Source organism: Galbibacter sp. (assembly GCF_048266365.1).
Classification (GTDB): domain Bacteria; phylum Bacteroidota; class Bacteroidia; order Flavobacteriales; family Flavobacteriaceae; genus Galbibacter.
In genome coordinates this window covers 346,028-403,698 of the sequence record NZ_JBLWZP010000001.1, presented here as the reverse complement: position 1 = coordinate 403,698, position 57,671 = coordinate 346,028, and the positions used below count along the sequence as shown (strand labels likewise).

At 37.0% G+C, this 57,671-nt stretch carries 46 protein-coding genes (1 of these 46 cut by a window edge); 19 read left to right on the top strand and 27 right to left on the bottom strand.

What is annotated here, in order from left to right:
- Window positions 1-193 precede the first annotated feature (193 nt).
- Window positions 194-1,357: a glycosyltransferase family 4 protein gene (locus tag ACN0TV_RS01825; RefSeq protein WP_417359532.1), complete on the top strand. Its 1,164-nt coding sequence runs from the start codon at window positions 194-196 to the stop codon at window positions 1,355-1,357.
- 121 nt (window positions 1,358-1,478) lie between these two features.
- On the opposite strand, the gene ACN0TV_RS01820 is transcribed toward ACN0TV_RS01825, so the two are convergent.
- The 17 genes from ACN0TV_RS01820 to ACN0TV_RS01740 form a co-directional block, all read right to left on the bottom strand.
- On the bottom strand, window positions 1,479-2,243 hold the full coding sequence (locus ACN0TV_RS01820) for a glycosyltransferase family 2 protein (RefSeq protein WP_417359530.1): 765 nt from the start codon (window positions 2,241-2,243) through the stop codon (window positions 1,479-1,481).
- A 138-nt stretch (window positions 2,244-2,381) separates the two neighbouring features.
- Window positions 2,382-3,641: a lipopolysaccharide biosynthesis protein gene (locus tag ACN0TV_RS01815; protein ID WP_417359528.1), complete on the bottom strand. Its 1,260-nt coding sequence runs from the start codon at window positions 3,639-3,641 to the stop codon at window positions 2,382-2,384.
- Window positions 3,642-3,644: 3 nt separating this feature from the next.
- Entirely contained in the window at window positions 3,645-5,039 is a 1,395-nt protein-coding gene (locus tag ACN0TV_RS01810) for a hypothetical protein (protein WP_417359526.1), read from the bottom strand.
- A 121-nt stretch (window positions 5,040-5,160) separates the two neighbouring features.
- Window positions 5,161-6,387, bottom strand: coding sequence for an O-antigen ligase family protein (locus tag ACN0TV_RS01805; protein ID WP_417359524.1), 1,227 nt, complete (start codon window positions 6,385-6,387; stop codon window positions 5,161-5,163).
- Between the two features lie 264 nt (window positions 6,388-6,651).
- Window positions 6,652-8,043, bottom strand: coding sequence for a nucleotide sugar dehydrogenase (locus ACN0TV_RS01800; protein WP_417359522.1), 1,392 nt, complete (start codon window positions 8,041-8,043; stop codon window positions 6,652-6,654).
- Window positions 8,044-8,383: 340 nt separating this feature from the next.
- Window positions 8,384-8,881, bottom strand: a complete 498-nt coding sequence (locus tag ACN0TV_RS01795) for an acyltransferase (protein ID WP_417359520.1) — start codon at window positions 8,879-8,881, stop codon at window positions 8,384-8,386.
- A gap of 66 nt (window positions 8,882-8,947) precedes the next feature.
- A complete protein-coding gene (locus ACN0TV_RS01790; protein ID WP_417359518.1) occupies window positions 8,948-9,472 on the bottom strand; it encodes a KdsC family phosphatase in 525 nt (174 codons plus the stop codon).
- A 46-nt stretch (window positions 9,473-9,518) separates the two neighbouring features.
- Window positions 9,519-10,553, bottom strand: a complete 1,035-nt coding sequence (locus tag ACN0TV_RS01785) for an N-acetylneuraminate synthase family protein (RefSeq protein WP_417359516.1) — start codon at window positions 10,551-10,553, stop codon at window positions 9,519-9,521.
- Window positions 10,550-11,308 (bottom strand): cytidylyltransferase domain-containing protein, encoded by a 759-nt coding sequence (locus ACN0TV_RS01780; protein WP_417359514.1) that lies wholly within the window; start codon window positions 11,306-11,308, stop codon window positions 10,550-10,552. The genes ACN0TV_RS01785 and ACN0TV_RS01780 overlap by 4 nt, the downstream gene beginning before the upstream one ends.
- 320 nt (window positions 11,309-11,628) lie before the next feature.
- Complete coding sequence (gene rfbD, locus ACN0TV_RS01775) at window positions 11,629-12,444, bottom strand: dTDP-4-dehydrorhamnose reductase (RefSeq protein WP_417359512.1); 816 nt, start codon at window positions 12,442-12,444, stop codon at window positions 11,629-11,631.
- Window positions 12,445-12,519: 75 nt separating this feature from the next.
- The gene (gene rfbC / locus ACN0TV_RS01770; RefSeq protein WP_417359942.1) at window positions 12,520-13,062 is read right to left on the bottom strand and encodes a dTDP-4-dehydrorhamnose 3,5-epimerase; all 543 of its coding nucleotides are present in this window, start codon (window positions 13,060-13,062) and stop codon (window positions 12,520-12,522) included.
- A 580-nt stretch (window positions 13,063-13,642) separates the two neighbouring features.
- Entirely contained in the window at window positions 13,643-14,506 is an 864-nt protein-coding gene (gene rfbA, locus ACN0TV_RS01765; protein ID WP_417359510.1) for a glucose-1-phosphate thymidylyltransferase RfbA, read from the bottom strand.
- Window positions 14,507-14,511: 5 nt separating this feature from the next.
- Complete coding sequence (gene rfbB / locus ACN0TV_RS01760) at window positions 14,512-15,597, bottom strand: dTDP-glucose 4,6-dehydratase (RefSeq protein WP_417359508.1); 1,086 nt, start codon at window positions 15,595-15,597, stop codon at window positions 14,512-14,514.
- A gap of 6 nt (window positions 15,598-15,603) precedes the next feature.
- Window positions 15,604-16,869 (bottom strand): nucleotide sugar dehydrogenase, encoded by a 1,266-nt coding sequence (locus ACN0TV_RS01755; RefSeq protein ID WP_417359506.1) that lies wholly within the window; start codon window positions 16,867-16,869, stop codon window positions 15,604-15,606.
- A 536-nt stretch (window positions 16,870-17,405) separates the two neighbouring features.
- The gene (locus tag ACN0TV_RS01750; protein WP_417359505.1) at window positions 17,406-18,503 is read right to left on the bottom strand and encodes a hypothetical protein; all 1,098 of its coding nucleotides are present in this window, start codon (window positions 18,501-18,503) and stop codon (window positions 17,406-17,408) included.
- 176 nt (window positions 18,504-18,679) lie between these two features.
- A complete protein-coding gene (locus tag ACN0TV_RS01745; protein ID WP_417359503.1) occupies window positions 18,680-19,777 on the bottom strand; it encodes a hypothetical protein in 1,098 nt (365 codons plus the stop codon).
- A gap of 2 nt (window positions 19,778-19,779) precedes the next feature.
- The gene (locus ACN0TV_RS01740; protein ID WP_417359501.1) at window positions 19,780-20,565 is read right to left on the bottom strand and encodes an RNA polymerase sigma factor; all 786 of its coding nucleotides are present in this window, start codon (window positions 20,563-20,565) and stop codon (window positions 19,780-19,782) included.
- A gap of 562 nt (window positions 20,566-21,127) precedes the next feature.
- Here ACN0TV_RS01740 and ACN0TV_RS01735 point away from each other — a divergent pair.
- From ACN0TV_RS01735 to ACN0TV_RS01685, 11 genes are all read left to right on the top strand, one after another.
- Window positions 21,128-21,370: a helix-turn-helix domain-containing protein gene (locus ACN0TV_RS01735; protein WP_417359499.1), complete on the top strand. Its 243-nt coding sequence runs from the start codon at window positions 21,128-21,130 to the stop codon at window positions 21,368-21,370.
- Between the two features lie 521 nt (window positions 21,371-21,891).
- Window positions 21,892-23,064, top strand: coding sequence for an RNA-binding domain-containing protein (locus ACN0TV_RS01730; RefSeq protein WP_417359497.1), 1,173 nt, complete (start codon window positions 21,892-21,894; stop codon window positions 23,062-23,064).
- Window positions 23,065-23,396: 332 nt separating this feature from the next.
- Entirely contained in the window at window positions 23,397-23,831 is a 435-nt protein-coding gene (locus ACN0TV_RS01725) for a hypothetical protein (RefSeq protein ID WP_417359495.1), read from the top strand.
- Between the two features lie 423 nt (window positions 23,832-24,254).
- A complete protein-coding gene (locus ACN0TV_RS01720; protein WP_417359493.1) occupies window positions 24,255-24,926 on the top strand; it encodes a 3-keto-disaccharide hydrolase in 672 nt (223 codons plus the stop codon).
- Between the two features lie 229 nt (window positions 24,927-25,155).
- Window positions 25,156-25,743, top strand: a complete 588-nt coding sequence (locus tag ACN0TV_RS01715) for an RNA polymerase sigma factor (protein ID WP_417359491.1) — start codon at window positions 25,156-25,158, stop codon at window positions 25,741-25,743.
- Between the two features lie 257 nt (window positions 25,744-26,000).
- Window positions 26,001-27,173, top strand: coding sequence for a FecR family protein (locus ACN0TV_RS01710; protein ID WP_417359489.1), 1,173 nt, complete (start codon window positions 26,001-26,003; stop codon window positions 27,171-27,173).
- 167 nt (window positions 27,174-27,340) lie between these two features.
- Window positions 27,341-30,670 (top strand): TonB-dependent receptor, encoded by a 3,330-nt coding sequence (locus ACN0TV_RS01705; protein ID WP_417359487.1) that lies wholly within the window; start codon window positions 27,341-27,343, stop codon window positions 30,668-30,670.
- 11 nt (window positions 30,671-30,681) lie between these two features.
- Window positions 30,682-32,355, top strand: coding sequence for a RagB/SusD family nutrient uptake outer membrane protein (locus ACN0TV_RS01700; protein WP_417359485.1), 1,674 nt, complete (start codon window positions 30,682-30,684; stop codon window positions 32,353-32,355).
- A 58-nt stretch (window positions 32,356-32,413) separates the two neighbouring features.
- Window positions 32,414-33,562 carry a glycoside hydrolase family 88/105 protein gene (locus ACN0TV_RS01695; protein ID WP_417359483.1) on the top strand — a complete coding sequence of 383 codons (1,149 nt, stop codon included), beginning with the start codon at window positions 32,414-32,416 and terminating at the stop codon, window positions 33,560-33,562.
- Complete coding sequence (locus ACN0TV_RS01690) at window positions 33,562-35,547, top strand: glycoside hydrolase family 97 protein (RefSeq protein WP_417359481.1); 1,986 nt, start codon at window positions 33,562-33,564, stop codon at window positions 35,545-35,547. The genes ACN0TV_RS01695 and ACN0TV_RS01690 overlap by 1 nt, the downstream gene beginning before the upstream one ends.
- 263 nt (window positions 35,548-35,810) lie before the next feature.
- Entirely contained in the window at window positions 35,811-37,769 is a 1,959-nt protein-coding gene (locus tag ACN0TV_RS01685) for a hypothetical protein (RefSeq protein ID WP_417359479.1), read from the top strand.
- A gap of 228 nt (window positions 37,770-37,997) precedes the next feature.
- On the opposite strand, the gene ACN0TV_RS01680 is transcribed toward ACN0TV_RS01685, so the two are convergent.
- The 6 genes from ACN0TV_RS01680 to ACN0TV_RS01655 all read right to left on the bottom strand — a co-directional run bounded on the left by ACN0TV_RS01680 (window position 37,998) and on the right by ACN0TV_RS01655 (window position 42,883).
- A complete protein-coding gene (locus ACN0TV_RS01680) occupies window positions 37,998-39,254 on the bottom strand; it encodes a sulfate adenylyltransferase subunit 1 (protein ID WP_417359477.1) in 1,257 nt (418 codons plus the stop codon).
- A gap of 17 nt (window positions 39,255-39,271) precedes the next feature.
- Window positions 39,272-40,177 (bottom strand): sulfate adenylyltransferase subunit CysD, encoded by a 906-nt coding sequence (gene cysD, locus ACN0TV_RS01675; RefSeq protein WP_417359475.1) that lies wholly within the window; start codon window positions 40,175-40,177, stop codon window positions 39,272-39,274.
- Entirely contained in the window at window positions 40,170-40,772 is a 603-nt protein-coding gene (cysC, locus tag ACN0TV_RS01670; protein ID WP_417359473.1) for an adenylyl-sulfate kinase, read from the bottom strand. Before cysC ends, cysD begins: the two co-directional genes overlap by 8 nt.
- A 1-nt stretch (window position 40,773) precedes the next feature.
- Window positions 40,774-41,193, bottom strand: a complete 420-nt coding sequence (locus ACN0TV_RS01665; protein WP_417359471.1) for a DUF2061 domain-containing protein — start codon at window positions 41,191-41,193, stop codon at window positions 40,774-40,776.
- Window positions 41,193-41,984: a 3'(2'),5'-bisphosphate nucleotidase CysQ gene (gene cysQ, locus ACN0TV_RS01660; protein WP_417359469.1), complete on the bottom strand. Its 792-nt coding sequence runs from the start codon at window positions 41,982-41,984 to the stop codon at window positions 41,193-41,195. Before cysQ ends, ACN0TV_RS01665 begins: the two co-directional genes overlap by 1 nt.
- Before the next feature lie 263 nt (window positions 41,985-42,247).
- A complete protein-coding gene (locus ACN0TV_RS01655) occupies window positions 42,248-42,883 on the bottom strand; it encodes an HNH endonuclease signature motif containing protein (RefSeq protein ID WP_417359467.1) in 636 nt (211 codons plus the stop codon).
- Between the two features lie 53 nt (window positions 42,884-42,936).
- Here ACN0TV_RS01655 and ACN0TV_RS01650 point away from each other — a divergent pair, with 53 nt between their 5' ends.
- The 4 genes from ACN0TV_RS01650 (at window position 42,937) to ACN0TV_RS01635 (ending at window position 48,217) form a co-directional block, all read left to right on the top strand.
- Entirely contained in the window at window positions 42,937-43,245 is a 309-nt protein-coding gene (locus ACN0TV_RS01650) for a hypothetical protein (protein ID WP_417359466.1), read from the top strand.
- Between the two features lie 405 nt (window positions 43,246-43,650).
- Window positions 43,651-44,352 (top strand): hypothetical protein, encoded by a 702-nt coding sequence (locus tag ACN0TV_RS01645; protein ID WP_417359464.1) that lies wholly within the window; start codon window positions 43,651-43,653, stop codon window positions 44,350-44,352.
- A gap of 699 nt (window positions 44,353-45,051) precedes the next feature.
- Window positions 45,052-45,861 (top strand): polysaccharide biosynthesis/export family protein, encoded by an 810-nt coding sequence (locus ACN0TV_RS01640; protein ID WP_417359463.1) that lies wholly within the window; start codon window positions 45,052-45,054, stop codon window positions 45,859-45,861.
- Between the two features lie 7 nt (window positions 45,862-45,868).
- A complete protein-coding gene (locus ACN0TV_RS01635; RefSeq protein ID WP_417359461.1) occupies window positions 45,869-48,217 on the top strand; it encodes a GumC family protein in 2,349 nt (782 codons plus the stop codon).
- Between the two features lie 241 nt (window positions 48,218-48,458).
- Here ACN0TV_RS01635 and ACN0TV_RS01630 read toward each other — a convergent pair whose 3' ends face one another.
- The 3 genes from ACN0TV_RS01630 to ACN0TV_RS01620 all read right to left on the bottom strand — a co-directional run bounded on the left by ACN0TV_RS01630 (window position 48,459) and on the right by ACN0TV_RS01620 (window position 55,095).
- Window positions 48,459-50,219, bottom strand: a complete 1,761-nt coding sequence (locus ACN0TV_RS01630) for a RagB/SusD family nutrient uptake outer membrane protein (protein WP_417359459.1) — start codon at window positions 50,217-50,219, stop codon at window positions 48,459-48,461.
- A 9-nt stretch (window positions 50,220-50,228) separates the two neighbouring features.
- Window positions 50,229-53,771 carry a SusC/RagA family TonB-linked outer membrane protein gene (locus ACN0TV_RS01625; protein WP_417359456.1) on the bottom strand — a complete coding sequence of 1,181 codons (3,543 nt, stop codon included), beginning with the start codon at window positions 53,769-53,771 and terminating at the stop codon, window positions 50,229-50,231.
- 160 nt (window positions 53,772-53,931) lie between these two features.
- Window positions 53,932-55,095, bottom strand: a complete 1,164-nt coding sequence (locus ACN0TV_RS01620) for a FecR domain-containing protein (RefSeq protein WP_417359454.1) — start codon at window positions 55,093-55,095, stop codon at window positions 53,932-53,934.
- Window positions 55,096-55,220: 125 nt separating this feature from the next.
- Between ACN0TV_RS01620 and ACN0TV_RS01615 the strand changes: the two genes are divergently transcribed.
- On the top strand, window positions 55,221-55,802 hold the full coding sequence (locus ACN0TV_RS01615; protein WP_417359450.1) for an RNA polymerase sigma-70 factor: 582 nt from the start codon (window positions 55,221-55,223) through the stop codon (window positions 55,800-55,802).
- A 195-nt stretch (window positions 55,803-55,997) separates the two neighbouring features.
- Here ACN0TV_RS01615 and ACN0TV_RS01610 read toward each other — a convergent pair whose 3' ends face one another.
- Entirely contained in the window at window positions 55,998-56,375 is a 378-nt protein-coding gene (locus ACN0TV_RS01610; RefSeq protein ID WP_417359448.1) for a hypothetical protein, read from the bottom strand.
- 118 nt (window positions 56,376-56,493) lie between these two features.
- On the opposite strand from ACN0TV_RS01610, the gene ACN0TV_RS01605 reads away from it, so the two are divergent.
- Together ACN0TV_RS01605 and ACN0TV_RS01600 are read left to right on the top strand one after the other, a co-directional pair.
- Window positions 56,494-57,162, top strand: coding sequence for an RNA polymerase sigma factor (locus ACN0TV_RS01605; protein ID WP_417359446.1), 669 nt, complete (start codon window positions 56,494-56,496; stop codon window positions 57,160-57,162).
- 275 nt (window positions 57,163-57,437) lie between these two features.
- On the top strand, window positions 57,438-57,671 hold the 5' portion of the coding sequence (locus ACN0TV_RS01600) for a DUF6364 family protein (protein WP_417359444.1). 21 nt of this gene lie beyond the right edge of the window; the window shows 234 of its 255 coding nt (coding positions 1-234); the start codon lies at window positions 57,438-57,440; the stop codon falls past the right edge of the window.

Below are 57,671 nucleotides of genomic sequence, written 5' to 3'. Positions count from 1 at the left end.
AAGTAATAATTAATTTACATCAGATAAAATGTAAGTTTTCAACCACGAATAGCACAACAATCTCATAAAACCCTCGTTAATAAATAGTGTCAGATCAGATGAAAAGTCTGACAGAATTGGGCTGTGGTGCCCAAGTGTTTTAGGTATTTATTTTAACTAATCAATATAGACTTATATTGAATAATCACAACGAATGTATTTTTTAGAAACTGCAATAGTACTATTGGTAGGTGCATTTTTACTTACCTTTTTTACAATTCCAAAAATAATTGGAGTTGTAGAGTATAAGAAGCTCATGGATAGTCCAAACCATAGGAGCTCACACAAGAAAGTTACACCCACTTTGGGTGGTGTTGCCTTTTATTATGGCTTAATACTGGCAATATTCTTTTTGAAAGGTCAGGATATGTATGATGAAGCTATCTATTTGGTACCGGCAATAACAATTTTGTTTATCATCGGACTCAAAGATGATCTAGTGGTTTTATCCCCACTAACCAAACTGGCAGCTCAGATCATAGCCGTTTCCTTTATACTGGCAAGTGATAGTTTTACCATTCATTCACTACATGACTTTTTAGGAATCAATGAGATCCCGTACTTTGTGTATTTACTCATAGGAGGATTCTTAATGATCACCATTATTAACGCTTACAATCTTATTGACGGTATCGATGGATTAGCAGCTATGGTAGGCATTGTAATACTCACAATGTATACCATCATATTTTACCTTTCGCATGAGTATTTCTATTCCTTATTATGTATAGCGTTAACAGCATGTTTAAGTGCCTTCCTGTACTACAACCTATCAAAGACCAAGAAAATCTTTATGGGAGATACAGGGTCGCTCATTGTAGGATTTATGATTGCCATGTTTACGCTGAAATTCTTGGCATTAAACCCATCTGACTATAGAGCATTACCCTTTCACTTGGATAGTGCACCACTGGTTGCCATGGGAATATTAATAGTTCCGTTGTTTGATACCGCAAGGGTATTTACCCTTCGAATCGCCAACAAAAAGGGGCCGTTCTCACCGGATCGTAACCATACACATCATGTCCTGGTGGATTATTTAAAACTGTCCCACAGACAAGCCAGTTGTACCATTGCAGGTTTTAATTTGATCTTTGTTGTTATCTTAATTATCATGGGTAGTGCATCATCAAATCTATGGATGATCATAATGCTCTTATTTACCTGTATAGCCCTAGCCTACCTTTTCTTTAGGCTAGACTATAGCATACCTAACCTTAAGAGAAAAGTGTTCTTTAAAAGAAAAATAGAAGGTCTTAGACACCGATTACATTTATACCCGCCATTAGCCTGGAGTGGTAGGTCCAAGCAAAAGTGATCCATTAATTTTATACTAAAAAAATACAAAGCATCAAGCGAAAACCCCTGTCGAATTTTATTCAGCCAAGGGTTTTCGCTCTTTTCTTAATTTTTTTGACACAGAAATTTTAATGGGAAAACTACACCTTCACAATTGAAGTAATCTTAAATTTAAAATAACAAAACAAGAAGATTACCATTCTGTAGGCAGATTCAATAAAACTCATGTTTAACACCTTGTAAAACACACTAAAGTTGTATTTAATCAGCTTAAACTTATTATTACTTAATGATTCATTACCCACTCTATAGTAAGACAAGGGTTGCTGAATTCCATAAGACATTTTAATGTCCTTTAAAATCATAATCCAAAGTGACCAATCTTGTCTCTTTCTGATCAGTGGCATATAATACTTCCCAATCTTTTCTGCATCATACATGGCCGTTAAACAGCCGATATAACCATTTCTTAAAATGGCATTATAACTTACTCTCGATGGAGATTTAACCAGCTTCTGTGGTTTAGAGTTTTCATCCACAATATAATACTGAGCATAAGAAAAAGCATAGTCGTTCTTTAACATAAAATCCACCTGGATGTTTAGCTTATCCTTATGCCAAAAATCATCAGCATCCAAAAATGCAATAAACTTTCCCTTTGCAGCCTTAATAGCAGTATTCCTGGCCACACCGGCCCCACCGTTTTCTTTAAGCCGAATCAGTTTAATTCTACTGTCGGTATTGGCATACTGTTCAATGATTTGAACACTATTGTCCGTAGAACAATCATCAACCAAGATATGCTCCAAGTCAGTATATGACTGACCGAGAGTTGAATTCATACACTCCTTGATATACTTGGAAGAGTTATATACTGGCGTTATAATAGATACACTTACACTCATAGCTTCATTTTAAAAAATTAGGTTTGATCACTCGTCCAATTCGTTTATGTTTCCCTTTTGGATTTCACTTCAAACCATGCATAATTATATACGTTTGATTCTCTTAATCTATCTACTTCCCTTCGCCTACGTTTTTCTTTACCTTTTAAGATTCCATGGCATTTTATAAGACCTTAGAGTTATAATAAGGATCACCAACATAAAAAATAAGAATGTCAGCATCGTAGCCTGTGCTGCACCCGTAATACCGTTAAATTTAATCAGAAAGTAATTCAGGATAATATTTAACATTGCCGAACTCAAGGACAATATGGCAACCAATTTGGTCTTCTTGTCATAGAACAAAAAATTCACTAACATTTTGTAGATGCCGTTAAACAAAAATCCTATTAGGACCCAAACGATCAAAGAGGCACCTTCAATATAACTTTCATTTATAAAATACTTATAAATAAGAGGGATCATAAAATAAATCACCACAGTTATAATAATTAAGAATGCAATATATAAGTAGGTTATCTGAACTATTTTTCTTTTACTACCTTCTGTATTTTCATTTAATTTTTGAAAAAAGAAAGGAACCCAAGCCTGATTGAAGGAGTTTTGAATAAGAGATATTACCATTCCGATTTGGTAGGCCACAGAATAAACTCCGACATCACTCATGCTGAGCATGATGAGAATAAAAAATCGATCAGAAAAATTAATCACATAGCTTCCAAAGGTGTGAAAGATAAGCGGCACACTGTAAGCCATGGCCTGTTTCTTATATTCTTTATCAGATTTTAAATTATTTAAGTACCCTAATTTACGTAAACCATACAATGCAATGATTGCAAATACAAATGCTACCACTACCTGAGGATAGATCCTACCCTCCCAACCATAACCTAAACTTGCAATTAAGAAAATAGAAAGCCCTAAATCCAATGCTGTTTTACAGACCCTGAAAATTCCGAAGTGAGCCACTTTATAGGATACGCGCCACAAGGCCAAGAGAATCTCTGAGATTTGAGTAAATAATGTGTATAAGAACGCTAAAAAGATAAGATATGGTGGTATATCGTAAGATAATAGGTAATCTTCAAACACAATATTAAATACCAGAGATAAAGCAGTAATGATCAATCCTGAAGAAAGCAGTATTACTAGAACAGTGGATACAAATCTTGAAAGGACAATTTTTTCAAAATAGAACCTCCCGATGGATTGTACAATACTCAAACCAATTATCGGAGTTATTATAAGCGTGGTATTGTAAAATATATCCACTACCCCATAATGCTCCGGACTCAAATAAGCCGTTAACACAGGTAGTAATAAGAACGGAATTGCTGAGTTCAGTACATTGAAAAAAGCAAATCCGGATATATTTTTCAATAAATTAATGTCCTTCATGCTCTACGCTTTAATTTCCGATTCCATAAAACTCTCCATATTCTGAAGAAAGTTTCGCTTAAAAAATTGATCAGAAGCTGCTTCTATATACGCTTTAGATTCAAAGTGGTGACTTAGAATAACATCAACAAACTCATAGGGCGATTCTATAAATACCGTATGTCTTTTATCGTTAAAGATCTCTTCATAATAAGACTTTGACCAGTTTTGATAATTATACATTACATTAGGAACACCATAGCTTAAAGCTTCAATAGCGCAGGTGGAAAAAATTGTAGAATGAATATCTGAAAAACGCAGACAATCATAGATATTTAATTTTGTCTCCACAATTAAATTATCAGGCATGCCTTCCGGCTGCACTTTAAGATCATTTCTTGGAATCAGCAAGTATACGATGTCATTTGATAACTTAGCAGATTCAATCAGAAAATCCAAGATTTCATTTTCATAAACCTCCTGGTGGGTATACACCACTATTTTTTTGTAGTTCTTCCTTAAGCTTGTGATATAGTCCTCGTGGTTCCCTGTCTGATTATTCAGGTATTGGTCAAGCAAATAATAACCCACCGGCATAACATTTTTAGGATCTATAAAATAATTCTCCGGATTTTGAAACACCTCCATTTCCCTATTACCATAGGTCAAAAAATAGTCCGGAAAGAACTTCCGTCCAAAATCCCCATAAACATTATAGGCATTATGTTCTTTATTAACAACGCCGTGCTGAATTTCAACTACCGGTATATTAAACTCCTTAAGGGCTTTTATATACCCCATAGAAGAAGCAGAATACACAAAAAATACCGCTTTGGGTTTTTTAAAGTATTTCAGTATTAATTTAAAGAGTCGATATTGCCCTTCATAAATTAGAAGGAATCGGTTATAGTTGATTTCATAACCGTACTCTTGTTGAATATCTTTTATAATATGTTCGTTTTCAAGCTTACTCATTTTAAACCCTAAAAAACCCAAAACAAAAACCCCCAGGTACAATATACTTTCACTCATGATATGTTTGGTGGGTATCTCATCCTTTTTATAGTGCTTTCCAAGTGGGAACGGGTTTTCTATAAGCAAAGACTTTGTCGATGCCAAAAAGCCTTCAACCACCCTTTCATGGTACAAATCGTTATAGCGCTTTCTTCGCTCAGAGCCGGAAAAAACCAGATAATCAAATTGGCTTAAATTAAAGAATTCATGAGTTCCGTAAAAGAAACTTTTGAAGATCACCCAAACTGCATTGAAATTCAACTCTCTAGTTCGGTTTACGGTTCCCTTTTGCTTTGCCTCGTATTTATAATAACTTTTTAATCTCAGAACCGGCCATATGGACTCACCCTTATACTTCAAGTTTAAAATACCTGAATCTTTCTCAATTTGCTTTAGTATACTCACTTGATTATGCTTCGTTTTATAATTCGTTTTACCTTATTCCAAACCGGCTAAGGCTTATATTCTGTTTTTAATTTTTAATCTTTTGTGATTTCTCGGCACGCTATATTTAAAAATGTTTTACTCAATTAAGCCTTATTAATTTCCCATCATTTGATCTATGAAACTCATCCTTTTGCTCCTCTTCGTTTTCCTTAATAGTATCATCTTCTATTAATTTATCCTGTATTAACCGCTCTTTGGTTACAAAAAGAAAATAGAAAAAGATTAAGTCCATAAAGGATACTCCCCAGAAGATTACATATTGAAACAGGGAGAATATTAATATTGGAATGATATAATAATAATTATACTTATTTATATTTCTTAGAACCAGATAGATAAAAATCAAACCTATAAAAATACCATTGGTGGCAAATGTCTGCAGGAAGGAGTTGTGACCATGGAATAGTTCACCGTTGATATTCATCCATAACTTATAAGATCCATTTCCGAAAATAGGATTATCCAGTATGAATTGGTAATATTTACCCAAGACAACATCACGCTGCGAAAGATCGGCATTCTCCATCCCTCTGTTCATCTGATAGTACAGATCAGCCCAACTTGAAAAAATGACATAACCCAACACAAGTAATCCTAGAGCGAAGAGTATGTACAGGACTTTAAATCGTTTTGACAATAAATCATTTAAAAAACCTTTGACTTGCGGAATATTTACCAGAAATAGGAACAACACCACGGTTAGTATCACTGATCTGGTAAATGTGATAACCAGACCGGCTGTAAATATTGCGGCATATATAAATAGTTTTCGCCCTTTGAATTTCAGATAATGTAATAATAATATTCCCACACATACCTTATAGGCAAATGAGCTGGAATTGGGACTTAAACCGGCAACCCTTTTATAATAGATCAATCCCTTGTATCCAAAAGGTGCCTCTCCCGCAATACTTTGAGAAATGGAAGGGAAGAATGACTTTACTTCTGAGGCATATTCCAACACCCCCACGAATACCTCAACTGAAATAAATATAAGTACGTAATTGAATACCCTAACATCCGCGTTTTTCCCGAATAAATATGATATAATCATAAACACCGTATAGGGGACCAGACTGGCGTATTTAAAATCGCGCAGTACCACAACCAGATTAAGCACTTGATTAATGGTACAAAGCAGAATAATGAACAGGACTATATAAAAATTGAAATCCAGTTTTGTCTCCCTTGTAATCAATAAGGGTACCAGCAGTAAATAAACATACAAAGGAACAAAGGCATAAGATGGTAAAACCAGCAATATTGCGATTAAAAAGTTTTTAATATCAAAATTTGTTATGCTCATCGGGATGTATTCCAGGTCATCTAAATAGCATTCTCAATATTTTTTCATTATTATGAGAATGCTATTTGACCTAAGGTTAATTACTTAGTTATCGTATATATAACATATACGGTGAAGTAGATTTCGGGGATGTTATAATTGAATTCTTGTGTTTTCGCTTATAAAAGCTTTGAGCATTTGATATTAGAACCACTTAATTATATTTCTAAAACAAGGTTAAGCGATCAACTGCTTACAACACTTTTACTTTGACGTGTTAACAGATCAATTTCCAATACAATAATATTTAAACCCAATCTTTTCTAATTGGGCTCTATCTAAGATCGCTCTACCGTCAAATACACAGGCAGGCTTCAGCATGTTATCATAGATCGCCTGCCAATCATAAGATTTGAACTCATCCCACTCGGTAAGAATGGCAACGGCATGAGCATCTTTACAGGCCTCATATGGATCATTCTGTACTTCCACCAATTCCTTATTCTCCTCTGCACTTCTGCTTTCTAGGTAATTTAGATCTGCAAAAACTCGTTCTTCTTTTACCTTGGGATCATAGACTGCGATACTCGCTCTTTCTTCAAGCAATTCATCAGCGACGTAGATGGCGGCAGATTCTCTGGTGTCATTGGTATCCTTTTTAAAGGCCCATCCGAGAATAGCAATTTTCTTACCGGATACTGTATTGTAAAGGGTTTCTAAAATTTTGGTAGCAAATCTGCTTTTCTGATGATCGTTCATTAGAATAACCTGCTCCCAGTAATCAGCGACCTCAGCAAGACCAAAGGTCTTGGCGATGTAGACTAAGTTGAGAATATCTTTTTGAAAACAACTCCCTCCAAAGCCCACAGAAGCTTGTAGAAATTTAGGTCCTATACGGCTGTCCATTCCAATAGCTTTTGATACTTCACGTACATCAGCTCCGGTTGCTTCACATAACTCTGAAATAGCGTTGATGGAAGATACCCGTTGCGCTAAAAAGGCATTTGCAACTAATTTGGATAATTCGGAGGACCACACATTTGTAGTTAAAATGTTTTCTTTAGGCACCCACCGCGCATAAACGTCAACCAGTGCCTGTATGGCCTCTTCTCCTTTTTCGCTGGTTTCTCCACCGATCAGTATTCTATCCGGCCTTAAAAGGTCCGAAATAGCCGTTCCTTCTGCCAAGAACTCCGGATTGGAGAGAATTTGGAATTCAACACCGTTACCTGTTTCAGAAAGCACACTTTTAATAGCTTGAGCAGTTCTAACGGGAAGGGTTGATTTCTCAACCACGATTTTATCTGATGTGGCTACTCTTGCAATTTGTCTGGCACAAAGCTCAACAAATTTTAAATCAGCAGCCATATTTTTCCCCTTACCATAGGTTTTTGTAGGCGTATTAACAGATATAAAGATCATATCTGCGGCCGCTATGGCGGCATCCACATCCGTAGAAAAGAATAGGTTCCTTCCTCTGGCCTGGCTCACCACTTCTTTTAGACCTGGCTCATATATGGGCAGTGTATCTAAATCACTGGCATTCCATTGTGAAATTCGTTGTTCATTGATGTCTACTACCGTAACATCAATATCGGGGCACTTTTGTGCAATCACAGCCATAGTGGGGCCTCCAACATAGCCGGCACCAATACAGCAAATATTTTTTACCTGCATTACTTATTTAAGGTTTATTCATGTTTCAAAGCAACAATCATTACAGCAAGTAGATTTAGGGTAAAAACAATGTGAATACGGTGTTATCCTTTGGAAATTCTAACCTTGTACAACAACCGTGTTGAATTGTTTGATTGTAGAACGCTCTACATTGTAAGATATTATTAACACCATCAACTTTTACATTTCCATAACATTCTATTTGTTTGCAGTCAGTACTTACACTTTGTCATATCTCAAACAAACCGTTGCACAAACTACTGAATGTTGGATTATTCCAAGGATAGTAGGCCACTTTTAAAGATAATAAGCATTCAAAATCTTATGAACCTTACAATTGTTAAAAAAACCGTCCCTCCTGTTTCAGAGCTTCATAATGTTCAATATCTCTGTGTGAAAAGACTTTGGCAGGATGTCCCCCTGCAATGGCATAATCGGGAATATCACTGACCACTACACTGCCGGCTTGAATGATTGCTCCTTCACCAATGGTAACGCCTCCCATTACCGTAACATTGATCCCGAGCCATACGTTATCTTTGATAACAGTATCTCCCTTTACAATAAGGGTTTCATCATAAGGTATTTTATGGCCTTCGTAATTATGGTAGGAGGTCATAATATGACATCCAAAGCCTGAGTGAAAATTATCACCTATATAGCATGTTCCGATCCCGAAAATTCGCATACCATTGAAATGGACGTTATTTCCAAGAATGGTTTTACCGGTAAGTTTGGTGAAACCATTGGCTTTAATGTTTGCTTTCCAGTTGTTGGCAGTGGACTTGGCATAAGTAGTAAACAGCCAAGTCAGAATAGATTTTACAATACGCGTCATAACTTATTTTTCAGTTCTGTCATAATGATTTGTAGCGGTAAAACTCAGGGCAATACAGTTTTATACTTATTGAATATAATTGGTAATCATCTGGTTTTTAAGCAGAAGCTCTTTAATATCAATATCGTTTTGATAAAGAATCTTCTCGACAAATTCTCTAAAAACCCCCTCACCCCCTTTTTTGGATAATACCCAATCTACCTCATTTCTGATGTAATCCGGTGCGCTGGAAGGACATGCACTTAAACCTACATGTTTCAGAAGATTAAAATCATTGATGTCATCTCCGATAAAAGCCACTTCGTCCATGGAAATTCCTAATTTAGAAATCAGGTCTTCAGCCACTTGAACTTTATCCTTTATGCCTAAAAAAGTATGTTCGATTTTTAATTTATCGGCCCTTCTTTTTACAATATTAGTAGACTCCCCTGTTATGATACAACAGGGGATTCCTAACATCCTGGCAAATAATACCCCGGCACTGTCGTATGTATTGAACTTTTTGAATTCATTATCAAAATTATCATAATACATACCTCCATCGGTCCAAACACCGTCAATATCGGTGATTATTAATTTTGGTAAAGCCATAGATTTAAATTGTATTACTCGTTTGGTCTACTTTAATTATTTACTGTTATGCAATATCACCCGGGTAGATGATTTCATCTTTCTGAATTTCTTTGCTCAGCCTTTTCCCTACTACATTACTTCTTTGCATCCATTTGAATCCGTCACCCGGGCTCAACAAATGTATATCTTCTTCAGTAATAATGTGGCCCTTTGCCAGAGGACGAATAGATGCAACAGATCGCTCTAATTTCTCTCTTGCAGCCTTAACCGAGTCTTCAATAAAGATACCTTCTTCACCGAATGACTTTTCAAGGTTTCTGATATCCCTCATCATTCTGTAAATACCATCAACAGCTAAAGATCCTGCTTGATCTGTACCTTTCATTGCTCTGTCCAGGGTAATATGTTTTTCTATAATTTTTGCGCCCATGGCAACAGCCGCAATAGGAGTGGCAATACCTATGGTATGATCAGAGTACCCAATTGTATATTGTGGATACTGCTTTTGAAGATACGCAATTGTTTTTAAATTTACGTTTGTATACTGAGTGGGGTATTCAGATACACAATGCAATATAGAAACATCAGAATGATACTTTGTGATGGTATCCAAGGCATCGTTCAACTCTTTTTCACCGGCCATACCCGTGGATAAAATCATTGGAATTTTTGTCTCTGCCATGGCAGCCAATAATGGCAAGTTGGTAAGGTCTCTGGAGGCTACTTTAAGCCGATCCGGAGTAAATAACTTTAACAAGCTCAAACAACCTACAGCACATAACGTTTCTACAAAATCAATGCCCCTTTCTTTGGCGTATTTGTATAGCTCGTGATGTTCTTCATCGTTAAGCTCTAAGAATTCTCTGTGCTCTCCATAAGTTCGACCGAAAGAATTTGGGGTATCATAAATTCTATTCATCTGCGAAGCTGACAATTCTTGACTAAGATCCCGCTTTGTAAGTTTCACAGCGTCCATAATCTTAAGTTCGTTACCGAATAACTTGTCATTTACAGGTCTTTTAACTGCATCAATAAGCAATTTTGCAATATCAACGGAACCATTATGGTTCTGGCCTATTTCTCCAATTACGTATGTCATTTTTCGTATTTTTTAATATTATTAATCATCAATTTTAAAGTGTTCGTATGCTGATCAACGTGTTGAATCGTTGATTTTATGTCTTCGTTATGCTGTGTGTAATAGGTGTATAATTCTTTAAGGTTTGAGAAATCCTCCCGATCATCTATGGTGAACCTAAGATCCTCCCTAGCAATAAGATAGTCCGGCATTTTCTCTAAATGCACATCAAATTTGTCAGGGTTAGCATAAATGTAGTTTGTCACATGTTCTCTGTAGAGTTTCTCATCGGTTTGCTGTTGTACACGCTTTAAGGCATCTAAGGTGACGATCTCAGTAAATAGACCCAAGTGGGTTTTTATAGCTGGAGTTCCGTTATGATTTTTAAAACTCAGATAATCTAATCCAGGATGGCTTTTGAAATAATCAATCAAATCTTGAATAAAACCTGAATCGAGGAAGGGATTATCGGCGCAAACTCTAATAACAGTATCTAAATTAAATTCTGTTGCAGTATCCACGAATCTTTTCAATACATCCAATTGGTCGCCAACATAATATTCGATATTATATTTTTTCGCAATGTCTACAAGAACCTTATCATCCGGGGCGTCTGTTGTTGCCAGGATGATCTTATATGTGTCCTTAAACACAAGAAGTTTATTGATTAAAATATCCAAAATGGAGCTCCCGTTGTAGAAAGGGAGCACTACCTTATTGGGCAGTCTGGTAGAACCAGTACGCGCCTGTATAATAATACCGAATTTTTCAGTCATAGCTAAATAGTAATAATCGTAAAGTAATACGTAGATTTAGGGCTAAAACAATGTGAATACGGTGCTATCCTAAGGTAATTATAACCTTATACAACAATCGTATTGAATTGTTTGATTGTAGAACGCTCTACATTGTAAGATATTATTTGCACCTCCACATTTTACACTATCGTAACATGGTAAATTGGAAGGACCATTTGTTTGTGTAGCGCCTAAAGTTGAAAAAGCAGAACAACAACCTATTGGTAGATTGAGGGTTGTAGAATTAGTAAAGCCTCGCTATAAGATTGCTTCTGGAGGCACATATTTTTAGGAAATTATTATCCCAAAACACTATAAACAGGTCTTTTTGCCTTGGTTTTATAGCTGTTATCTTTTATGAGAGTTGTATTTTGGATGTTATTTTTCTCCAAGATGAGCTTCGCAAAATCATACCAACTCATAACCTCCTTATCACTAAAATGATGTATACCGTAGTTGTCACTGCGGTTCATAATTAAATCAAGAATATAACCCATTAAATTTTCGGCATCTGTGGGACAACCTGCCTGGTTGTCAACAATATGTAGCTCTTTTTCAGTTTGAGCTTTTTGGAGTATAGTTCGGTAAAAATTCTTTCCAAATTCCTTACTATACAACCAGGAAGTTCGAATAATGAAATATTGGCTTAAGAATTTTTTAATATTAAGCTCTCCTTGTAGTTTGGAAGCCCCATAGACATTAATGGGATTTGGAATGTCATTTACGTTATAAGGAGTCGTTTTTTGACCATCAAACACATAATCAGTAGAGATATGTATCAAAATACAAGATTGTGCTTTGCATGCCATTGCTAAAAATTCGACGGCGGAGGCATTCACCAAGAATGCTTTTTCTGGATCTTTTTCTGCCTTTTCGACATTGGTATAGGCTGCACAGTTTATACAGTAGTCGGGCCTGAGTTCTTCAAACACCTTTTTCACAGCCATGGTATCCGTAATGTCCAATGCGTTAGAGTCCATAAAAACAAAGTTCAGTTCAGGGTAATGATCTTCATGTTTTTGAAAAGTCATCCCAAGTTGCCCGTTGGCGCCAGTAACTAGAATGGTTTTCTTTTCTGAAGATAATAGACGCTTATGTGATGTGTTTTTTGACATTAACGGACGTTGTATGTTTTAGGTGTGTGATTTTAATTCAGATGGGTTAATTCATGTAAGTCTCATAATGTCATCTCAAAACAATGCTTTAAAACTTAGAAGCAGTTGATCTTTCTCTGAAACAATAATTTCTGATTCCGGAATTCCCCAATCAATGCATAAAGTAGAGTCGTTGTATATGATTCCGCTTTCTGATGCCTTATGATAATAGTTATCGCATTTATAAGAAAATTCAGAGGTTTCACTTAGGGTTATAAAACCATGACCAAATCCTTTGGGAACATAGAGCTGTTTTTTATTCTTTTCTGACAATAGAATGGTTTCATGCTGTCCAAAGGTTTTGGAATCTTTTCGAAGATCCACAACTACATCCAATACTTCTCCCTGTAAAACCCGTACTAATTTGGCTTGTGCATATTCACCTTTTTGGAAGTGAATCCCTCTAAGTACTCCACGTTTTGATCTGGATTGATTGTCTTGTACAAAGTTGACTTTTTCCTTTATGGCTTTTTCAAAATTCTCTTTGTGAAAACTTTCAAAAAAATACCCCCGGTCATCCTTATGGATGGTAGGTTCAATAATATAGCACCCTTTTAATGTGGTCTCTTTTACAATCATGCCGTAATCTGTTCTCTTTTCAATTTCTATTTCCCTATCACAAAGGCTACTACCTAAATCCTCCCTTCTGATTTTCGACAGGATAAATATAACTGCTTTTATTTTTGCCAAAGAACAAAAACAGAAATTTTAAACCCTGAGGCTTTTAAGAACGGCAATATCAAGTGATTTCGGTTCAATTTGCGCCATAGTGGTATTATTACTCGTCTATAAACATTATCAGATGGTGCAAAACCACAATTTGCAACCATAATGAAAGTCTCATAAACAATTGGAAGGCAAATTCAAGTTAGACCATAATCCGCCTAAAAACAACAATTCTACAGTAGAGTTAAAAGTTTCATAAACGCCAACAAAAGGATGCAGCTTGCCATGTACCCAGTATACCTATTTTAAGCTGTAATTATTAACAAAAGAGTCCATGCAAGCGGGGATCTGAAACCTTAAACTAGAAAAAAATGAGCTCTTTCAATAGTGACAATTTTGATTTCGTGTCACAAAACAAGGCTTGTTTTTATTATGTAATGACTTCATTTACACATTTTAACATTCTCAAACCGCAATCTTTAGGCATTGTAGACTACTCTTTTATCAAACTAAGCAGTCGCTTACCATACCCGCTCTTAATAAGTGGTTCAGCCAAAGCTTTTAATTGTTGACTGTCAATATACCCCATCTCATAGGCTGTGGCTTCGATAGAGCCTATTTTAAGACCTTGTCGTTCCTCTATAACCTCAACAAACTGCGAAGCTTGCATCAGCGATTCAAAGGTTCCTGTATCCAACCAGGCTGTTCCTCTATCCAAAATACTCACTTGAAGCTTTCCTTTTTGTAGGTAGGCTTTGTTTATGTCTGTAATTTCAAGTTCCCCTCTATGGCTAGGCTTTATTTGCTTTGCTATTTCTACAACCTGATTGTCGTAAAAATAAATCCCCGGTACTGCATAATTGGATTTGGGATGGCTAGGCTTTTCTTCTATAGAAACGGCTTTCCCCTTTGCATCAAACTCCACTACCCCGTACCGTTGTGGATCATGGACGTGGTAAGCGTAAACAATTCCACCGTTAGGATCACTGTTTTTTTGCAGTAACTCACTTAGCCCAGTTCCATAAAAGATATTATCTCCCAGAATCAGTGCGACCTTATCATTTCCGATAAATTCTTCTCCAATGATGAAAGCCTCCGCCAGTCCATTAGGTTGCTCCTGAGTAGCATATTCAAATCGACATCCGTATTTTTTCCCGTCACCCAACAAATTGACAAATAACTCTTTGTCTTGTGGAGTAGTTATTAGAAGGATCTCGTTAATTCCCGAGCTCATTAGTGTTGAGAGCGGATAATAAATCATAGGTTTATCATACACCGGCATGAGTTGCTTACTTACTGCCAGCGTAAGTGGATGTAATCTAGTTCCTGACCCCCCTGCTAGTATAATTCCTTTCATCTGATTTATTTTATCTTCGTATCGTCTTGTTGGTACTGTTTAATATAATAGTCCTGATAGGCTCCACTGGTGACATGGTCTAACCACTTTGGATTGCTTAAGTACCAATCAATAGTTTTCTCCAATCCTTCTTCAAAAGTTAATGTCGGACTCCAGCCCAACTCCTTATGTATTTTATTGGCGTCAATGGCATAACGCAGGTCATGGCCTGGTCTGTCTTTTACAAAGTTGATAAGCTTTTCTGATTCTCCTTGATTCCTGTCCAATCGTTCATCCATCAAAGTACATAATAGTCTCACCAAATCAATATTCTTCCACTCGTTAAATCCGCCAATGTTATAGGTTTGAGTATTCTCACCTTTGTGAAACACCAAATCGATAGCCTTTGCATGGTCAACAACATACAACCAATCTCTGGTATAGTTACCGTCACCATAGACAGGTAAGGGCTCATTATTTATAATATTATGGATAAATAAAGGAATGAGTTTTTCCGGAAATTGACAAGGACCATAGTTGTTAGAACAGTTGCTGATCACATAGGGAAGTGTGTAGGTTTCTCCATAGGCACGAACAAAATGGTCCGAACCGGCTTTAGATGCGGAATATGGTGAGTTTGGATCATAAGCGGTTTTTTCAGTAAAAAAACCAGATTCCCCCAAAGTACCATAAACCTCATCGGTACTAATATGATAAAATCGTTTTCCTTGCGTATTGTTCTGCCAATTTGATTTGGAGGCATTTAAAAGATTTACCGTTCCAAGAATATTGGTGCGTACAAAGGCTAAAGGATCTGTGATAGATCGATCCACATGGCTCTCAGCTGCCAGATGGATTACCCCGTCAAATTGTTCTTGCTTAAATAGTTCGTCTATGAAGGAAACATCGGTAATATCACCTTTTATAAAACTATAATTAGGTTTACCCTCAATATCATTTAGATTTTCCAGGTTTCCGGCATAGGTTAATGCATCCAGATTAGTTATATGATAATCAGGATATTTGTTGACGAACAAGCGTACCACATGAGAGCCGATAAATCCGGCGCCACCTGTGATTACTATTTTTTTATTTGTTGATTGATGTTTCATATCCATCTATAATCTTGCGGTTGCTTGTCCTTTAGGGAGTACACTTTTAACATCGAACACTACGGTATCTTTACTGGCTTTTAAAGCCTCTAAATCTAATTCTAAAAACTGATTATGACCTATAGCCAATACAATAGCTTCGTAACTATCTGTTAATTGATCGATCAAATCAAGCTTATAATATTTTTTCACCTCTTCCTTATCAGCGTAAGGATCATAAACATCTACTTTTAGCCCAAAGCCTTGTAATTCTTCGACAACATCAATTACTCTGGAGTTTCTAACATCAGGACAGTTCTCCTTAAAGGTAATGCCCAAAACCAAGGCTTTAGCATTCTTTACAGGTAGCTCACTTTTGACCATCAACTTAACAATCTTATTGGCTATAAACACACCCATATTGTTATTTATTCGTCTTCCGGAGAGAATCACCTGTGGGTGATATCCCAGTCGTTCTGCTTTATGAGTTAAGTAATATGGATCTACACCTATGCAATGACCACCTACGAGTCCCGGGCGAAAGGGTAGAAAATTCCATTTGGTTCCTGCCGCTTCCAATACTTCTACCGTATCGATTCCGATACGATCAAAGATCAGGGCTAATTCGTTTATAAGGGAGATGTTAATATCCCTTTGGGTGTTTTCTATGATCTTTGATGCTTCTGCTACTTTGATACTGGAAGCCTTATGAGTTCCGGCTACAATTATGGTTTTGTAGAGCGCATCAATTATATCGGCCGTCTCGGGTGTACTTCCCGAGGTGACTTTTACAATATCACGAAGTCTTCTTTTTTTATCCCCCGGATTGATTCGCTCTGGGGAATACCCACAGAAGAAGTCCTGATTGAATGTTAATCCACTGACTTTTTCCAATACAGGTACACAGTCTTCTTCGGTACAGCCTGGATAGGTAGTAGACTCGTAAATGACAATATCTCCTTTTGTTAGATATTTACCTACAGTAGTACTTGCAGCTATTAATGGCGCTAAATCCGGTTGTTTAAAGTCATCTACGGGTGTAGGAACGGTAACAATATATATGTTTCTGTCTTTTAGGAGTGTTTCATCACTGCTGAAAGTCAAGTTCTTTACTTGTTGTAATTCTTCCTTAGATATTTCATCGGTTTCATCTCTATGGTTTTGAAGGGCTTTAATACGCTTTTCCTTGATATCAAACCCAAGAACATCATAGCCCTTATCGGCAAACTCTACAGCCAATGGTAAACCTACATAGCCTAAACCAATAATACCTATCTTATAGTTTTCAGTCATCTACTTTTCAAATAATATTGTAAAAATAGGATTTATAGGTTGAAGTTGGTAATAAAGAAATATTAATATGGGTTGATAAGTGGATTAAAGAGCACAGCAACTCATTTTATGGCGTTATGTAGAAATACCATTTTCTGGAATTACCTTGCCTTCTTTTCATCCATTATGTCTCTTAAATCAGTTAGAGGAATTAGGTTTTCAATATTGGACTCAACTTATTTAATATATTACCCGTAGTAATCATAAAACTAAACTTACAAGTTTTAAGTTACCTAGCCTACCTTATTCCATTTCCATATAGTTTTGATAACCATATTTTATTTGGAATAATGCGGTCCTATGAAGACATTTACCAATTAAAACAGCTTTTATTTGAATCCCTGTAATTGAAGTTTATCAAAAAATGGACTTAAATTTTTGCATAGATTGTTTTATTAAAAAAAGGACTACATTTTTGCATACGTTGTCCACGTTTAGTGAGCGTTATTATTAAACCTCACCCTATGGGTGTACAAGCACCCGCTAAACTTAAATTATCAAGCTATGATAAGTTCAATACCTGCTTTTTCTGCTTTGTATTCTATTTTATTTATAAGCCCATAATAACTCCAGTTTCTAAGGACAAATTCTTCTTCCTTAGCAATCCCCATTTTGTCCTCTTGATTAACTAACATCAAGGTTCCCGCCTGATTTTTCACGCAAAAATCAATGAGTTTTCTACTGTAAAGATGCAAATGATGAGCTACATAATTACTTTCAGTATCTCGGCCCTTCTCCAAGGCTTTTAATTTGCGCTTACGCCCTTTACCCGATTTACAGTAAGCAGCACCTAGCTGTGTCCTTTTATAAGCCGCTTGCATTTCCATCCTTCGTAGTAAAAACTCTTCCTTGGATCCAATGCTGAGCTTAGCATTATTAGTTTTCACCACAATAGGATAGTCAAGCGAGAGCGATGCCTCTGCTATCTTTTCCGGTTTCAGACTGTGTTTTTCTTTTTCAATTTCAAATACCGCCAGCAAAAAAATCTTTTTGCCTTTGAGTTGAATTTTTGATATACAAAGTTTGATATCTCCGTCAACCAAACGCTCCAATATTTTTCCTTTTTCAATAGCGTACTTTCCTAAATAGGTTTTAAAGGGTATGGAAAACAAACGGAAACAAAAAGCCTTTTTATCGGGATCATAGGAGACCCTGCTTAATGCTGTCGGCTGAAACGGAAATGCCATGTCTTTTTTAAAATTTTCCAGTGAACGCTGCCCTTTCCAATATTCAGATCTGTTTTTATTAAAAGTGGAAATTATACTATTAGTTAAACAGGATAGTATGGTTGAAGGGATTTCTCCTTTAAAGCGATTGGATGCAACCTGATAGGTAGTATTAATTCGGGAACATTTCAAGATGCCGTGTTCATGTTTTTTTTCATCACCCAAATTATAAGTTATACCTTCGGATAGATAAAAAATATCCCTGATCATCTCCTGAACATACAAATGGGAAACAATAAGATTAGCTGACTTAGAGCACAGATCCTGGTATTGATATAGTTTGTCCATAGCCTCTTTTTTTTCTACTTTAGAGGGAAGATCGATCAATATTTGGATCCTATTGGTAAGTTTGAGTGTTGATTTTTCCATACTAATCAGGTTCTAACAGTTTTTATCGGACTCTTTATGCATAGACACTAAGAATAGTTCCATGCGTTGTTTTATTAAAAAAGAAACTACTTTTTTGCATACGTTGTCCACGTTTAGTGAGTGTCATTATTAAACCTCACCCTATGGGTGTACAAGCACCCGCTAAACTTAAATTATCAAGCTGTGATAAGTTCAATACCTGCTTTATCTGCCTTGTACTCTATTTTGGTCAATAACTGATCATAGCTCCAGTTTCTAAGGACAAAATCTTCCTCCTTAGCAATCCCCATTTTGTCTTCTTGATTTATTAATTTCAAGGTTCCCGCTTGATTTTTAACACAAAAATCAATCAGTTTTCTACTGTAAAGATGTAAACGATGGGTTACATAATTATTTTCAGCGTCTCGGAGTTTCTCCAACGCCTTTAATTTACGCTTGCGCGCTTTACCCGATTTACAGTAAGTAACACCTTCCTGTGTCCTTTTATAAGCCGCTTGTATGGCGAGCTTTCTGTATAAAAACTCTTCACGATTTCCAATAGTAAGTTTCGCTGTGCTTGTTTTTACAACTATAGGGTATTCAAGAGAGAGGTAGGCTTTTGCAATGATATGCTGATTTAATTCATGCTTTACTTTTTCAATTTCAAATATCGCCAACCAAAAGATCTTTCCATCTTTCAATATCATCTTAGAGGTGCAAAGTTTTATATCCCCTTTAACCAAACGGCCCATTAATTTTCGTCTATCCGTAAAATCTTTCCCTAAATACGTTTTGAACGGTATCCCAAACAAACTAAAACAAAATGCTTTTTTATCGGGGTCATGTATGACCTTGCTCATGGCTTTTGACGCAAAAGGAAACCCCATGTCATTTCTATAATTCCTCAACGAGCATAACCCTTTCCGGTAATCTGATTTATTCTTATTAAAGGTGGACAACAATGTGCTGTTGAGACTTGACAGAATATCAGCTGAAATCTCTCCCTTAAACTTATCATACACCATCCGGGAGGTGGAGTTTATGCAGGAACGCTTAAATATGCCGTCTTGATCCCATTTTTCATCTGCCAGTTTGTGCTTAATTCCTTCCGATAGATAGAAAAAATCCTTGTTCATCTCCTGTAAATACAAATGGGAAATAATAAGATTAGCTACCCTAGCGCAGTGGTATTGGAATTTATAGAGCTTATCAAGTTTCTCTTTCCGCTCTTCTTTGGTTGGCAGATCTACGACCAACTGAATCCTTCGTTTGAGTTTAAGTGTTGATTTCCCCATAATCAAACTGATACTAATTGTTCTTCTTGTGATGCTTGCGATAATTTATAGGCAGCGACAAACTCTTTATGAACCTCCTTTTGGGTTAAGTTCAAAAGTTCTGCAATAGATTGAAAAGACTGCTTTTCTTTACATCGAAGTTCGAAGACTCTTTTTTGTTCTTCGGTCATAGCGCCTTGGACCTTTATCCCGATAGACGGACTCTTCTTAACTTTTGAAATACCTCCCTGGTGGATGATGTTTTTTAAATCTTCTATAGCTCTTTTCACCTCATTGCTGGTTTCTGTAACACTGGTTCCCATCACCTCTCCTATTGCTTTGTAACGAAAACCGTGTTTTAAACAGAGCTCAATCAAATGCCTTCTCTTATCACTTAAAAGCGGTAATACTTTTTTAATCTCTTCAAACTTCTTCTGTTCAAATTCCTGATCTTGAAGGTGCTTATCGTCATTTGCCGGATCATAACCTACCATATAATCTTGGTAATTTTCATAATTCTCTAAGGAATTAACTCTTCTATAAAACTTATTTCTGGGATTGTTATGGTAGGAGATACATTCTCTTTTCATAACAAACTTTAAGAAAAAGTAAATATGTTTTGGTGTTTCTATCCTGCTGCGAAAAATCCAGAGTTTTAAAAAAACATTCTGAACCAAGGTCTCTATCACAAATTCATCATCAAGCCAACTCTTGCCTACCCAAAAGATGGCTCTATTATATTGAGCATGAATGCGCACTAATGCAGCAGGATCATTCTTTTTTAATAATTCATAATTGGTGTGTTGCATAATAAAAAGTGTTCAAGTATATAATTCCCAGTAGAGTATCATGACAGACATACATGCAATAGCTACGCCTGGTGATATCTAGGAGAATCTTTTATATTAAGTAAAATGTATGGTACATGGCCGGATGCCATGAAGTTTGTGGAATTGCTAATTACAGAAGATAAATGTATTGTGTATCGGAAATTAAATTATAACATCACTGCTGTAACATAATTTGATCCTTATATGTTATACGGGATTTTTTGGCTTCTTCTTAAACATAATTTCAAATACGCTAATTCGTACACCGAAATGATTTAAGAATAGGCATCTAAAGTTAATCTGGTTGGATTTTGGATTTATCATCATCCAATAGTCATTAATTTGTCTTAAATAATTACACATACTCCAATAAGGAGTTCAATACCCTATGTTCAATGATAAGAATCACTGAACATATTAACCTTCATGCTTTCTTAAGAAGCATTAAGGGTAAATATATAAAAAATATCTAACTGTAGGCTGTATTAGCTACATTTATTTTGTTGAATTTTATGAGATTGCTATCTATTTGGCGTTATAAATGGAATGCAATCAACTATATCTTGAACAATTTGGAAAAAATATCTTCAAAAGAAGAACTGAGCTGAAGCTGAGCTATAGGCAGTTGGCGCAAAGATGTGATATAGATTTCAGCGCTATTTCAAAAATAGAAAAAGGTCAAAAAAGTCTAGAGTTCCAAACGATAATTGAACTTGCAAAAGGTTTGGAGATACATCCTAAAGATTTATTTGATTTTAGTTTTCCAATGAACGAAATAGATTAATAATTTTCTAAAGGCGACAGCCTTCACTTTCCAGTGAAATATTTTAACGAACTCTCCTCTACTTTATTTTAATAACGGAGAACCTTTAATATTAATTATTGTAACTACACGGGTCTACTGATTTTATTTTTTTGAACGGAGGGAATTCTGTATCTCAAATTATCTTTGAGTTGAACAACAAAAACACCCTCGCTATGACAATTACAACATTGTTTTCGCAGATTATAGCCAAACAATCCAATATTCTTAACAGTATAATCTTTTTACAAGACCGGTCGTAAGTACCTCAATTTATTTGACATCTCATCTATAGTAATCACAAGGTCAAATATACAATTTTTAGATACGGATATATATTAGCCCAGGAGTAAATACATCCATTGAAATGCAAATCTGAAATGTTGTTTAGACACCCTACCTTTATTCCTTGCTTTCCGAACTGGTCACTAAAATGGAATAAATTGTTCAATTCGTCATGGCTTTAAATTAATGCGTAAGTTTGCTCTACATGGTAAATTCAAATGAACGTAAAAGAATTACTGGCTATAGTTAGTACAGGTGAAACGAGTAAGGTTCAATTCAAGGAAGAACTTCCACATCGTGGTAGTATCGCACAAGAAATTGTTGCAATGTCTAATACTTTGGGAGGTATTATTCTTATCGGTGTGAAGAAATCAACACGAGAACTGATTGGCTTAACTGCAGTTCAGATTGAAGAGTACGACAAGGCTGTATCAGAGGTAGCTGACAACCTAAAACCTCCAGTTTATATTGCAACTGAGGTCGTAAGAACCGACCAAAATAAGTCTTCTAAAAACGTACTTATTATTCATGTTCAAGAAGGGATAAATAAACCGTATAAAACTTCAAAAGGGGAAATTTATTTAAAACAAGGATCGAACAAACGCCTTTTAACAGATAATGCAGAAATCATGCGGTTATTTCAGCACAGTGGTAATCTACTTGCAGATGAGATGGAAGTATTCGGAACTTCGATTGAGGATATTGATGAATCCATATTTTCTGATTATTTTAAAAAAGAATTCGAAAAATCTTATTCAGAACGCGGACTTACTTTTGAGGAAGCTCTTAGAGCAAAGAGAGTATTACGTAATAATCAGTTAACACTGGCAGGATTATTATTTTTTGGAAAAGATCCACAAATGGTTAAACCTGCCTTTACAATAAAGGCTGTCTACTATGTCGGAAACGATATAGAAGGCAATCAATATAGAAACAAACCCAGAGATTTGACCGGAACAATTCCGGAACTCTTTGAAAAAGGAATAAACTTCCTGTACAACAATTTGGATTTTATTCAGTCTGGAGAAAGTTTCAACTCACAAGGGAAACTTGAAGTTTCAAGGATTGCACTTGAAGAACTACTCCAAAATGCTCTGGTTCACAGAGATTACTTTAAGAATTCACCTATAAGGCTATTAATTTTTGACAACCGCATTGAAATAATCAGTCCAGGAAAACTACCAAACAGTTTAACCGTACAAGATATCAAGTTTGGAAACCCCGTGATTAGGAATAACCAGCTGGTATCTTTTAGCACCCATACCTTACCATTTAGCGGATTAGGTTCAGGGGTTAAAAGAGCCATCGCAGAACAGCCTAATATCGAATTAATTAATGATTTTGAAGGCGAACAATTCAAGGTTATTATTCCAAGACCTGTTAAGAACTAACAATTAGCTTTAAACGCAATTAACACTCAAATACAGCTCGAATACAAGCAGACTTAATTCATGGTTTTGGTTTGGAAAATGTGACATTCTTCTGATTCGCAATCCAAAAATAAATCGAAGTGGAGATCCTAAATCGGGGATTGTACCGAACAACTTTTTTTGAGGGCTGTTCTTTTTCCGGGATGGCAAGCATCTTAACATAGGGAAATATAGCAAAGTTATTTTAGTTTTAATGTTCTGAAAATCAATACATAACAAATCATAAACAGCAAACAGGATTTTCTTTGGCACAACTTTTGTTTTTAGATACTTAAGTTTAAAAATTGACAATCATGAAAACCAAAGTATTATTTATATCGCTCATGTTCTTAATAGTAGGACAGGTATTTTCCCAACGTAAGGATCAATGGAAACATAGCAAGAAGCACTATAAAAAAGAAATGGAAAGGCAACGGAAGCATGACAAAAAAATGGCTGAATACCGTAGAGAGATGCAAAAAGATGAACAGGAATATTACCGAGAACTTGCCATGGATGAAAGGGAGTATTATCGAGAACTTGCCAAAAATGAAAGAGAATATTACAAAGAGCTGAGAAAACGGGAACTTGAGCATTTGGAGGATTGTGATGCTTGTAACCATGGCTTTTATCATAATGACGATTATTATTATGAGCAGGATGTTTATTATTCCCGAAGAACTCGTAGACCCGTTACCGTCGATGCCGAAGTCTTGTTTCGAAACGGGTCAATTAGGGTGCAGCTTTGATCAACTTTTTCTCCATAACTTTTAAGTAATGGACCATAATAGCACAAGATTTTCTTAAAACAGATTTGGCTCCAAGGGTCGGATCTGTTTTTTTTAACCCCATTTCCAATTGGAAATTGGATAGGAAGTATTTCAAATTTGTCTGTAAGACCCAAAATGGCCTAGGTGCACAATAATCCATTGGGCAGTTACTTTAGTCCTGTTAGATGCCGTGAATTTGTTCTTGTTACCTTCATCTGTTAACGCTCATATCGCTGCCCCATTCCCTATCCTCTATTTGCGGAATATTATAAACATAAAGCGCATATATCTAAACATTAATTCAATTCATTGAAATTAACGATATTTGTAACTAAACAAGTGTTTTAATCGCACTTCATACTAACGTATAAACCAATCATTAATTAACCTTAAATTCAAACCATGAAAACTATTTATTCCCTTTGCTTAATTTTAATTGTTTCCGTTTCGTGTACCAGTCAAAAAACAGAAAGTCTGTTCAATGGAAAAGACTTAACCGGATGGCATGTGGATGTGCCCGATATGGATAACAACCCACAAGCTATAAATCCTTTTATAGTTCGGGACGGTAATTTGGTGAGTTTAGGAAATCCGCAAGGACATCTTATCACAGATAAATCCTATGAGAATTATAAATTAGATGTTGAATATCGGTTTGCAGGTGAGCCTGGGAACTGTGGCGTACTTGTTCACGCTTCTACCCCACGGGTTTTATATGGAATGTTCCCTAAATCGGTTGAAGTTCAAATGCAACACGGTGATGCCGGTGATTTCTGGTGTATCGGAGAAAACATCAAAGTTGACAACATGGTAGAGCGCCGCGGACCTGAAGAAGGCTGGGGTGTTATAGAAGGCAAAAAGAGACGTATCAAAAACCTAACTGATAATTCAGAGAAACCCTTAGGAGAATGGAATCACATGACCATCGAAGTTAAAGCTGATTCCGTTCGTGTATGGGTTAATGGTGATCTTGTCAATGAAGGCTACGAAGCTACAGCCCAAAAAGGACAAATTGCAGTCCAGGCAGAAGGTTCAGAAGTCGAATTTAGAAAACTGGAGTTAACCCAGTTGTAAATAATTTATTTGAATAAGTAGTTAAGGATGTTTAACAACTTCCTGGCTGCAGTATAACTAAAAACCTATCCGGGGTCGTAACACTTAAAGGATAGGTTTTAATTCGTTTGGGAAAATATACACTTCAAAATGAAAAATTTAGCCCCTGGTAACTTTTAACATTAAATTTTGTTAATTTGGCAGGTGGATAAATTGATATTTTCATTTTCCTCCAAAAAAGAAGATGTGTATGACGGAAAATACTGAACAGTTCTTGGTTTTAAGGTTGCAAAAAGGCAGCGAGGGCGCTTTTCGAAAACTTTTTGACCGCTATCGCAAGGATATCTATGCGTATAGCCTAAGTATTCTAAAATCCAAGCACCAAGCGGAAGAAGTTGTACAAGATGTATTTCTAAAAGTTTGGCTCAATCATGAAAATCTTGACCCTAGCCTTTCATTCAAATCATACATTTTTACTATTGCAAGAAATTTAGCCTTTAATGTTTTAGCCAAGGCGGCCAACGACGTAAAATTAAAGGAACGTATCTTTTATAAAAACCAAATTGGATCTAATATGGCTGACACCCAATTATTAGAGGAAGATTATGAAAAACTAAAAAATCGAGCCATTGACGAACTATCTCCAAGATGCAAACAGGTTTTTCAAATGTCCAGAAACGATGGAAAGAGTTATGAGCAAATTGCCAAAGAGCTAGGTATTTCCACTAACACAGTCAAGAATCAAATGAGTACTGCCCTAGCCTCTATAAAAGAATTTCTAAGCCTAAATGGTGATATAGTCTTTCTATTTATTTTTTTATCAGACCATTTCAGTTGATACTTTAACTGTTTTATTTGGTTATTTCTCCAGTGTTTAAAATTAATTTATCCTTATTTACAGTATAAAATTTAATTTTTTGTAATTATTTCTAAAAATTATGTTTTCGTGACACCCCCCTTCGTTATTGACTTTTCAGCATTATATAACATTTTTCACAGGAGGTTTCTTAAATATTTTAATAAATATTTGGCAATTCAATAGTAGTCCGGCACTTCTCAATTGTATTATGTATAAGAAAAGCCCAAAAAAGAGCGATGGAAATTAACCATAACATAAAACAATTGATCCAAAAATTCGTACTCAACCAATGTAGTCCGGAAGAGATAGAAGAACTGGTTCGATATTTTAAAAAAGGCAGGATCACCGATGAGTTCCCGCAAACCGAGGAGGTTTTAGGAATGTTGGAGAAACTGCCTGAGATGAGTGACAATGACGCCCAAAGAATTTATGACCAAATCATCCGTAAAGCCAAGTCTCAAGAAAAGCCACATAAAAAGACATATTTTTATAAATACGCAGCCGTTGCAGCTATGCTGTTAATGGTTTTTGGAGGTACATACTTTTATAACTCAACAAATATCTCCTTGAATAATTCCGGAACTGTATCTGCTGTCCCGGAAAACGCCATCATTCTAGAAACAGCAGCCGATAAAAAGTTAGTACTCTCAGAAGACGGACAACTCCGCTTAACAGATGATAAGGGTGAGGTAATAGGTAGTCAGAAAGGCAATCAATTAGTCTACACCAGTAATGAGAAACGCTCTGGAGCCATACAGTACAATACACTGAGTATTCCCTACGGGAAACGGTTCTCTGTTCAACTGTCCGATGGTAGTTCGGTGACTCTTAATGCCGGATCTTCACTTCGTTATCCAGTAAATTTCTCTGGAGCAAATCAACGTGAAGTCTTTCTGACCGGTGAAGCTTTCTTCAAAGTTGTTAAAGACAATAAAAGACCGTTTTTTGTTAAAGCTGAAGGGTTGGAAGTTGGTGTTTTGGGAACGGAGTTCAATGTTTCTGCCTATCCGGAGGATGCAACGAGTAAAGTTGTTCTTGTAGAAGGTTCGGTAAAACTTAAAGCAGATCAGAAGAGCACTATTATGAAACCCGGTGAGTTAGCTAATCTTAAACGAGACAATAATGCTCTTGAAATACATAAAGTAGACACCAATCTTTATACCATTTGGATGCAAGGAGGTTTAGTTTTCAGGAATATGAGCTTTGAGGACATCTTAAAAAAAATGGAGAGACATTACGATGTTAAAATCATCAACAACAATAAAGAATTGGCGACAGAAAAATTCAATGCCAGTTTTGATGAAGAGCCCCTAATTAAAATCTTAGAATACTTTAAGCAAACATATGGGCTTAGTTATACCCAAAAAGATGATAACACTATTATAATAAATTCAAAACAAGAAAAATGAAAACTTAACAACCTTTTTACCATAGAAAACGGGGAATGTTCCAGCATCCCCCGTTTATAAAATATGGCCGATTAAAACTAGTATCAACCAATATTCAAGACTTTAAATGTATGAAAAATTTATGCCATCTCACGACAAGGGGTCCCTTGTTTAAATTTGATTTAAGGATGAAGCTTACTGTATTGCTTATTTTTATTTCCTTATTTGGGTTGCAAGCCAGCCCATTCTACTCCCAAAACACTGTTACCCTTGACCTCAATGGGGCTAGCGTGTCACATTTTTTGGGGCTAATTGAATCCCAAACTGATTATCGATTTGTGTACAAACTCAAGGATGTAGATTTGGATAGAAAAGTAAATATTAACGTGAACAATGAAGAAGTTCCGGTTGTTTTGAATAAGATTTTTAAAAACACCAGAACGAATTACAAAATTTACGGAAACCAAGTTTTTCTCACAAAAGCTCCGGAAACAACCTTTATTCCCGGCACAAACAATAGTCTTGTCATGGAACTACAAAGCTTAAGAGTTACCGGAACCATTACAGACAAAGAGAATGGCATGCCCATTCCGGGTGCAAATATTATAGAAAAAGGTACTAACAATGGGGTTATGAGTGATTTTGATGGAAACTATACCATTGAAGTTAGTCCAAACAGCGTATTGATTTATTCATATGTTGGCTTTGTAACCAATGAAATTCCGGTGGACGGAAAGTCACAAATTAATGTGGTGCTCCGAGAGGATGCCGTGGCATTGGATGAAGTGGTTGTTGTCGGATATGGAACACAACAGAAATCCGATGTTACAGGTTCTATTTCATCCATCTCAGAAGATTCATTTCAGAAATTTCCTGTTGCTAATGCGGCACAGGCATTACAAGGATTGGGTTCAGGAATAACAGTAAGTAAGAGTGGCGGGAATAACCACCCGGGCTCAACACCACAAATAAGAATTCGTGGAGAAAGATCCTTAACAGGAAATAATTCCCCTTTAATTGTGGTCGACGGAATTCCATTTGACGGAAGCCTTAACGACATATCAACCAACATCATAGTTGACATGCAAATTCTTAAAGATGCCTCTTCTACTGCGATCTACGGATCGAGAGGATCTAATGGGGTCATCTTAATTACAACCAAAAGCGGAAAACAAGGAAAAACAAACATTACCTATGATACATATATGGGCTTTAACGAGGCTGTAGGGAAGTATGATATGTTTAACGCAGAAGAATACATTCAGTTTAAAAAATGGGCAACCTATAATCGGAATCCTGACATGTATACCGGATTTGAAGATCCTGATTTAATTGAGCAAACTTTCACAGATCCCATAGAAATGCAAGGGTATTTAGATGGAACCGATACCGATTGGCAAGATTTGATCTATTCCAGCGGAATAGTTACCAATCATCAATTGGGTATTAGCGGTGGAAGTGAAAAAACGCAATTCGCCACCTCCATAGGTTACTTCAATGAGGATGGAGTTTATAAAAAACAAGGTATTGAACGGTATGATGTAAAGCTTAGATTGGATCACAGGATAAGTGATCACATTAAAATAGGAATCAACTCTATCAATTCATACAATACCCTTGAAGGCGTGGATATTAATCCACTGCTAAACACTTTACAAGCAAGTCCGCTTATTTCTCCTTATCAAGAGGATGGAACCTTAAGAGGATTTTTAGGGAATGGTGATGGAATATACAACCCTTTAGCTGATTTTGCTGATAATGCTATTGTTGATGACAGAGCGCGACTATCCACCTTTACAACTGGATATTTGAATGTAGATTTTTTCGAAGGCCTGAATTACACATTGAATGTGGGTGTCAACCTTTCCAGAGAAAAGCAAGGTAAGTTTTACGCATCCAATACTACAAAACAATTGGGCACCGAGAATTTCGGATCAAATGTTCATTTCGATAATCTAAGTTACACCATTGAAAATATTATTACCTACGATAAAACCATTGCTGAGGACCATAACCTTAATTTCACAGGATTATTTAGTCTTCAAGAAAATCAAAATGAAGGACTTCGTCTTGAGTACTACGACGTGGTTGCTGATTATATAGAGTATTACAATCCAGAGTACAGCACTTTCAGAAGTAATAGCGGATCTTTTGTCAAGACGAATCTACTTTCCTATATGGGGCGTTTAAATTACGACTATAAAGGACGTTACCTTCTTACCATGACTATGCGTTCCGATGGTTCTTCTCAGCTGGCAAAGGGCAACAAATGGCATACCTTTCCTTCTGGAGCCATAGGTTGGAACATTGACAAGGAGCCTTTTATGGAAAACGCCGAATATTTATCAAGTTTAAAACTTAGAGCCAGTTATGGAAGTGTAGGTAATTCAGCTGTAGGCGCTTACCAAACGCTAGGAGGGCTCTCCGTCAGAAATTATAATTTTGGTGACACGAATGTTTCAGGGTATTATCCTACCACAGCAACCAACACAAGCCTTACTTGGGAGGAGACCTCCACATTCAATGTTGGATTGGACTATGGTTTGTTTCACAATAGAATCAATGGTAGTGTTGAATACTACAGGCAACATACTACCAATCTAATTCTAGACCAGGCCTTACCGGCAACTTCAGGTATAGCCAACAGAATGCGTACCAATATCGGGGAGACTGAGAACAAGGGACTGGAATTTAACATTAACAGTGTAAACTTTAGCGGTGACGGTGTAAACACCCTACAATGGTCGACAAACTTTAATATTTTCTTCAACAGAAATAAAATATTAAAACTGTCTTCAGGTGTAACAGAAGACCTTGGAAATAGTTGGTTTGTAGGAAAGCCGATCAGTGCCATTTATCAATACCAATCTCTTGGAATTTGGCAAAACACTCCTGAAGATCTTGCATTGGCAGAACAATACGGACTTACCACAACAGGATCAAGTTCTGTAATTGGAACGGTGAAAGTAGCGGATTTAAATGAAGATGGTAAACTTGATCAAGATGATCGACATGTTATTGGTGCAAGGGAAGCGGATTTTGAAGGTGGTATCTCCAATAGCTTTGCCTACAAGAATTTTGATTTCTCATTCATCGCTTATTTTAAAGTAGGTGGTTTGGTTAAATCACAAATACATGATGATTGGACTAATAGTTTACAAGGTACAGGAAAGAACAATGTTGACATTGATTACTGGACTCCTGACAATAACTTAAATTACTGGCCTCAACCTAATGCAGGTGTCCAAACACCAAGATATAGATCGACATTGGCAAGAGCTGATGCATCCTATTTAAAAATCAGGAATATTACTTTAGGGTATACCCTACCGGATGCTGTATTGAATAAATTAGGGCTAAGATCAGCACGTATTTATACCTCTGCTACAAATGTCGGTACATTCTTCTCTGACTACATGGATAAATTTGATGGCCTTGACCCTGAGACCAATGGCACTGTTGGAATAAATACGCCTCCAATGCGCTCCTTTATTATTGGTTTTAATGTTTCATTATAAAATTTACGATTATGAAAAATAATATACCTAAGGCTTTATTTAGCCTGTTACTGATTTTGGTTTTTACATCTTGTGAGCATGAATTAGTAGAAGAAAATCATTCGAATCTAACACCTGAATTTTTTAACTCTCCTGAAGGATTGGAGAAAGGCTTGAATGCTGCATATGCAGGTTTAAGAACGTTCTACGGACCGGAGGAAGGAATTGAAGCTTTTACAATTCCCGGGACTGATGAATTTCAAATTTCCAATGGGAGTCGTCCGCGAGAAGTGGCATTCTACAGTAGTAACTATACTTCGGAGAATGAATTCTCGAGAGTCCTTTGGAATAACGCCTATACCTTTATTAACACCTGCAATGGTTTAATCGATTTTGGATCAGAAATAACGGATATTGATCCTGGTGTAAAGCAGCAATTACTTGCTGAGGCAAAATTTCTGAGAGCGTTTTATTATTTCAAATTAGTTCAGTTTTATGGGGACGTTACTTTAAATATACATTACAATAATAGCCCAACGACTTCCGCGACCAGAGAGGATAAATCTGCAGTATATGAGCTTATTATAGATGATTTACAACAGGCAATGCCAGAGCTGGCTCTTAGCCCTCAACTAAGCAATATCCAAGCCGGTCGTGCTACCGTTGCTGCTGCTAAACATTTACTGGCTAAGGTATACCTTACCAGAGGATATTCTGATGTCTCTGAAAGCACTGATTTTGATCAAGCACTAGAGCTTTCTTCTGAACTTATAAATCAAGCAGGCTCAATGGGAATTGGTCTTTTGGATGATTTTGGAAAAGTTTTCGAAGCTCAGAATGAAAACAATCAAGAAGTATTATTGAATGTACAGTATTCTGCAGACAAAACCTATGGCGGGGGTCATCCTTTAAACCATTTGTTTGTTACTAATTACCAACTGCAGTTAGGTGAAAGAACTATTGCAGATGGAAGACCTTTTGTATGGTATAGAGGAACTGATTGGCTTTATAACACTGTGTTTGCGGACAAGGTGAACGATACGCGATATTATAATAGTTTTCAATCCGTATGGTATGCACCAGCTGATTTAGAGGCAACATATACTTTAGAGAATGAAACAGAGACTTTTGAAGTTACAGTGAATGTGAAACAAGGAGATACTGCGATGTATCTTCCGGGATATGAACTTTCAAAATCGGAGATATTGGCAAAGAACTATTATACCTATACTCCTAGGTTTTACACGAATTTGATTTATCCTACAATGACTAAATTCTTAGATCCTAATCGATTAACTCCTAATGAAAATTCGCATCGGCCTATTATAATATTTCGTTTTGCGGAGACCTATTTGATTGCGGCCGAAGCTGCTTTAAACATTGGAAGACTTGATGAGGCAGCGACATATATAAATGTTATAAGACAGCGCGCAGCAGCCCAAGGAAAAGAAGAACAAATGAAAATCGACGCATCCAATGTCACCTTGGATTTTATATTGGATGAAAGAGCCAGAGAACTTGCCGGGGAAAATATGCGGTGGCTTGATCTGGTAAGGACAAAAACCTTATTGGAAAGAGTACGTCTGTATGGTGGTACTGAAGCCGCAAACAATATACAGGATTTCCATGTACTTCGCCCTGTACCGCAAGAGCAAATCAACCGCGTAATCACCGGTACGCCATATCCACAAAACCAAGGTTGGTAATCAAAATAAATCAAAGATTGAATCTAGTGGAACTAGGTTTTTAGCGAAAAATAATACCATGAGAATTAAACAATATATTTTTATAACCATCGCATTTTTTACGGGAAACGTTTTCTTGGCATCTGCCCAAGAAGACGTTTTTACCAAATTTCCAGCAAAAAGTGACCCTGAAACCATTGGAAATATACTGGCGCAGAAGTATATATCGGAGCCGTTTAGAAATTTTGACGGCATCACAACTGCACCTTCAGAGGTTACCTATCCTGAGGTTTGTACATGGTTTGGAGCATTAAAATTTGCAGATGTAACAGACAATAAAAAACTGCTTAAGAAACTGGAAAATCGATTTTTACCATTGCTGGGCAGCAATAAGGAGCTCATGCAAAAACCTGATCATGTAGATCATACAGTTTTCGGAGTTGTACCCCTTCAATTGTATCTTCAAACACAAATTGAGCCTTATTATTACATAGGGATCGATTTTGCAGATCGGCAGTGGCAACTTCCTTCCAAAGCGACAAAGAATAAAGAGAAGTATAAAGAGTATCTTGATAAAGGCCTTTCATGGCAAACTCGTTTTTGGATTGATGATATGTTTATGATATCAGCTATTCAAAGTCAGGCATTCTTGGCCTCCGGTGATATAAGTTATATTGAAAGAGCAGCCAATGAAATGAATGTTTATCTAGATGCCATACAGCAACCAAACGGTTTGTTTTATCATGCTGACACTTCTCCATTTTATTGGTGCCGTGGTAACGGTTGGATGGCTGCAGGTATGGCCGAGTTACTAAAATATTTACCGGAAGATAATCCTAATTTTACACGCATATTAAAAGCCTATAAAAAAATGATGGACACCCTAAAAGGGCTGCGTAACCAAGAGGGTTTATGGAATCAATTAGTTGATGACAAAAATGCTTGGACAGAGACTTCCGGGTCTGCGATGTTTACTTACGCCATGATAACGGGAGTAAAACGACAATGGCTTTCAGCAGCTGAATATGAACCGGTGGTTAAAAAGGCATGGAACCAACTTGTGAGTTATATGGATAAAAACGGGAATATTCAGAATGTTTCGCAAGGCACAAATACCGGTGATACCAAAGAGTACTACTTAAATAGAAAGCAAATAACCGGGGATCTACATGGTCAAGCACCAATGTTATGGTGTGCAGCAGCCCTATTGGAAGAAAAAAGCATTTAATGATGATGAAAAATATAACCATGAGTTCGCAACAATGTACTGTTGCCCTTATAGCAATCCTGACTTTTTTTGGAATAAGTTCGGTTGATGCACAGCAGTTAGAACTTCGTTCGCCTAATAAGGAGTTAAAGATTTCTGTAAATCTAAGTGATAAGATTTACTATTCCATCGCTTATGCTAATGAAGAATTATTACAGGCGAATGGAATAAGTATGGTTTTAAAAAATGAAGTGTTGGGTATAAATCCAAAACTTATATCCAAGAAAACCAACACGGTCGATGAAGAATTTAACCCCGTAGTACCCTTAAAGTACGCCACGGTTAAAGATCATTATAATAGTTTAACCCTAAAGTTTAAAGGAAAATTCAGTGTAGAATTCAGAGCTTTTAATGATGGCTTTGCTTATAGATTTATTACAAATCGATCAGGTGAAATAGAAGTGATCAATGAAAATTTCGCTATCGATTTCCCATCAAACTATGTATTACACCTACAGCAAACATCTTCTTTTAAAACCTCATATGAACAGCCTTATACTCATTTGGAATCGGAGAATTTTAATTCCAAAGATAAAATGTTCACTCTCCCTGTACTCATTGATACTAAAAAACAATATAAGATTCTAATGTCGGAAGCTTCTCTTTTTGACTATCCTGCAATGTTTTTAAAAGGGACACAGAATAACGGATTGACAGCTGTATTCCCAAAAACGCCTTTGGAATATGAAGATCAAGGAGACAGAAGCATGAACATCTTAAAAAGAGCGAATTATATTGCTAAAACATCGGGTAAGCGAAGTTTTCCATGGCGGTATTTTGTGATTTCCAAACACGATACTGAGTTGTTGGAAAACACCATGACCTTTAAACTCTCTCCTCCCAATAAAATTAAAGATCCTTCATGGATAAAACCGGGGCAAGTGAGTTGGGAATGGTGGAACGGAGCATCGGCTTACAATGTTGATTTTGTGTCAGGATTTAATGAAGAAACCTATAAGTACTATATCGATTTTGCTTCAGAGTTTGGGATTCCCTACATCATTATGGATGAAGGTTGGGCTAAAAGCACCAAGGATCCTTATACGCCTAATCCGGATATAGACTTATTCGAGCTCATAGCTTATGGTAAAGAAAGAAATGTTGAGATTGTGCTATGGTTAACATGGCTAACAGTTGAACATAATTTCGAACTTTTCAAAACCTTTAAAGATTGGGGTATCGCAGGGATAAAAATTGACTTTATGGATCGTAGTGATCAATGGATGGTAAACTTTTACGAAAGAGTGGCTAAGGAGGCTGCAAAAAATGAATTGTTCGTTGATTTTCACGGGTCTTTTAAACCGGCAGGCTTGGAGAGAGCGTACCCTAATGTACTTTCTTATGAAGGCGTGCTGGGAATGGAGCAAATGGGAAGAGCACAACCGGATAATAGCACCTACTTACCTTTTATAAGAAATGCGGTCGGGGTTATGGACTATACTCCCGGTGCTATGGTAAGTATGCAACCGGAACTTTATCATAGTCAACGACCTAATTCAGCCGGAGTGGGCACACGAGCCTATCAGATGGCTCTTTTTGTGATTTTTGAAAGTGGCCTTCAAATGTTAGCGGACAGTCCTTCGAATTATTATCGAGAACGAGAATGTGCTGATTTTATAACGCAAGTTCCAACCACTTGGGATGAAACTCGTGCTTTAGAAGCTAAAGTGGGTCAATATGCCATCGTTGCCAAACGTAAAGGAGATCAATGGTTTATTGGTGGGATGACTAATAATAAAGAGAAAGAACGTGTTTTTGAAATTGATCTTGATTTTTTAGAAGGTAACCAATCGTATACAATGACTTCTTTTCAGGACGGTGTAAATGCTCAGAGACAGGCTATGGATTATAAAAAAACAGAATCCAAGGTAAACCACAGTAGCACCATTACTATTAAGATGGTTAGGAACGGTGGCTTTGCAGCGGTAATTAATAAAAGTAAATAAGGCTACAAAAATTGTAATTACCGGTAATACCGGTGAGTTTATTACAAATTCAATAACAAGATAAGGTAGCGACCAATTCCATAGAATATCCTTTTTCCATAACAGCCTTTAACTGTCAGGGAAAAGGATTGGAATTGGCACCTAAGCACTACTACCCTATTGTTTATACACAATCTAGCCGGGAGTAACCAATTCTCATTGTAAAAATTTCTTGTGCATCGTTTGTTATGGGAAAATAGAAGTAACAGATAAAAACCGCCGAAATGATTAAAAATTATATTTTTTGGTTCCTTATGGTATTCATGAGTAATCCAAACTCTGTAGAAGCTCAACAATCTTCAATTGAAGATCAGTATTGGTCAACACCAAAAAAGACTTTTGATCAGCGAAAAGAACTTTTTCTTGATTATACCGCTAAAAACGGGGTGAAAACAGGATGGCAGGGTATTTTCAGTCAAATTGTTCGTCTTGAAATGGGGCAAGAATTAGAACCTGAACAGCTACAAAACTCACTTGATATTATTGATAGTAAAAGAGACTGTGTGGATTTTACAGCCAATGGTCTTTTACGGCTGCTTTACATGGATAAAAAAAGTGAAGTTTTGTCGCAGCATGACCGGAAAAATATAAAAAATACTTTGGTGGATTTTAAATACTGGTGGGATGATTCTCGTAAAGATCCTAGATATAGATGTTATCATACGGAAAATCATCAAGCTCTTTATCATACAGCAGAACTCTTAGCCGGTCAGTATTATAAGAATGAGATATTCGGAGATGGCATGACCGGTTTGGATCATATAGAGCATGCTAAAGAGCGAATAGAAAGATGGTTGGAGTTTCGTTTTAGGTTTGGTTTCAGTGAATGGTTATCGATTTCATATTATGAGATTGATATTTTAGCTCTTACAAATCTATACGATTATGCAGAAGATGAGTCGCTTAGACGTAAAGCTGGTATTGTGTTAGACTTACTATTGTACGACATGGCCTTAAATAATTATAAATCAGTGTTTGGATCAACTCATGGCCGTGTTTACGCGCCTTCACTTATTGATGGCAAAGAAAACACCTCTGGAATTTTTAAATTAATTTTTGGGATAGGCACCTTTTCCAAAGAAGATTATATTGGGGCCTCTTGCCTTGCAAGCAGCACTTACAGAACTCCGCAACTTATTCAAGAAATTGCCACGGATCAGAGTTCCATCATTCGAAACAAACAAAGGGTAAGTATTGAGGTATATGATGCGCCAAAATATGGCATATCATATGAAAGTGAACTTGATACCCATTTGTTTTGGAGTATGCAGGAATTTATTCATCCTGAGGTGGTGGAAATGTCTAAGACTATGTCTGAAAAATATGATACTTGGCCCTATAAAAATTATGATCATTATAGTAAGATATATCAAAGTGAGAAGGAATTGTACGGAAAGGTTGTCAACGCTACCAGGGATAGGTTCGCATTGTCAGAGTCCAATATAGAAACTTACCGAACACCTGATTATATGTTGAGTACCTCTTCTGATTTTCGTCCTGGTGCGATGGGATATCAACAACATATTTGGCAAGCTACTCTTGGACGTAGGGCTATCGTTTTTACGAATCATCCCGGATCAGAAAGCTTAGATGTGACTCCCAATTATTGGGCTGGAAATGCAAGAATGCCGAAGGCTGCACAATTTAAAAATGTAGCCTTAGTTATTTATAACATTCCTGAGGATGAAAGCCTCCAGTATAGTCATGCCTACTTTCCTAAAGATCATTTTGATCAGGTAACCGATAGCAATGGTTGGGTATTTGGAAAGAAAGGCGATGGATATGTGGCGCTCTTCTCATTCCAACCTGCCACTTGGAAAATTGATAGCAAAGGGGTCGAAAATGATCTTCTGGCAAATGGTAATACTAATTTCTGGATATGTGAGATGGGAAGTAAGGATCAATGGGGTAGTTTTGAAAACTTTCAAAAAAACATTTCCTCAGCCAAGGTCTCCGGCTCAGGTCTGGAAATCAATTATATTTCACCGTCTGTCGGCAAAATGGAATTCGGGTGGGATTCACCTCTTAGGGTAAAAACACAGGAAGTTTTATTGAGATACAATTACCGCTTCGAAAATCCGTATAGCAAAACATTGTTTGATGCAGAAAGCATCGTAATAGAAAAAGGTGAAAAAAAGCTTATTTTAAATTTCTCAAAAGATGAGCGCACAATAATTAATTAATAACCGGTTATGATAGAATCCAATTATAACCGTATAAAATAGTGTTGTGTTTTCTATAAACAAAGGAAGTTGATAATGATGACCATATGAGAATAAATTGGTTGTTTATATACCTTCAAAAGGGAGTTTTAAAGTATCACATCTTGAGTTTTCTATCTTATTGCTCCATAAAAAAAGTCGGAAACAAAACGCCCCGACTTTAGTATATTTATATATGAAGTTATTGTCTTAAACAATCATTCCCGCAGCTACCGTTTGATTTGTAAGCGGATCGATAAGAACCAGACTACCTGTATTTCGATTATCTCTATAAGAATCAAAATGTAAAGGCTTAGTCGTCTTAAGTTTTACCTTAACGATATCATTCATATTGAGTTCTTTGTCCTCACTACTTTTGGAAAGGTTATTGATATCTATTTTATAGATCACCTCCTTAATCATAGCTGTTTGCTCATTAGTGGTATGACGAACCAAGTACTTAGCTCTCGGTTTAGCGGATTCATGGTTTAACCAACAAAGCATCACCTCAACGTCTTGCGAAGACTCCGGTTTGTTTTTGGTTCTAACAATCATATCCCCGCGGCTGATATCAATATCATCCTCAAGAGTGATTGACACAGACATAGGCGCATAGGCCTCTTCTAAAGAACCGTCTAAGGTGTCAATTGATTTTATCTTGGACGTTAAGCCCGTGGTTAATACCGTGATCTCATCACCTTTTCTAAATATTCCGCTGGAGATTCTACCCGCGTACCCTCTATAGTCTCTATACTTATCTGACTGTGGTCGAAGTACTGTTTGTACCGGGAAACGACCATCTATCTTATTGATGTCGCTGCCGATATGAAGCGTTTCCAAAGTATGTAACAATGGTGCTCCTTGGTACCAATCCATATTTTCTGAACGTTTAACCACGTTATCGCCGTTAAGCGCGCTTATTGGAATAAAACGTACATCTCTAATGGTAAGCTTTGAAGAGAAGCCCTCAAACTGCTTTATGATATCATTATAGACCTGTTCATTATAATCCACAAGGTCCATTTTATTAATACACACAATAATATGAGGGATCTGAAGCAAGGACGCTATAAAGGCGTGTCTTTTCGTCTGTTCGATTACTCCATGACGTGCATCAACTAATATGATAGCGGCATTAGCAGTCGAAGCACCGGTAATCATATTTCTGGTATACTCAATATGCCCCGGAGTATCGGCGATTATGAATTTGCGTTTTGGAGTGGTAAAGTATCTATAGGCCACATCAATGGTGATCCCCTGCTCTCTTTCATCCCTCAACCCATCAGTAAACAAAGCCAAATCAACACCTTCAAGACCTTTACGTTTACTTGTGTTTTCTATAGCTTCCAATTGATCTTCAAAGATTGATTTGGAATCATACAACAATCTTCCGATTAGGGTACTCTTGCCATCATCCACACTACCGGCTGTGGTAAATCGTAATAATTGGTTGTTATCTATTTGCATTTTTTCCTTTTCTCTGATTAAAAATATCCTTGACGTTTTCTATCCTCCATAGCGGTTTCTGATCGCTTATCATCCGAACGATTCCCTCTTTCGGTTTGACGCATGGTTGATACCTCATTAGCAATTTTTTGCACGGTATCAGCATCACTTTCAATACCACCGGTGATGGTGATATCGCCAAGAGTTCTAAATCGGATTTTCTTAGTCACCACCTCTTCATGATCTTCTAGTATAAGGAATTCAGAATTAGGTATCCAAGAGTTACTTCTCCAAACAACCTCTCTTTCATGTGCAAAATACAATGAAGGTATTTGGATGTTTTCACGATTGATATAGTTCCAAACATCCATCTCAGTCCAGTTACTAATTGGGAACGCTCTAAAGTGCTCTCCTTCAAAACATTTCCCGTTAAAGATGTTCCATAGCTCGGGGCGTTGGTTTTTAGGATCCCATTGCCCAAAATCATCTCGGTGAGAGAAGAAACGTTCTTTAGCTCTGGCCTTTTCTTCATCACGCCGTCCGCCTCCAATGGCACAATCTACTTTGTTGCCCTCAATGGCATCCAATAGTGTTGTGATCTGAAGAGCATTACGGGTAGCATTTTTACCTCTTTCCTCAGCAACTCTTCCTTGATCAATGGATTCCTGTACGGATCCAACAATTAGGTTTACACCCAATTCCTTGATCAAGTCATCCCTGAATTGAATGGTCTCCGGGAAATTATGACCGGTATCCACGTGCATAAGTGAAAATGGAATCTTTGCAGGGAAAAAGGCTTTTTTAGCCAAGTGCGTTACCAATATGGAGTCTTTTCCTCCGGAAAATAAAATAACCGGATTATCAAACTGTGCCCATACTTCACGTAGCACATAAATAGCTTCCGATTCTAATTCGTCTAAATAATTTAAATAATACTTACTCATTGTCTTTGAGTTCTAACTTGTCTTTAATCCTTGTATATATTTTTTCAACGGCAATTTCAACACTGTCCTGTTCCGTAATTTCAACATCTGGGTCTTCAGGTTTTTCATAGGGGGCTGAAACACCTGTCAAATTTTTCAATTCACCCTTTTTTGCTTTTTCGTACAGCCCTTTTTGGTCCCTAGCAGCACAAATTTCGACACTGACATTTACAAAAACTTCGACAAAGGTATTAGGTTTTATGGTAATATCTACATATTCTCTATCTTTTTTGTAGGGTGATACAAAAGTTGCCAATACAACAATCCCCGAATCCAAGAGTATACGCGACATCTCAGCGACTCGCTTAATGTTTTCAGATCGGTCCTCCGGAGAAAAACTCAAGCCTTTACAGAGACTTCCACGCACATTATCGCCATCGAGAACCATGGTCCGAATTCCAATTTTATGCAATTTTTGTTCTAGGGCATCAGCGATGGTAGATTTACCACTACCCGAGAGACCGGTAAACCAAATAAGCAATGAATTATGTCCATTGTTTTGGTTTCTCATCTCACGGGTCACCTTGTAGTTATATGGAAATAATTGAACACCCATTTTATTTAAGTTCTTTATTTGTTCTATGATCCAATCCAAAATTGATTTGATACCAGGCACGTTCGTGTAAGTAATATAAAACCATTTTAGTAAGTACCTCGGTGGCTCCTATTTGCAATCCGGTATAAGGATCCCCCGTAATTATCCAAGCTAAAACCATGGTGTCTAAAGTTCCCAGCATACGCCAACTTACCGCCTTAAACAGGTGACGTTTCTTACTATTTTCAACTTTAGCTCTAAACCATGCGCGCTCATGGAAATAGTAGAGAATCATTTTAGTAAGTACCTCGGCAAATCCAATCTTTAATCCCGTAAGGGGATTCCCGGATATTAGCCAAGATAACATAAAAGTATCTACAGATCCAACTACACGCCAGGTGATGGCTTTAGCAATATGTCTTTTTCTTGAATTATCTGCCATTAAATTACAATAAATGATGGATTTATCAATTCCCTTTTGTTATAACTTAAGGGTTTGTTGGTTGATGTTCCAATAAGCTCTATTCCTACCGCTTTACAAAGTGCATGACCAGCGGCAGTATCCCATTCCATAGTTGGTGCTAATCTCGGATATAAATCCGCTTTACCTTCTGCTAAAAGGCAGAACTTAAGAGAACTTCCAACGGATAGGAGCTCTATATTAGGTTTTGAAGCTCTTAGCTCTTTAATCAGAATGTCAGTTTCTGGGTTTAGGTGTGATCGGCTCTTTAGGATAACGAGTTTTTGATTCGTTTTTTTCTTTGGCCTGATAAAATGTTCTTCTTCCGTAATAGGATTAGATTGTGCAAGCATCTTTTGTTTCCACAATTTTTTTTGTGGAACTATTGATGCGTACATCATTTCTGTGACCGGCACATAAATAACTCCCAGAATAGGTAATGAATTTTCAACTAATGCTATATTTACCGTAAACTCGTCATTTCTATTGATAAACTCTTTGGTTCCGTCTAAAGGATCTACAATCCAACAGCGCTCCCATGATGCTCTTTGGGCATACTCTACTTCTTTATTTTCTTCACTGATGATCGGAATACCAGTTGGTAATAAGAGTTCATTGATAACTGCATTTGCACGCTTATCCGCCAGAGTGATGGGGGAATGATCTCCTTTGTGCTGAACTCCGAATTCATCGGACTTGTACACTTGCATTATTTCTTTACCCCCTTGTAAGGCAGCATCAACAGCAATTTTTAATAAACCTTCCAGCTCCATGGCTTGAATCTCTTTTAAATAGCATCCAAAAGTACTATAATTAAAAAAGACGACAAGTTATATTTAATTTCCTTTGAGAAATAAATGTGATATGTGAATCATTTTATTCACGTCTTTAATCTCATATCAAATCGTATATCATACTATTACTTAGGGAATTTTGAGCTCCGAATAGACATGAATACTTGGATGATTTCCACCAGGTTGTAGACATGTCAAGTCTACACTTGTTTTATGCATTTAAGGAAATACAGCTTTAATACTCATTTCACATATGTTTTGTTCCCGTTGCTATTTATGTAATATTTTCCACCTCTCGAGCCTGTACGAATCGCTCTTCTTCCGTTAGAGTTATTAGAGGGGATAGAATGGTTGTAAGTTCTTGAACTATTTCCAGATTTTATATATGTCTTATTTCCTTTGCTATTTATATAGTATCGCCCTCCCCTAGAACCCATATAAATAGTCTTACCTCTACTGATGGAGCTGCTAGAAGGAGTAGAGTAATATGAATTACTGGATCCTTTATATGTGGAATTTGATTTAAATACTGGATACGCATTATAGGTAGAATTTGACCTACCCATTCGTTCTCTAGCCGTTTTACGCGCATGTTGCCGTTTTGTTAGAAGCTGCATATTAGAAGGATCATCAGTTCCTCCTTCTGAGAGAGGTTTAATATGATCTATCTCGTAACCATAAGGTGTTGAAGAATATCCCTTCCTTCGTAAGAATTCTCTTTTATTCGTTTCACTTCTTTTAACCATTGGTTTCCCCGTAGTTGAATACGTCTTATTATAATAGTATTCGGTATTCCCAACTCTATAGTTGTCTTGAGAAAATATTGGATTCGTTAGAAATAAGCCAACTATGAATAGTAATAATTGTAGGTTGTTCATTTTACACTTTCTTTATTTTTTTGGAGGTATCTATAAGCAGTTTTTGTTCTAAAGTGTTTAAAATAGATCTGGCAAGAAACCTCCAATCTGAATTTTCAATTTTTAACGGCCATAAAAAACACGATGACTTTATAGTACATGAAACTCAGAATTTTTTGAAGGAAAATTACCTGGAAAAAATTTCAATTGAAACTTTGCCAAGGAAACTAAATGTAGGTAGGAGAAACTTAGACCCAAGATTTAAAAAAGCTACGGATCTTACCCCACTTAAATACCTGCAACGGGTAAAGACCGAAGCAGCGAAAAAGGCCTTTGAAAATACCAGGTTAAAAATTAACGAGGTCATGTACGATGTGGGTTAAAGTGACAGTAAGGTTTTTAGGGAGGTTTTCAGCAGAATCACAGCGCTTTCCCCGATAGATTATCGAAAAAATATGGCAAGTGTTAAAGTTTGATATGTAAATTGGGATATTCACTGTTTCTGGGATTTCTCATGGCATTCCAGTTGGCTCATGGAATGAACATATACGTAATCCTTGGTATTTATCACTATGAAAAAAAGCCTACTATATTGCTGCAGTGAAAAACACATTAGACATTGAAACAAAGCTGAAATTAACAATCCAGCAGGGAGTTATAAAAATGTAAAGTAATGTCGGTAATCGGTAGTATGAATGCTTCTTTTGTTAGGATTAAGATAGTATTTCCTTTGACTGTTAATAAAGTATGTAACAAAAATCGTATCTTTAATGGTAAAGATCTTTGTTATGAGCTTAACTAAATTACTTAGAAATCAAGGCTATGATCTAATTGATGGCCCTATACGTATCCATAAATTGCTACAATTATGGTTAAAGAGACCTTTTAACGAAGTACAATTGTATTATTCGACCATCCACCATGCATTTGAAAGCCATATTTCTTTGCCAGAGATTGAGAACTCAGCTTTGTCTATTGATGCCTCAACGACGGACGAATATGAATTTAATATAGGAATTTCCATATTGGAGGATATTTTAAATTCACTAGGTTTAGGGGCTGTAGAAATTAATTCAAAGATACAGTCGGGAAAACGTGTTACTATCAGCTATGACAATGCAGTTAGCAAAGAAATCCCTGCTGGTGATTTGGAAAACTATTTAGCTAATGCTGACTTCCAACATCCCAATCAAAACTTATTGAGAAATGCCAACAGGAATAACATTCTAGTGATTAACGGCATTTTAAAGGCCAAAAACTTAGTTGTTGAAATTGAAACTGACGCTAACTTTGACGCTTCCTTAGTGGCAGAATTAAATCTACTTGCAAGTGGAAAATTAAACTTCACCAAAAACGACAACAATAGAATTAAGATGGTTGCTGATGGTATCGGTCATTTTCCGGTGGCAGTTAAAGCCAGCCGCATAAGTTTTGATAAAGGACATTTTAACCGGATTAATCTTATTACCGATAACCGTGGCTTCTTTTAGACAACATTATTTCAAAACTTTCTACTTAAACTCATTCCTCTGCGACACATACAGGTATTCTTTTCCAGCTATGGATCATAAAAAATAGCATCACAATCAACACACAATAGTGTAAAACTGCAAGAATAGCTCCACCACTTGAAATGAATCCAAAAAACCACTGCTGTTCTTTATGATAATTTTAATAAGATAAAATGCAATATGGCATATCATCCTTCGTTTAGCTTATGTGTGATATAGAATATCATTTATTGACCGTTTATAGCTATCTAAACATTGCGTTACCACTGAAAAGTTTACATAGACATTCAAAAGGTCAAAACAGAATTAAAAGGAAAAGAAAAAGTGATGAAAAAAAATATACGCTCCAAAAAAACAACAGTACAACCTAAAAGCGCTAGCGTAAAATCCAATTTCCAATTTTAAATGATGTATAGAAGTATAATTCTATATCATTCTCCTCTCCGGTATCCCCCTAAATTACAGTATAACCACTACTATATGGTAGTGAGACAAACAACAATAATATAAATATAGTTTAACATGAAATGTTGTCCATTCGTTAATTTAGTGCGAGATCCAATAAAGGAATACTTTAAAAACAGCAATACAGTTTTTGATTCTTATTCATAGGAAGACAATTAAACAATACCCTAACCTACCGCGCTGTATTATTTAAAATTAAGTAAAATTAATCGGTTGAGGAATCCAATTCCACAACAACAAATAAGACCAAAAATGCTCCGATTCAGTTTAATACTTATACTAGCAGTATTCGTAACTTCATGTGCTTCTAAAAAGGATGTACTCTATATGCAGGACATTATAGCTGCACAAAGCAAAATTACCGCCTCAGTCCATGTGACTAAAATCAAACCCAATGACCTTTTAACCATTGTTGTATCTGCAGATGACCCCATGGCTGCTGCTCCTTTCAATCTGCCGATAACACCTTCTTATGCACCTAACGGACCACAGATTAATACCGTACAACAATTACAGACCTATTTGGTAAACGATCAAGGAAACATATCATTTCCGGTACTAGGGACAATATCCATTGCTGGAAGGGAAAGAAATGAAGCTGTAGAGCTGCTTGAAACCAGACTCAAAGAATACATCAAGAATCCTATTGTAAACCTCAGGATTGTCAATTATAACATTTCGGTATTAGGAGAGGTAGCCAAGCCTGGTAATTTTACGGTACAGGATGAAAAGGTCACCGTACTGGAAGCCCTGAGCTTAGCAGGAGATTTAACCATCTACGGGAAACGAAATAACATCCTTGTGATGAGAGACCAAGGTGACTCTACCAAGGTAAACTACCGCATTGACCTTACCAGTTCTGAGTTTATGAAATCACCCGCTTATTACTTGCAACAAAACGACATTGTTTATGTTGAACCAAACAACGCGCAGGTACAAAGTTCTACCTATAACAGAAATACACCTGTGTACATATCCATTGCCTCAGTCTTAATCTCCTTAATTGTACTAATCACCAGATAATAAAAAAATGACCCGAAATCCCAATACACAAACTTCATTCGTAAATGAAGAAATTGACCTCGGAGAGTTGTTCAAAGTACTCCGTTCGAAATGGAAGCTCATCGTAATTGCTTTGATCCTTTTTTCTATTGCAGGATATCTTATCTCAAGTTTATTACCCAATCAATATGCTACAAAAACAACCATATTGATAGAAGAAGATCAACAAAGTGATCCCCTTGGTCAATTGCAGGGTATTGAGTCCCTGGATTTATTTGGTGGCCTTACCTCTGACTTTCTCCAAAATGAGATAGAAATCTTAAAGTCTAGAACGATCATCGGAAATGTGGTAGACAGCTTGAACTTAAATGTGAGTTACTTAAACAATGATGCCCTTGTCAAGGCACCGATATATCGCACAAACATGCCTTTCTTTGTAGTAGCCACTCAGGTAAAGCCTTTGGCTTCCGGTGATGATCCAACGATCAACATTCAACTCAATGTGGATGGTACTACCTTTATGCTAAATTCAGAAGAAGGAGAAAAGGTCTATGATTTAAATACCAGGATCCCATTGTCCTTTTGTAATATCACCGTTGTTCCAAATCCCTTTTACATTGAAAATGAAGCTGGAAAACACGACAACTACGAGGTCACCATTACTGATAGAGAATCTGTTATTGACTATCATATCAAAAATATTCGAGCCTCTATTATTGAAAACAGCTCGGTGATTAACATTGCTATGGAAAGTACTTCTCCCAAGTTATCGGAGGACATCCTAAACAGCATGGTTACATTTTACAATAAAAATGCGATCAAAAACAAGAATGCTATTTCATTGAACACCTCAAAGTTTATCGAAAGGCGCTTACAGATCATCAGCGAAGAACTGGACTCTGTAGAGACCAACAAGGTAGATTTTAAAAGTATTAATAAATTAACCGACATTGCCTTCCAGGCAGAGAAGTTTGTAGAAAACATCTCTGAGACCAAGAAAAAAGAATTGGAGACACTAACTAAGATTGAGCTGGTTAAATCCATCGTTCTGGATTTACAAACAAACAACAATAGTTTAATTCCTACCAATATTGGTGTTGATAATGAAGAGATCAATGTTATTATCAATCAGTACAACACCTTGGTTTTAGAGAAAGAACGACTCTTGGAAAGTTCAACGGAGAAAAACCCGGTAGTAGTCGATCTTAATTCCAAGATCAATAAAATAAAGTTTAATATCATACAGAGTTTAAAGATGTACACCTCCTCTTTAAACATCTTATTGCAAGATATTAGAGGGCAAGAATCTGTCTTAAATAACAGAGTAACTGAAATCCCGCAACAAGAGAAGGATTATCGCTTTATTGAACGTCAACAAAACATAAAGGAAGCTCTTTATCTGTACTTGCTAAGGAAGCGAGAAGAGGTGTCTGTGGTGATGTCATCTCAGGCTTCTATGGCTCGTACCTTAGATGTAGCTTACACGCCTAGAAAACCAATCTTCCCTAACAAAATGCTGTTCACCGCCGGTGCAGGTTTTGTTGGAATGTTTTTGGTGTTCGCGTATTATTTCTTACTCCTATTTCTAAAGAATAAGATAGAAACAAAAGACGATTTAGAGAACATCGTTGGCGATATTCCAATCCTAGGAGAACTACCAAACCTTAAAAACGGAGAACAAAAAGTTATTGGAAATGATGACCGTTCTATTATGGCTGAAGCACTAAGGGTAGTGCGAAGTAATTTATCCTTTTTATACATCAAGAAAGAAAACACAAACGCAGCTACAAAAATATTGGTGACCTCCAGTGTCAAGGGTGAAGGAAAAACTTTAACTGCGATAAACCTGGCTACCATTTTGTCTAATGCGAGCAAGAAAACACTGCTACTTGGAATCGATTTAAGAAACCCTCAAGTTTCAAATTACCTTCAGGATGTTCCGGGAGTTCATCTCAAACATCAGGGTCTTGTAGAGTATCTTAAGGTCAATGGAGAAAAGGATATTTCAAAAATCACGGCTTACAAATGCAAAAACGAGTATCTGGATATTATTCTTTCCGGTCAGATTCCACCAAACCCTGCGGAATTACTGATGGACAAGGCGGCTTTAAACAGCTTTTTTAGTCAGATTGAGAACAACTATGACTATATCATTTTGGATTCAGCTCCACTGATGCTGGTTGCCGATTCCTTGGAGCTATCCCCTCATGTGGATATGACCATTTGTATGGTGCGTTCTAATCACACTAAAATCCATGATCTTAAAAGCGTACTGAATTTATGTAGAGAGGGTAAGATTAAAAATCCGTCCTTCTTATTAAACAATGTGGATATGAAATATATTAAGTATGGTTATGAATATGCTCAACCATCTTAAAGAAGGCAATGATTCATCGTTCATTTTAGTATCAACACCATCTGAATTTATTTTTAGGTGGTGTTTTTGATTATACCTATTTTCAAAACAAAGTAGTCACCAAACATCATAACATATTGAATTATCGCAATGACCATTACGGTAATGTGGGTTACGATAAATCACTTCTTAAGTTTAGAAACACAAAACCTTGCAACTTAATATTGCAAGGTTTTGCGATTGAATGCTATGTAATCCTTAATTAAGGAAGCGTAGGGTCAAATGTACCTCCCCAAGCTTTGTTTTGTTCCAAAGCAGGGTTTCTGTCTAAGACATCCTTTTGAATCGGGAAAAAGTAATAGGTCTCCGGAAGTGTATTTACTTTTACACCACTAAGCGGTACTTGTAAGATGGAATATTTAAAATCATCTTCCACCAGCTGATAGGTATCCGCGAGTGTTCTTGCTTGACTTATTTCCATTTCACTACCATCATCCTGAATGGCTATAGCTTCGACTCCTGATTTTGTAGTTCCATCAAGACGATCCAAGAATCGTAATCTACGTAAGTCCCAAAAACGATGACCTTCAAAACAGAGTTCAATATTTCTTTCAGCAAGGATGGCTTCTCTTACCTGTTCTCTGCCTACAGCAGTGATACCAAAGTTACCATCTGTTCCAGGTTCAATGCCGGCACGTTCTCTGAGTTGTTTAAGTAATTCTAGTGCCAAAGCAGAGTTCCCGGTTTCATTGGCGGTTTCGGCATAATTTAACATCACCTCAGCAAAGCGCATGACCACAAAATCTACATCGTACTGCTGTACCTCTGCCTGGGTTAAATTAAGTAAGCTGTTCTTAACAATAAAGAATCCCGTATAGCGGTCCAAGTTGGTTGAATTGGTATTTGCATTGGGGTTTACTCCAAAATCATCCAATTCATGTGCAATTCCAAGGGATGTATATTGTCTTTTACCTGTTTTCCCTGAAACCTCATATATTTTACCATTCCAAACAATGGACTTATCAAATCTAGGATCTCGGTTCTCCCAATAGTTTTGCAAGAACTCCCCATCTGTCATCTGGTAAGCCCCTTGAGGATCATTGTATAGTCTACCATCCTTCATTGGAAACTGCTTCACAAACTCCCAAGTAGGACAAGCACTTGCTGCACCCCTACTTTCAGATCCCGGACGCACACCGTGATCCCAACTTGCAGTTTTATTCGGGTAACTATTAATAACTGAGAATACAACTTCTTTATTCCCTTCTTCTAAAGCAATATTGGAATAGTCATCCACAAGTCCATAACCTTGTGCCAATAAAGACTCATAGGCCTCTTTATTAACAGCATTGGCCTCTTGCCAGTAGGAGTTATCCCATGGATTTGTCGGGTTAAACTGCGGAGAGGCTTTATAGAGCAACACTTTGGCCTTAAAGGCTAAAGCGAAATTTCCGTCAATTTTCCCATAATCCCCTGATGCAGAATTAATATGCTCCGGAAGTAGTGCTAAAGCCGTGTTTATGTCTTCTTCTATAAAGTTAAAACACTCTTGTGTTGAATTCCTGGGCACATTCAATTCATCCTGGTAACGATCCAAAGGTGTTTTTAGATAAGGCACACCTCCATGGTATTTTACCATTTTAAAATACACATAAGCTCTCATAAAAAGTACCTGACCTCTAATCTTGTCTTTTACTTCCTCTGGAAGTGTTCCTTCTTCAAGGCCGACAAGAGCCTGATTGATAAGTCTTATGGTATCGTAATCCCAGTACTTAAAATTTCCATTTGAAATGGTAATTCGATCCGAGTACCATTCAATACCCGCCAATTGTTCGCTTAGTCGGTCTGCCTGGGCATCCCAATTACCAAATAAGGGGTATAGATTGGCCAGATAGGCTGTAGCGAGATTTTCGTCATTCCAAACGGCATCCGGGTTGTAACTATCGATGTTTTCGATATCGAGCGTATCAGAGCAACTTGATAACGCAATAAAAAGTCCAAAAATATATATAAGTTTTTTCATTGTTCTGATTTAAAATTTAAGGTTCATACCAAGAGAATACGATTTCATCACAGGGTAAGAATCGTAATTCTTTTGTTCAGGATCATGAAATTCTGTAATGTCTGAAATACTAAACAAGTTGGTTCCGTTGAAAAACAACTGGATACTTGATACGCCAAAGGTTTTCAATACATCTTCAGGTAAGCTATAGCCTATGTTTAAATTTTTCAAACGCACATAAGCGCCATTATGAATCCAATAAGAAGTAGAACCCGTGCCTGACTCATACCAGTTTTTTCCAATAACACGAGGATATTTAGCATCTGGATTATCGGGAGTCCAAACATCACTTGCCCAAATTGGATAGTAAGGACGTACGGTTCCACCGTGTTGCCGCATCCCTGCCCCTTCTTGGTTGCTTATGATACGATCGTAATTGGTGACGCCTTGAAAATGCGCTGCTATAGAGAAGTTTCCATAACCCAGATTAAAACCAAAGCCATAGTTTACCCTGGGGATGGCGTTCTCGGATAGGAGTTGAAAGTCATTTCCGTCAATTTTACCATCCGGCCCTTTGGAATAACCATCGCCTCGGACATCTTCAAAAAGCAGCCCTCCCAGATAAGGATCTCGACCGTATTGTGTAAAGCCTTGAGCTATAAGCTCATCAACTTGTTCTTGGGTACGTATTATACCCTTAGATCTTAAACCAAAAATACGGTCAATAGGCTGTCCTATTTTGGATTCGGAAGCTCTTAGCCCTCCAGGTTCAAAAATTGGATCCTGATCGATTTTATCCCATTGATCCTTAGCATAACCAATGTTTGCGTATATGGAATATCTGAACTTTCCATCTTCTGAAAAGTCACGCCACATGATGGAGAATTCACCTCCGCGCCATGAACGTTCCGCATAATTTTCTGGCGCTAAGGCTTGACCATAACTCGCCGGTAAAGTAACCAGTCTCGACCCTAAGATATCGACCTCTTCTTTTTTAAATACATCTATGGATCCGATAAGTTTTCGATCCAATAGCTCGAAGTTTACCCCGGCGTTATAGGTGGTGGATGTCGCCCAGGTTAGGTTCGGATTTGGTGTTGCACCGGGGCCGATACCACGATACAGGTCACCTCCAAAAATATAACTACCCCTATTGCCATAGGTGTTAAGAAACGAAAATGGAGCTATCTTATCGTTATTAATATCTAAATCGTTCCCCGTTGTTCCATAGGAACCTCTTATTTTGAGTTCGTTTATCCAACTGACTCCAGACATAAAGGATTCCTCTGAAATCCTCCAGGCTGCAGAGAAGGAAGGAAAGAATCCCCATCGCTTATGCTCCGGGAATAACGTATTCCCATCATAACGAAATGAAAACTCAGCGATATACTTTTCTTTAAAGTCATAATTCACACGACCTATTAGAGACTGCCTGGCTCCTATTTCTTCGTAGCCACTACCATATCTCCGCTCAGAGTCCGTTGAATACACAAAGTCCTGATCCATATGTGTTAGTGGATCTTCTGCTTTAGCATAGGCTCCGTAGAGTCCGTTTTCAGCCTGTTCAAATACTGCCATGGCTTTGATTCCGTGATTCTCAAACCTGTTATCGTAGTTGATAAACCAGTTAAGCTGATACTCTCTAGCCGTATTGATATCATAACTCAAGAACTCTTGGTTATTGCTAAAGGTAAAGGTGTTGGTCTTATTCGGATCCGGTGCCCCCGGGATAAATCGGTTTCCGTCCGGGTCTGCCTGATTGAAAACGTAGTTTTCCTGAAAGGTCAAATAATGTTTTCTCATATAGTCCTTGGCTACATAGCTTCCTACAAATTTTGTAGAAAGTCCTTTGATATAGGTACCCAAATCAATATCTAATGCAATAAGAGAATTCAGTTGGCGCTTTCTGGTTTTGATGTATCGATCTCCTACGATTTGATCAATAACACTCCAAGCGAGCCAACTTCCCATGGGTGTTTGAACCGGGTAATCCGTAACCTCGTTACTGGGAGTGCCGTCTGCTGTGGTGTAAAACGGATATGTTTTAGGCCAGTTAAATGTTACGCGATAAAGATCGGAAACATCATAATCATCATCCGGTGAGAACGGCCAATAAAACCGATCGTGGTTTTGTTGACTTGCTGCAAGATTCACATCTAAAGTAATGCTCTTTGACAGTTTGGCCGACACATTGGAACGCACATTAAACTTGTTATAATCCAAGCCTTTAAAAGATCCTTGTTGTCCGCGATAACTCGCCAAGGTAAAATAGGTGATGGATTCACTACCGCCGTTAACGCTCATGGTATAATCCAAAGAGTTAGGATTCCTCCATATCATATCATTCACATTATAGCTCCTATTCTCAAAATACGCGAACTCTTCGGGTCCGTTAGGAGGTGTGGTACCGTTAAAGGCTGCCACTCTATTTTGATATATAAGTTCATCCGTTGCCGTGGTCAAATCCGAAAGCAGCGTCTGAGTTGGAGAGGATGTGGTATAGGAGGTTTGAAAATTGAAGACCGGTTTTTGATTACGACCTTTTTTGGTCGTAACCAGAACAACTCCGTTACCCGCTCTAGATCCATAAATAGAAGCTGTAGCTGCATCCTTTAAAAAACTTAGTTGTTCAACTTCATTAGCATTAAGGGCATCGAATGCTTCTTTATCTCTTACTATGCCGTCAATGACATACAGGGGCTCCCCAAACCCTCCTCGGATTCTAATGTCCGAGGAAGCACCGGCTAAACCGGAAGTATTTGTGATGTTAACACCCGGAGCACGACCTGCAAGAGCGTTTGACAAATTACTTGTCGGTACCTCGTTGATTTCTGCAGTATTAATTGAGGTTATGGCACCTGTAATATTTACTTTCTTTTGGGTACCGTAACCTACTACCACTACCTCATCTAAGGCAGCGGTACTTTCTTCTAATATCACATTTAAGGTAGCCCCGGAGGTTGCTGTTACTTCCTGAGGATCAAAACCAATATAAGACACCACTAAAACAGCAGTATCACCTGATATTGAAATGGTAAAATTACCGTCAAAATCAACAGTGACTCCATTGGTGGTTCCCTTCTCTACGACATTCGCTCCTACTAGAGGCACACCATTGGAATCCATCACAGTCCCACTGACTTCTTGTTGGACGGTGGTGGTTGACATGGAAGTTGAGTTGTTGAACGGGGTCTTCTGTTGAGAAGCTTCATCCATTTGTTTTAATATAATGGTACGGTCCTTTAAGATTACCTTGGTGTGGCCCTGATTGAATATCAGTTCCATGACCTTTTTAATCGGCATCTTATTGGCTTTAATAGTGACCTTGCGATCCAGGTCTACAGTCTTGGTGTTGAAAAAGAACTTAAACTCAGATGTTGATTCAATTTCGTCTAATACGCTTTCAACACTCACATCCTCCATATCAAGGGATATCTTAGCCCTTTGGGAGTAGGAATCGTTGGCTTGCATAACAAAGCCTGCGGTTATCAAAAGTAGAAGCGATAACTTCATTTTCAGATCAAATTTTACAACCCAGGTAGAATTTCTACCGGGTATTAATGGTTTTTGCATAGTTTTGAATGTTTTTAAAGATTGTTTTAGATATTCAATCTCTTGACACCGAATCGGGAAATGTTGCACCATTTTCCGATTCTTCAGTTTTTACACGGTACTTGGCGAAAAGAGCGCTATGTAGTTTGGGGAAGGTTTTTTTCATCATAGGCACTTGGTTTTAATTGATTACTATTTTGTTATCGATAATACTATAGTCAATTCCATGGAGGGTATTGAAATAACCCAATACCTGTTCAATGGCTTCATCTTTCGTGGCAATGGTTGCATTGAAATGCTCTTGTGCTAATGCCGTATTGTTATTGACAATGGTAACATTATATTGCCGTTCTAATTTTTTTAGAATGTTCGCAAAAGAGGTGTTTCTAAATACCATATCACCATTCATCCAGCCGGTAAATAAGTTCGTGTCCACCTTTTGGGTGCTAATACGACGATCCTCCTTATTGAAAGCACCTTTATAACCGGGCTCGAGGAAAACTGTTTGTTGCTGCTCCGCTTTCTTGTCTGCAGCAGTGAGCCCCACAGAGCCCTTTAGTAAGACTATTTCGGTATCCTTATCCTCGGGGTAGTTAGAAACGTTGAACTGAGTTCCAAATACTTTAACGGTTATCGGATCCATCGATACTTCAAAGAGATTATCATTATGGATAACATCAAAGTAGGCTTCTCCTTCTAAAAACACCTGTCTTCTCTTCCCCGGTAAAAATGCTGTTGGATAGCGCATAGAACTTCCTGCATTTAAGAAAACCTTGGTTCCATCGGAAAGTGTAAGGTTAAAACGCCTGCCAAAGGGTACCTTTAAGGTATTGTAATGCAATTCTTTTCGGGAAGGTAATTGATCATAACTAAGTTGTTCTCCTTGTTGCTGACCTATTACCTTTCCTTTAGCATCGGTAATGTTAGAGGATCCGATTTCCGGGATAATGACAACTTCTCCATTGTCCAGTTCCAGCGTTATGGCTTCTTGTTTTGGAACTACAGCGATGTTATTGGAGGAGTTTAGAAATTCTTGACCTGCAAAATAGAAAAGTCCTAATGCCACTACAACCATGGCAGCATATTTTAAAAAGTGGCGGAATCCACTACGCTCATTTTCCTTTTTCTGCTCGTTTCGTATCTTCTCCAGTAACCTTTTCCGAATTACACTTGGATCCGGATCGTTTACACCGAGAACCAGTGCATAATCGGCTTCTATATACTCCTTGAAAATAGCTTCATTTTCAGGGAGCTGTAACCAAGTCTCTAATGCCTCAAGTTCTTCCCTGCTGGCGGAGCAGCTTAAAAATTTTTCTATTATAGTTTCGAATTCCGAAGAAATCATAGTATGGTCTTTACTAGTAATACAAGACAAATTTTGATAACCCTAATAGTTTGCAGGATTATTTTGCCGATTTCGTATTAAATCCATGCAATTAATCCTATTTTTAAGCACTTAATCGATAATCCATGGATTTAACAGACAACGCTATTTTGGTTCAGCAGTTAAAAAATGGTAATGAAACAGCATACCTGTATTTGCTAAACACCTACCATAGAAGACTGCATGCGTATGCGCTGTCACTGGTTTGTGATCAAGACATGGCACAGGATATGGTACAAAATGTGTTCTTAAAAACTTGGGATTTTCGTAATCGTCTGGATGAAGCCTATTCGATTCAGAGCTTCTTGTTTAAATCCGTCTATAATGAGTCTATAAACTATATCCAAAAGCATAGGGCTAGGATGGTATTGCAGGAAAAATATGTAGCGTCTTTGGGAGAAATTATGGATCAATCCACCAATGATTCCTTTGATAAAATGCTTGCTATCGTTGATAAGGAAATCAGCCATCTACCAGAAAAGTGTAAACAGGTTTTTATCCTCAGTAAAAAAGAGGGACTCACCAATCAGGAAATTGCGGAACATTTAAGTGTTTCTGTAAAAACGGTAGAAGCTCAGATCACCAAAGCCTTCTCGGTATTAAGAGCAAAGTTGGGTGAAAAATACAAGGCTGTATTTATGTTTTTTCATCTGTTTCACATAAATTAAGGATTCACTTTAAGTTGATGATAGAATACTTTTAAAGCAGAAAAATGAGATACCCTAGCAGGATACCCCATTTTTCTTTCATGTCAAACCAACCTTTATCTTATCGCTTCTTGAGCGTAATTCATGTTGTTGCATTAAACTTTATAGTGCGTAATCGCAATAAATGTATCCTAAATGAAACATAAGATAGATTGCTTAAGCAGTTTTACTTTTTTCTTCAGCTAATTTTGCTAATGAAAATGCAGCGATGGCCATTACTAAATCTCTAACGGCAACATCTACATAAGTCCAACTAAATATTAAAGTAAGTGCAATGGCTACCAGCCATGCCGAGACCACATAGGCTCCTAGTTTTGTTCTCGTTAAAACTAAAAATCCGGCAACGATTTCTATGATACCCACGATCATCATAAATGTGGTAGGTTCAAAAGGAAGCATAGCTGCAAATCCATCAGAGATGTATTGAGTCCATTGGGTTAGAATGTTGGTGAATTTGTCTAATCCTGCTACAATAGGTACCAGACCAAAGGTGTACTTAAGGATGTTTTTTACGAGTTGAACATTTGAATTCATGATTATAATTTTTTGGTTATTTAAAACGTGTTACTCCTTTTTGATTGTAAATGGGCAAAAAGGATACAAAATTTTGTAACTTATTTCACAGTTTCCTATCTAAAGTAAAAGACACACCATGGAAGCAATACCAATCAACGATGTTAAAAATCACAAGCTGGAAGAAAACGAAATCATTAAACGCATTTTAACCGGAGAGAAGGAGCTTTATGAGATTCTGGTAAAGCGTAACAACCAAAAGCTCTACAGAATCGTCAGGAGCTATTTAAAGGATGAAGCAGAGATTGAAGACATTATGCAAGACACCTATGTCAAGGCCTTCACGAAACTGTATCTCTTTAAATTGCAATCTCAGTTTTCCACTTGGCTTATCCGTATAGGTATTAATGAATCTTTAGCTAGACTGAAAGATAAGGGAAGAATTTATGAGTTAAATACTTCTTCTGATCATTTAAGCAACACCATTTTAGAAATTCCGGATAGCAGGCAATTAAATCCACAGGAGAAGATGATACGCAGCGAAGCAAAACAATTATTAGAAAATGCTATTGACAGCTTAGACCTCAAGTACAGGACTGTCTACGTTATGAAAGAGGTGGAAGAAATGAGTTTAAAAGAAATTGCGATCGCTTTGGATCTGACCGTAGCTAATGTTAAGATACGTCTGCACCGGTCAAAAGATATGCTTAAAGAAAAACTCTACCAGGTGGTCAATGACAAACAAGTCTTTGAATTTGGTTTCAGTAGATGTGATCGTATCACTGAAAATGTCATGAAGCGAATTTAGCCACCGGTCAGTTCACGATTGGTTAGAACGTGAAGAAAGCGGATTTATTGGAGATTTTGACCCGAAACAAAACCTAGGTGAATTATTTCGACTACATTTCTGAGTAAAACAAATATCACATAGGTAATTATGCGATCAATGATTTTAATGATGTCTGGCCGCATACGTTTCACAAATGTCTCAAAGAGCAACCCGACAAGTCCGGAGCCCTAATACCGCAACCCTAAACACGTATATTAAAATTAAACACGTTCCTTTGTTGAAAAGAAAATATTATGAACACTAAATTAACTTTGACAATAGAAAAGGAGGTTATCAAAATTGCAAAGGAATATGCAAAGGAAAAAGGGCAAAGCATCTCTGAAATGGTCGAGAACTATTTCAAGTTTGTAACTGTAGAAAGAGTAAAAATCAAGGAAAAGCAACTTTCTCCAAAAGTTCGAAAACTTAGGGGAATTATTAAAACCGATAACAATTTTGACTACAAGCAAGTTTTAACCGAAGAACTT

Bases quoted from the DNA above. Each gene is read 5' to 3' on its own strand.
- ACN0TV_RS01720 (WP_417359493.1), top strand. From the start codon at position 24,255: ATGAAAACTATTTATTCCCTTTGCTTAATTTTAATTGTTTCCGTTTCG.
- ACN0TV_RS01615 (WP_417359450.1), top strand. From the start codon at position 55,221: ATGGATTTAACAGACAACGCTATTTTGGTTCAGCAGTTAAAAAATGGT.
- ACN0TV_RS01755 (WP_417359506.1), bottom strand. From the start codon at position 16,869: ATGACTGAAAACTATAAGATAGGTATTATTGGTTTAGGCTATGTAGGT.
- ACN0TV_RS01685 (WP_417359479.1), top strand. From the start codon at position 35,811: ATGATTAAAAATTATATTTTTTGGTTCCTTATGGTATTCATGAGTAAT.
- ACN0TV_RS01790 (WP_417359518.1), bottom strand. From the start codon at position 9,472: ATGGCTTTACCAAAATTAATAATCACCGATATTGACGGTGTTTGGACC.
- ACN0TV_RS01820 (WP_417359530.1), bottom strand. From the start codon at position 2,243: ATGAGTGTAAGTGTATCTATTATAACGCCAGTATATAACTCTTCCAAG.
- ACN0TV_RS01825 (WP_417359532.1), top strand. From the start codon at position 194: ATGTATTTTTTAGAAACTGCAATAGTACTATTGGTAGGTGCATTTTTA.
- ACN0TV_RS01710 (WP_417359489.1), top strand. From the start codon at position 26,001: ATGGAAATTAACCATAACATAAAACAATTGATCCAAAAATTCGTACTC.
- ACN0TV_RS01700 (WP_417359485.1), top strand. From the start codon at position 30,682: ATGAAAAATAATATACCTAAGGCTTTATTTAGCCTGTTACTGATTTTG.
- ACN0TV_RS01730 (WP_417359497.1), top strand. From the start codon at position 21,892: ATGAACGTAAAAGAATTACTGGCTATAGTTAGTACAGGTGAAACGAGT.
- ACN0TV_RS01750 (WP_417359505.1), bottom strand. From the start codon at position 18,503: ATGGAAAAATCAACACTCAAACTTACCAATAGGATCCAAATATTGATC.
- ACN0TV_RS01705 (WP_417359487.1), top strand. From the start codon at position 27,341: ATGAAGCTTACTGTATTGCTTATTTTTATTTCCTTATTTGGGTTGCAA.
- ACN0TV_RS01735 (WP_417359499.1), top strand. From the start codon at position 21,128: ATGGAATGCAATCAACTATATCTTGAACAATTTGGAAAAAATATCTTC.
- rfbB (WP_417359508.1), bottom strand. From the start codon at position 15,597: ATGAAACATCAATCAACAAATAAAAAAATAGTAATCACAGGTGGCGCC.
- ACN0TV_RS01610 (WP_417359448.1), bottom strand. From the start codon at position 56,375: ATGAATTCAAATGTTCAACTCGTAAAAAACATCCTTAAGTACACCTTT.
- ACN0TV_RS01635 (WP_417359461.1), top strand. From the start codon at position 45,869: ATGACCCGAAATCCCAATACACAAACTTCATTCGTAAATGAAGAAATT.
- ACN0TV_RS01625 (WP_417359456.1), bottom strand. From the start codon at position 53,771: ATGCAAAAACCATTAATACCCGGTAGAAATTCTACCTGGGTTGTAAAA.
- ACN0TV_RS01725 (WP_417359495.1), top strand. From the start codon at position 23,397: ATGAAAACCAAAGTATTATTTATATCGCTCATGTTCTTAATAGTAGGA.
- rfbA (WP_417359510.1), bottom strand. From the start codon at position 14,506: ATGAAAGGAATTATACTAGCAGGGGGGTCAGGAACTAGATTACATCCA.
- rfbC (WP_417359942.1), bottom strand. From the start codon at position 13,062: ATGATTGTAAAAGAGACCACATTAAAAGGGTGCTATATTATTGAACCT.
- ACN0TV_RS01795 (WP_417359520.1), bottom strand. From the start codon at position 8,881: ATGACGCGTATTGTAAAATCTATTCTGACTTGGCTGTTTACTACTTAT.
- ACN0TV_RS01815 (WP_417359528.1), bottom strand. From the start codon at position 3,641: ATGAAGGACATTAATTTATTGAAAAATATATCCGGATTTGCTTTTTTC.
- ACN0TV_RS01690 (WP_417359481.1), top strand. From the start codon at position 33,562: ATGATGATGAAAAATATAACCATGAGTTCGCAACAATGTACTGTTGCC.
- ACN0TV_RS01805 (WP_417359524.1), bottom strand. From the start codon at position 6,387: ATGAGCATAACAAATTTTGATATTAAAAACTTTTTAATCGCAATATTG.
- ACN0TV_RS01785 (WP_417359516.1), bottom strand. From the start codon at position 10,553: ATGACATACGTAATTGGAGAAATAGGCCAGAACCATAATGGTTCCGTT.
- ACN0TV_RS01740 (WP_417359501.1), bottom strand. From the start codon at position 20,565: ATGCAACACACCAATTATGAATTATTAAAAAAGAATGATCCTGCTGCA.
- ACN0TV_RS01780 (WP_417359514.1), bottom strand. From the start codon at position 11,308: ATGACTGAAAAATTCGGTATTATTATACAGGCGCGTACTGGTTCTACC.
- ACN0TV_RS01655 (WP_417359467.1), bottom strand. From the start codon at position 42,883: ATGAACAACCTACAATTATTACTATTCATAGTTGGCTTATTTCTAACG.
- ACN0TV_RS01800 (WP_417359522.1), bottom strand. From the start codon at position 8,043: ATGCAGGTAAAAAATATTTGCTGTATTGGTGCCGGCTATGTTGGAGGC.
- cysQ (WP_417359469.1), bottom strand. From the start codon at position 41,984: ATGGAGCTGGAAGGTTTATTAAAAATTGCTGTTGATGCTGCCTTACAA.
- rfbD (WP_417359512.1), bottom strand. From the start codon at position 12,444: ATGTCAAAAAACACATCACATAAGCGTCTATTATCTTCAGAAAAGAAA.
- cysD (WP_417359475.1), bottom strand. From the start codon at position 40,177: ATGAGTAAGTATTATTTAAATTATTTAGACGAATTAGAATCGGAAGCT.
- ACN0TV_RS01665 (WP_417359471.1), bottom strand. From the start codon at position 41,193: ATGGCAGATAATTCAAGAAAAAGACATATTGCTAAAGCCATCACCTGG.
- ACN0TV_RS01715 (WP_417359491.1), top strand. From the start codon at position 25,156: ATGACGGAAAATACTGAACAGTTCTTGGTTTTAAGGTTGCAAAAAGGC.
- ACN0TV_RS01745 (WP_417359503.1), bottom strand. From the start codon at position 19,777: ATGGGGAAATCAACACTTAAACTCAAACGAAGGATTCAGTTGGTCGTA.
- ACN0TV_RS01630 (WP_417359459.1), bottom strand. From the start codon at position 50,219: ATGAAAAAACTTATATATATTTTTGGACTTTTTATTGCGTTATCAAGT.
- ACN0TV_RS01605 (WP_417359446.1), top strand. From the start codon at position 56,494: ATGGAAGCAATACCAATCAACGATGTTAAAAATCACAAGCTGGAAGAA.
- ACN0TV_RS01695 (WP_417359483.1), top strand. From the start codon at position 32,414: ATGAGAATTAAACAATATATTTTTATAACCATCGCATTTTTTACGGGA.
- ACN0TV_RS01680 (WP_417359477.1), bottom strand. From the start codon at position 39,254: ATGCAAATAGATAACAACCAATTATTACGATTTACCACAGCCGGTAGT.
- cysC (WP_417359473.1), bottom strand. From the start codon at position 40,772: ATGGGTGTTCAATTATTTCCATATAACTACAAGGTGACCCGTGAGATG.
- ACN0TV_RS01620 (WP_417359454.1), bottom strand. From the start codon at position 55,095: ATGATTTCTTCGGAATTCGAAACTATAATAGAAAAATTTTTAAGCTGC.
- ACN0TV_RS01645 (WP_417359464.1), top strand. From the start codon at position 43,651: ATGAGCTTAACTAAATTACTTAGAAATCAAGGCTATGATCTAATTGAT.